The organism is Nakamurella sp. GG22 (assembly GCF_052976845.2).
The window spans coordinates 57,260-105,111 of the sequence record NZ_JBRIIO020000023.1; the positions used below are offsets into that span (position 1 = coordinate 57,260).

Sequence of the window (47,852 nt, forward strand, 5' to 3'; positions counted from 1 at the left end):
CTCGGACACCCACCCCGCGCCCGAACACTCCTCACCAGAGCAGCCCGCACCCGAGCAGTCGCGGGGCCAGCGCGCCGCCCGGGCGGCGCGGCCCGGCTGTCAGTGCGCGACGCCCACCTTGAGCGCCACGATCACCAGGCCCATGAAGACGTTCAACAGCATGGTCCTGGTCAGTGCCTGGCCGGTGAGATTCGAGTTCCGCACGGCCGCGAAACCCCACACCTGCATCTCGACGATCGCCACGATCAGTGCCGCCCAGGCACCGTCGTTGACCGAGACGTTCGGCAGCGCACCGCAGATCAACGCGGCAGCGGCCGGCGGAATCGACGCAAAGGCGACCGGCCATTCCTTCCGCATGCCGGACGCGATGGCGCCGTAGTGCCAGCCGCCGTGCACCCCGGCCACCGTGGCCGCGTACACGTGCGCGCTCCAGAACACCAACCCGCTGACCACCAGCAGGACCGACAACACAGCGGGTGTTCGGAGGTCTCCGGAACTGACCACCACCGACGCCGCGAGCACGGACCCGTACACGGCGGACGTGTAGTTGCCCTGGCGTCGCAGCGCCGCCGCTCCCATTTTCGCCGCCGGTGACGGTCCGGCCGCCGGAACGGCTTCGCCCTGCTGGCCTTCGGGCGCCTGTTCTGTGTCGCTCATGGGTGCATCGTGCCCGTTCGACCCTCTGCGAAGAAGAGCGGACCTGCCGATTGTGCGGCGGCTACGGTGACCGGGTGAGAAAAGCACCCGACGGGAAGGAGCCGCGGGCTCCTGCGGTCGCCATCTGGGCCTTCACCGGTGCCTTCGCCGGACTGGCCGCCGGGGTGGTGCTGAGCAACCTGGTCCTGCTGGTGCTGATCGGCGGGCTGCTCGGGCTGGCGTTCGGCATGTACACCACCCGGCCGAAGCACACCCCGTCGGACGACTGACCTCTCGCGGTCCTGCGCGGCGGCGCAATCGTTGTTCCGGCGTGGCTGCGCGAGTGGCGCTCTGCGATCGGGGATCCGCCCGGTATCCTGAGCGGTGACATGCACGCCCCCGCTGTGAAATGGCACTGCGACAGTGACGCTGTGACATCGACACTGGGGCGTCCGGTGCAGGGTGGTACCCGAGTCCGGCCCTCGTGACCGCAACACCGCGGTCCCGTCATGCCCTCAGAGGAGCACCATTGTCCGCATCAACGCTGTCCGAATCGACATCGTCCGCCACCGAGCTGACCGTCGACCGTTCCGGCGACCTCGACTACAAGGTCGCGGACCTGGGACTGGCCGAGTTCGGCCGCAAGGAGATCACCCTCGCCGAGCACGAGATGCCCGGCCTGATGGCGCTGCGCCGTGAGTACTCCGAGGTGCGGCCGCTGGCCGGCGCCCGGATCTCCGGCTCGCTGCACATGACCGTGCAGACCGCCGTCCTCATCGAGACCCTCGTCGACCTCGGCGCCGACGTCCGCTGGTGCTCGTGCAACATCTTCTCCACCCAGGACCACGCCGCCGCCGCCGTCGCGGTCGGCCGCTACGGAACCGTCGAGGAGCCCAAGGGCGTGCCGGTCTTCGCCTGGAAGGGCGAGACCCTGCCCGAGTACTGGTGGTGCACCGATCAGATGCTGCGCTGGCCTGCCAAAGAAGACGGCACAGCGCAGGGTCCAAATATGCTTTTGGACGACGGCGGCGACGCGACGCTGCTGATCCACAAGGGCGTGCAGTACGAGAAGGCGGGCGTCGTGCCCCCCACTCAGGACGACGATTCCGAGGAGTACCAGGTCGTTCTCGATCTGCTCCGCCAGTCGCTGGCGAACGATGCGCAGTACTGGACCCGGACGTCACCGGCGATCCGCGGCGTCACCGAGGAGACCACCACCGGCGTGAACCGGCTGTACCAGCTGGCCGCCGCCGGCGAGCTGCTGTTCCCGGCGATCAACGTCAACGACGCGGTGACCAAGAGCAAGTTCGACAACAAGTACGGCGTCCGGCACTCGCTGGTCGACGGCATCAACCGCGCGACCGACGTGCTGATCGGCGGCAAGGTCGCACTGGTCGCCGGTTACGGCGACGTAGGCAAGGGCTCCGCGGAGTCGCTGCGCGGCCAGGGTGCCCGGGTGATCATCGCCGAGGCCGATCCCATCTGCGCGCTGCAGGCCCTGATGGACGGGTACGAGGTGACGACAGTCGACAAGGCCATCGAGCGCGCCGACCTGATCATCACCACCACCGGCAACAAGGACATCATCGGCGTCGACCACATGCGCCGGATGAAGCACCAGGCGATCCTGGGCAACATCGGCCACTTCGACAACGAGATCGACATGGCCGGGCTGGCCAGGTCGGGCGCGTCGCGCATCGAGATCAAGCCGCAGGTCGACGAGTGGCGCTTCCAGGACGGCCACACCGTGATCGTGCTGTCCGAGGGCCGGTTGCTGAACCTCGGCAACGCCACCGGTCATCCGTCGTTCGTGATGAGTGCGTCGTTCTCCAACCAGGTCATCGCCCAGATCGAGCTGTTCACCAAGCCCGATGAGTGGGACAAGGAGGTCTACCGGCTTCCGAAGCACCTGGACGAGAAGGTGGCCCGGATTCACGTCGAGGCGCTCGGCGGCGAGCTGACCAAGCTCACCAAGGACCAGGCGGAGTACATCGGCGTCGACGTCGAGGGCCCGTACAAGCCGGATCACTACCGGTACTGAGATTCCGTACCGATGACGGCGACACCCGGACTTCTGACCGAGATCGACGAGCAGGAAAGGGATCTGCAGTTCGACCGATTCGGTCCGGCCGACGCCTGGCAGCTGGGCTGCCGGGCTCGGGAACTGGCCGAGGCCGATGACCTGCCGGTGGTGATCTCGATCGAACTCGGTGCGCAGGTGGTGTTCTGCGCCGCCCTGCCGGGATCGAACGCGAACAACAACGAGTGGATCCGGCGAAAGCTGGCCGTCGTCCGGCTGTTCGACCGCTCGTCCTACGGGGTAGGGGAGCAGTTCCGGGTGTGGGGCCAGGTGTTCGCGAGTGACGCGGGGTACGACCCGCGTCAGTTCGCGGCCTCCGGCGGTGCGTTCCCGCTCCGGGTGCGCGGGTCGCTGGTCGGCGGCATCGGGGTCAGCGGGCTTCCGGAGGACGAGGACCACGCGCTGGCCGTGCGGGCCGTCCGGTCGGTGCTGTCCGGCAGCTGAGCATTCAGCGGGCGGTGCGGAACTGCGTGCCTCCTTCGAAGTTGATCATGGCGAAACTCGCACGACACGCCGAGCAACACGCCCGGTGGGTGCGAGTTTTGCCATGATCAACACGGGACTAGCGGGACTAGCGGGACTAGCGGAATGCGGGCGCGGTTCCTACCGCGCGTCGAGCAGATCGATCACGAAGATCAGCGTCTGACCGCTCAGCCGGTGGCCGCCGCCGGCGGGGCCGTAGGCCAGCTCCGGCGGGATCGTCAGCTGGCGGCGGCCGCCGACCTTCATCCCCGGGATCCCGTCCTGCCAGCCCTTGATCAGGCCGCGCAGCGGGAACTCGATGGATTCGCCCCGGCTCCACGAGGAGTCGAACTCCTCGCCGGAGGAGAACTCCACACCGAGGTAGTGCACGCGGACGGTGCCGCCCGGCTTGGCCTCCGCGCCCTCGCCGACGGTGATGTCCTTGATCTCCAGGGTCGCCGGCGGCTCGCCGTTCGGGAAGTCGATGACGGGCTTGCTCGAGTTGGCAGATGTCATGGGGACATCCAACACGAGCAGATCCCGCCACCCGGAGTTGGCCCGTTCCGGCGTCAGCGAACCCCGCTCATCAGCTTCCGGATCGGCGGCGTGGCCACCACCAGCAGTACCCCGGTCACGATCGCGACCGCACCCAGGATGCCGAAGTAGGCGACCTGGTTCTCGTCCGAGTAGTACTCGGCCAGCACGCCCGCCATCGCCGTGCCGAGCGCGATCGACAGGAACAGCAGGGCAACCATCTGCGTCCGGAACACCTCCGGGGCGAGCTTGGTGGCCAGCGACAGGCTGACCGGCGAGATCAGCAGCTCCGCCACCGTGAACACGAACAGCACACCGATCAGGCCCCAGAGCGGCGCACTGTTCGGCACGGTGCTGGCCATCGGGATGAACAGCAGGAACGCGATGCCCATGACGATCACACCGGCCGCGAACTTGATCGGCGTCGGCGGCTGCCGGTTCCCGAGCTTCGTCCAGATCTCGGCGAACACCAACGACAGGATCATCACGAACACCGGGTTGATCGACTGCACCCAGCTCACCGGCATCTCCCAGCCGAAGATCTCCCGGTTGAGTTGCTTGTCCGAGTACTCCGTCACCACGGTGAACTGCTGTTGGTACAGCGACCAGAACACGGCGCTGACGATGAACATCGGGATGAAGGAGTAGACCCGTCGGCGCTCGATCGGGGTGATCTTCTTGCTGGACAGGATCACCGCGAAGTAGATGATCGCGCACAACACCGTCACCGCCACGACGATCGTGGCGAGCCGGTCCGCGGTGAGGACACCGGTCAACGCCAGCACGGCGATCAGCACGATCAACGCAACCGCCGCGCCGATCACGAGCGACCGCCGGTTGGCCGGCAGCGGGTTCGGGATGTCGTTGGAACTCGGCGGCAGGTTCTTGCGGCCGACGGAGTAGATGACAAGGCCGACTGCCATGCCGACGGCCGCCAGCCCGAACCCCCAGTGGAAGCCCTTGTTGGTCTGCAGCAGGCCGGTCAGCAGCGGGCCGAGGAACGCGCCCAGGTTGATGCCGAAGTAGTAGATGGAGAAGCCGGCGTCCCGGCGCGGATCCTGCGGTGTGTAAAGATTGCCCACCAGCGAGGTCGCGTTCGCCTTGACCCCGCCGCTGCCGAAGGCGATCAGCACCAGCCCGACGCCCACCCCGAGCAGACCCGGGAGCAGGGACAGCGCGATGTGCCCACACATCACCAGCACGGCGGCGATGAACAGCGTTCGCTCGGCCCCGAGGATCCGGTCCGCGAGCCAGGCGCCGAGGATGGTCGACAGGTAGACCAGGCCGCCGTAGGCACCGACGATGCTGGTCGCCGCCACCCGGTCCAGCCCCAGACCGCCATCGGCCACCGAGTAGTACAGGTAGATCAGCAGGATCCCCTGCATGCCGTAGAAGGAGAATCGCTCCCACATCTCGACGGAGAACAGCGTGGCGAGCTGTCGCGGCTGTCCGAGGAAGGTCTTCTCGGACCCCGGCTTGCGGGTCGTTGTCACGGGTCAAAGCGTGCCACCGGGATGGACGCCGTGACTAGTGACAGTCCGTACCGATGTGATGACTCTTGTGTGACGCGCCGTAGGGTGCTCGGTCGTGGGCCGGTTGATCGTTCTCGAGGGGCTTGACGGTTCGGGCAAGCGGACATTAACCACCCGGTTGGCCGGGCAGTGGCGGTCGGCCGGACTGACCGTCGCCACCATGGCCTTTCCCCGGTACGGCGAGGACGTCCACGCCGACCTGGTCCGGGATGCGCTGTACGGCAGGCTGGGAGATCTGTCGGATTCGGTCCACGGGCCGGCGCTGCTGTTCGCCCTCGACCGCCGGGCGGCCGCACCGGAAATCAGGCGGCTGCTCGGCGAGCACGACATCGTCCTGCTGGACAGATACGTCGCCTCGAACGCGGCCTACGGATCGGCCCGGCTCGGCGGTCCGGAGGTGGAGACCGGCTTCGCCCAGTGGGTCCGAGAGCTCGAGGTCGGGCGTTTCGGGGTGCCTGTGCCGGACCGGCAGGTCCTGCTCGCGACGCCCCTCGACGTGGCGGCGGAGCGTGCCAGGGGACGTGCATCGTCGGACATCGAGCGGGCACTGGACCGGTTCGAGGCCGACGCCGGATTGCAGCGGCGGACCGGCGAGATGTACCGGCAGTTGGCGGCGCAGGGTTACCTGTCGCCGTGGACCGTGCTGACGCCCGCCGCCGACGGCTCCGTCACGCTGCCGACGGATCTGGCGGACTGACCCGGGACCGGTCGGCGGATGCCGCGGCCCGCAGGGCGTCATCCAGGTGTTCGGTGCGGACCCGGACGTCGATGTACAGCAGGGCGATCACGGCGCCGGTCCAGGCGCCGGCGAGTCCGCCGACGAGAACCGAAACCCCCTGCGTCACCAGCAGTGTCGTCACCGACCCGGTCCCGCCGACCACCGCGCCGGCGAACGAGGAGACGATCGCCGCAGCCACCGAGCCGGCGATCAGCGTCACCGCGACGGTACCCAGGATGCGGCCACGATGACCGCGGGTCAGCGCGGCACTGCGGCGGAGCGACTCGCCGACCGATCCCCGTTCCATCACCGCGACGGGTCCGGCGAACGCCAGGATCAGGTAGGCCAGCACACCGGGCACCACCAGGACCAACAGACCGCCGGCCACCAGCACCCCCACGACCAGCGCGGTGGTGAGCAGCACCGGCCAGCGCCCGGCGAGACGTTCCGCGACGGCGCCGCGGCCGTCCCTGCCCATGGCATGCGCGCCCGCGAACGCGGCGGCGAGTCCGGCGACGATCGGTCCGCCGGTGGTGGACACCAGCAGGCCGAGCAGGGTGGCGATGACGATGCCGGACGGGATCGTGGTGCTGCCGCCGCGCAACAGGTCGTCGACCCACGCCGCGTCGGCGAAGGTCTGCAGTGATCCGGTCGCCGCCAGGGCACCCAGCGTCACGATCGCCGAGACGGCCGACACCGCGATGGCGGCCCCGGCCAGCGGTGCCAGCGAGCGGCGGACGACGCCCCACCCGAGGCCCAGGATCTCGCCGACGGTCATCGGACGGAGCGGGATCGGGCCTGGTTGACGGTAGGGATCAGGCGGGCCGTACCGGCCCTGGTCGGGATATCGCGACATGCTCACCCGATCATGGTCCCACGGTGCGGCGCCGCCACCGGATGTAGTCCGCGGGGCTTCCCCAGCGCGCTGAGCAGTCCCCCGCGTGTGCGGGGTGTCACCATGGACGGCATGAGAGCACGCGTGTTGGTTGTCGATGACGACCCCGCCCTGGCAGAGATGCTGACCATCGTGCTGCGCGGGGAGGGTTTCGATACGGCGGTGGTTCGCGACGGTTCGCGCGCGCTCGACGTCTTCCGCGAGGTGCATCCCGACCTGGTGCTGCTGGACCTGATGCTGCCGGGAGTGTCCGGGCTGGATGTCTGCAAGGAGATCCGGGCCGAGTCCGGCATCCCGATCATCATGCTGACCGCGAAGACCGACACGGTCGACGTCGTCCTCGGCCTCGAATCCGGTGCCGACGACTACGTGATGAAACCGTTCAAGCCGAAGGAACTGACCGCCCGCATCCGGGCCCGGCTGCGGCGCGCCGACGTCGGGGCGGCCGAGCGCCTTCGGGTCGCCGACGTCGAGGTCGACGTCCCCGGCCACCAGGTCTCCCGCGACGGCGAGCCGATCTCGCTCACTCCGCTCGAGTTCGACCTGCTGGTCGCGCTGGCCCGCAAGCCCCGCCAGGTCTTCACCAGGGAGGTGCTGCTGGAGCAGGTCTGGGGGTACCGGCACGCCGCCGACACCCGGCTGGTGAACGTGCACGTCCAGCGGCTGCGCAGCAAGATCGAGAAGGATCCCGAGCATCCCGAGGTGGTCGTCACGGTCCGCGGCGTCGGGTATCGGGCCGGCACCACGTGAGCACGGCGCCGGCGCCAGGTGCAGCCGGCGCGAACAATGGATCGCCCGGCCAGGACCCAGCTGATCCTGCAGGCGGCGCGCCGCCCCAGGACGGCGCAGCGCGGCCGCCCCGACTGCGCCGGCTGCTCGCCGGAGCGCGCAGCAAGGTCGCGTTCTGGAGCCGTTCGCTGCTGGTCAGGGTCGTCGTCCTGACGTTGACCCTGTCAACGGTGGTGATGTTCTTTCTCGGCCTGATCCTGCAGCAGCAGATCACCACCGGACTGCTGCGGTCCAAGATCGACGCGGCGACGGCCGAGATCGACAGCGCCCGGCAGACGGTGCAGGCCAGCCTGTCGGGGGCCGACTCCGACCCCAGTTCGCTGCGTGAGCAGCTCCGGATCGCCCTCGGCGAGATCGGCCGGGCGGACGGGTCGTCCGACGCGCAGGGCTCGACAGCGGGCGTCTTCGAACCGGTCATCGTGCCCAGCCGGATCGGCACCGAGACCGACATCGCCATCCAGCAGCCGATCGCCGACGTGCCGGCCGAACTCCGCGCCCGCGTCGCGCAGGGTCAGATCGCGTACCAGTACACGACCATCATCCGCAACGGTCAGGCCATCCCCGCGCTGGTGGTCGGCAGCCCGGCACCCACCACCACCGACTCGTTCGAGGTCTACCTGATCTTCCCGCTGGCCGGCGAACTCGGCACCGTGCAGGTCGTGCAGCGCACGCTGCTGCTCGGCGGTGTCGCGCTGGCCATCGCGCTGACGCTGATCTCGGTGCTGGTCGCCGCGCAGGTCGTGCGACCGGTGCGCCGGGCGGCGTCCAGTGCCCGAAAACTGGCGGCCGGCGAGCTCGCCGAACGGATGCCGGTGACCGGCGCGATCGAGATGATCACCCTGGCGAATTCGTTCAACGGCATGGCCGAGGCCATCCGGGTGCAGATCCGCCAACTCGAGGAGTTCGGAAAGCTGCAACGTCGCTTCACCTCTGATGTCTCGCACGAGTTGCGCACCCCGCTGACCACGGTCCGGATGGCGGCCGACGTGCTGCACGAGAGCCGGGACGACTTCCCACCGCACCTCAAGCGGTCCACCGAACTGCTGGTCGACGAGCTCGACCGGTTCGAGTCGCTGCTGGCCGACCTGCTCGAGATCAGCCGGTACGACGCCGGTATGGCCGAACTCAATGCGGAGCCGATCGACATCCGGTCCAGCATCAACGCCAGCATCGCGGCGGCCATGCCGCTGGCCGAGCAGGTGGGTGTGGCAATCGTGACGAAGGAGCCCGACGAGCCCGTGGTCGCCGAGATCGACACCAGGAGGGTGGACCGCATCCTGCGGAACCTGATCTACAACGCCATCGACCACGCCGACGGCCGGCCGGTGGAACTGGAACTGGCCGCCGACGATGACGTCCTCGCGGTGACCGTCACCGACCACGGTGTCGGGCTGCGCCCGGGCGAGGCCGGCCTCGTCTTCAACCGTTTCTGGCGCGCCGACCCGTCCCGGCAACGGCAGACCGGCGGAACCGGTTTGGGCCTGGCGATCTCGCTCGAGGACGCGCGCCTGCACGGAGGCTGGCTGCAGGCGTCGGGCGCGCCCGGCGAAGGTGCCCGGTTCCGGTTGACGCTGCCGCGCCGGCACGGTGGTCTGATCACCCAGTCCCCGCTGCCGTTGCGGCTCGGCGTCGACGCGCCGGCGCTGCCCGGGACGGTCGTCGGCCCGGTGACGGGGGATGCACTGCGCGACGGAGTCCGGATGATGGTGGAGGACGGCACGCTGAAGCCCGCCCCGAGCGACGACGACCTGCACCCCGCATCGGTCCCGTCGGCCGGGGCGAGCGCGACGCTGTCCTCGACGGACCGGCCCGGCACGGTCGTCGACGATCCGCAGAGCACCGGTGCGCGGCCGAGCACCGTCGGAGGGACGTCGTGACAAGGCATCGCAGGCTCGCTGCGGCACTGGCGACCCTGCTGTCGGCCGTGCTGTTCGGCCTCACAGCGGGGTGTTCGGGGGTGCCGGGGTCGAGCGCCGCGGTCGACGTCACACAGATCGCCGAGCAGGTCGACGCGGTCGCTCCGCTGGCGCCGACGGCCGGCCAGCAGCCGGACCAGATCGTCCGCGGCTTCATCTCGGCCAGCGCCCGCCCCGAGCTGGACGCGGCCTCTGGGTCCAGCTTCGCCGCGGCCAGGCAGTACCTGACCCCGGACGCGCAGGAGTCGTGGCAGCCCGGCGAGATACCCGTGGTGGTGCTGGGTGATGGATACCGGACGACCGTCAACCGGGCGGCCCCGGGCGTGGTCACGGTCAGCGGGCAGACCCCGGGCAGCCTGGATCTCGACCGGGCCTTCCGGCCCGCCGCCACGGGCGAATACTCCCGCGCGCTGACCCTGGTGCAGGTGGACGGCGAGTGGCGGATCAGCGATCCACCGCCCGAACTGCTGCTCACCACCAGCGAGTTCCCCACCGCGTTCCGGCAGCGCACGCTCTACTTCCTGGACTCCTCCGGCACGGTCGTCGTCCCGGACGTCCGGCACGTGGTGATCGGGCAGACGCCGGCGAACCGGGCCAACCGGCTGATCGCGATGCTCATCGACGGGCCGAGCAGCAAGCTCGAGGGCGCGGTGGAGTCGGAGTTCACCGCCCGGTCGGCACTGCGCTCGAACCCGTCGGTGGACGCCGAAGGGGTGCTGCAGGTCGACCTGACCGGCGTCGACGTCTCCACGCCCGAGGCCAGGCGGGCGCTCGCCGCCCAGCTGGTCTGGACCCTGTCACCAACGTCCCCGCGGATCGCCATCACCGTCGACGGGGAGCCGCTCGATCCCGCGCAGCAGGTGTACACGATCACCACCGTCACCTCGTTCGATCCCGACCGCCTGGCCGGAACCGGTCAGGTCGCCTCCGATCCGCTGTTCGTGACCCCCGACGGCGCGATCGTCGGGCTGCTCGACGGGACGCCCGCCCCAGGGCCGCTGGGCACCTCGGACGTGCCGGCTGTCACGGCCGCGCAGTCCGCTGCCAACGGCGCGATCGCAGCCGTCACGGTCGACCCCGCGGGCGGACAGGACCTGCTGATGGCCCGGCCGCAGGAGGACGACAGGGCAGATCCGGTCCTGAAGGCGAAGACGCTGACCATGCCGAGCTTCACCAGGGCCGGCGACGAGGCGTGGGTCGTGCAGAACGGCGCCACCAAACCGGAGGTCTACCGGGTGGCGTCCAGCGCGAATCCGAGCCGCGAACGGGTCAACTCCACCGAGCTCGGCGGCAAGGGTGCGGTCACCGCGCTCGTGCTGTCACCCGACGGTGTCCGGGTTGCGGTGGTGGCGGGGGAGAAGCTGTACGTCGGTGTGCTGACGCCGCCGACGGACGCGCAGGACACCCCGCCGAACGCGGCCGGGGCCGCCCCGACGACCGACACCGCGGCGGATCCCGCCGTCGGGCGCACGCCACTGGAGATCACCAAATTGACCCCGCTCCGACCGGACCTGATCCACGTCGGACCGGTCGCCTTCGCGAACTCCCGCGAACTGGTGGTGGCCGCCTCCACCACGCAAGGCAGTTACCGGAGCCTCTGGGATGTCTCGATCGACGGCTTCGAGGCGCGGGAGCTCACCGATCGGGGGATCTTCGGCGACATCGACGGACTCGCCGTGGCCGCCGGTGAGCCGATGTTGATCGCGTTCAGCGGCCGGATCTGGCAATTGGAGGGTTCGCAGGTCGACGGCCAGTGGCAGTCGCCCCTGGAGAACGAGCCGTTCCTCAACGGCTCGGCCCCGTTCTATCCCGGCTGATGCCTGCCAGCTCACGGGTGGCCGGGTGACCGGTCGCGACCCCGGCTGTTCCGATTCCGCACGAGGAAGGCACCATCCACCGATGATCTCCGTGGAGCTCGCGAGCGCGCTGAAGGCGGCCGGTCTGGTCTGGCATCCCGCGACGGGCGACCGTTTCACGCTGCTCACCGGCGCGTTCGACGGTGAGGTCTTCACCCTCAGCGACATGGTCGTGGAGGCCCACGAGTCACGAACCGGGACGGTCCTCGGGTTCAACGGCACCACCGAATGGGCGCTGGACGCCACGGAGGCGAGTGACGCGCTGTGGCTCCCGCGGGAGGACCAGCTCAGGGGTCTGCTGGCGGCGAGCTTCCGCTCCCTCGAGCGGGTGGACGAGGGGTACCGGGTGACGACGGTGTTGCCCGGCCACCCGGCCGACGAACCGGGCGCGTACTGGGGGACCGACCCGTCCGAGGCCTATGCACGGGCGCTGCTGGCGCTGATCCGGCGGGCCACCAGCTGACGGCAGCTGTGCACACGGCCCGGCGCCGTCCACATTCCGGCCGGGCCGGTTGACCGGGTCGTCGGGCGTTCGCACCGTGGCAGGGTGACGATCGACGGTCGGCCGCGCGGCGCCTCCGCGACGCTCCGGACGATCCGGCTGGGTGGCGCGGCGGCGATGGATCTGGTGCTGCCCCGCCCGTGCCCCGGGTGCGGCGGCCCGGGCCCCTGGTGCGACGGCTGCGCGGCCTCGCTGCGGGGCCGCCGCGCTGCACGCTGTTCTGAGCATCTCCCTGCCTTCTTCGCGTGCCGCCCGCGTGGGCCGATGTGACCGCACGGTGCTGGTCCGCCCATCGCCGGCAGGGCTGCCTGCGCGAGCTACCGGCCCTGCTCGGACACGCCCTGGGCGAAGGGCTCCTGCGGCTGAACCGGCTGGCCGTGCTGCCGCCGGAGATCTGGCTGGTGCCCGCGCCGAGCAAGCAGTCCGCCGCCCGCCGCCGGGGCGGTGACCCGGTTCGTGCGATGGCCCGGTCCGCGGCACGGCTGCTGGCCGGTGAGGGAATGGCCACCGGGGTGGCGCCGTGCCTGGTGACAGCCCGCTCCGCGGGCGACTCGGTCGGTCTGGACGCTGCCGCGCGGGCGGCGAACCTGGCCGGGCGGGTGATCTGGCTGCCCGCCGGGGCGCCACCTGCCGGGGCCGGCACTGTCATCGTCGATGACGTCCTGACCACCGGCGCCACCACATCGGCCGCGTGCAGGAGGCTGCGCGCCGCCGGTATCCGGGTCGATGCGGTGCTGGTTCTCGCGTCGGTTCCCGGGTGGATCGGCACCCGGTGACACCGGTGTCCGGAACGGGCCGGAAGCGCCCGTCGCCGGTCGGCTGTCGCGACACCGTCACACCTCCACCCGGCGGCGCTCGCGCAGCGCCTTCGGGAACAGGGCGCGCTGGGTGAGCCAGCCGCCGGCCGCGAGCGCGACCCACAGCAGGGTGCTGGTGATCTGCTCCGCTCCCGCCGCCGGGTCGCGGAGAAAGCCGAGCGTGCCGGGCCAGATCAGGCCGAAGGAGCCGAGGATCAGGCCCGCGCCGCCGATCGCGGTCGTCCACAACAGCACCCTGCTGCGGTAACGATCGGCGAGGAACCCGAACGCCACCGCGACGGCGATGACGAGGACGACCGTCACGGCGATGTTGCCCTGACCCGGTGTCAGGACCGCGGCCAGTCGCGCACCGATCAGCGATCCGGTGATGACCCCGACGAAGAACGCCGCGACCTTGAACACCAGCGTCACCAGCACCCAGGAGATGACCGCGCCGGCGGCCGCGATGATCAATGCGGTGCCCTCCGTCGCCCCGAAGATGTCGGCCAGCACCCAGCCGAGACCGAAGCCGGACGCCAGGATCGCGACGTGCAGCGATCCGACGCCGAAGAAGCACAGGACGATGCCCACCAGAACGATTGCCCAGCCCGACATGAGCCGCCCCCCACCGTTTCCGACTGCTGTGACAGAATGTCAGCGACAGATTACTGCACGTAGTGTTGCGACGGTTCGACGAGACGCACAGGGGCGTGCCGGCGGCGAGTCGGCACCCTGCGACTCCGATTGGCCATCGGCCGGCGGTGAGGGTGGCGATGGGGTGGGGGTCCGCCTTGCGCCGTTTTCGTCGGCAGGTAGGTTCGAAGCATCCCCGGGTAGCCCCGGACGCGTACCGGCTGGTCGGGAGAGCACCATTCGGGCGCGCGCCTGCAGGGGACCCGTCCCCTGCGAGACAGGAGGACTTGTGGACATCGTCGTCAAGGGCCGCAATGTGGAGGTTCCGGAGCACTTTCGTGTGCACGTCGCGGAGAAACTGACCCGCAGCGAACGCTATGACCCGAAGATCATCCGGGTGGACGTCGAACTCTCCCACGAGACCAACCGCCGCCAGTCGAAAACCTGCCAGCGCGTTCAGATCACCCTGGCCAGCCGTGGCCCGGCGATTCGCGCCGAGGCGAGCGCCGAGAGTTTCTATGCCGCACTGGATGCCGCTGTCACCAAACTCGAGGCCAGGCTCCGGCGGTCCGCCGATCGCCGCCACGACAGGCAGCACGGGCGGACGCCCATCGCCGCCGTCGCCACCACTCCCGACGAGATCCTCGCCGACGCAGTGCCGTCGGTCGCCAAGGCCACGACCAGTACCGCGGTGCTGGACGAGGACATCGACGACGCCTGGCTGGCATCGTCCGCGGATGCGGCCGGCGGGAACGGCTCCGCGGCGACCGTTGCCGACAGCGACGCCGACGACGACCTCGAGGACCGCTGGGCGGCCAGTGACGACGGGCCCGGCCGGGTCGTCCGCATCAAGGATCACCCGGCCGATCCGATCACGGTGGACCAGGCACTGTTCCAGATGGAGCTCGTTGGTCACGACTTCTATCTGTTCAACGACGTGGACACCCAGTTGCCGTCCGTCGTGTACCGGCGCAAGGGCTTCGACTACGGGCTGCTCCGGTTGACCTGATGCCGGTTGCTTGACCCCCGCGTCACCCGCGGTGCGCCTACCATGGTCACCGCTGGGCCCAATTCCGAGCCCGGTCGACTGTGTCGCAGCGGATGGCACAGGGGATGCCGATCGGCTGATGCCATTGCGGTGTCCTGCTGTCGTCCCAGACGCACTCGCCGCGACCAGCGGCGGGGCACGATTCAACCGAGGGTGAAACACGTGGTTCTTGGCAGACTGCTTCGCGTCGGCGAGGCGAAGACACTCAAACGGCTGCGCACGATCGCCAACCACATCAACGACGTCGAGAGCGACTACGTCGGGATGTCGGACGACGAACTGCGCGGTCAGACGGTGGCGTTCAAGGAACGCATTGCCAAGGGCGAGTCGACCGACGACATCCTGGTGGAGGCCTTCGCCGTCGTCCGCGAGGCCGCCAAACGCACCCTGGGACAGCGACACTTCGACGTCCAGCTAATGGGCGGCGCCGCCCTGCACCTCGGTGACATCGCCGAGATGAAGACCGGCGAGGGCAAGACACTGGTCTCCACCCTGCCCGCCTACCTCAACGCCCTCGAGGGCAGGGGTGTGCACGTCGTCACGGTCAACGACTACCTGGCCCAGCGGGACAGCGAGTGGATGGGCCGGGTGCACCGGTTCCTCGGCCTCGATGTCGACGTCATCCTGGCGCAGCAGACGCCCGAGGTGCGGCGGGCGGCCTACGGCGCGGACATCACCTACGGGACCAACAACGAGTTCGGGTTCGACTACCTGCGCGACAACATGGCGTGGTCGAAGAACGACCTGGTCCAGCGCGGCCACTTCTTCGCCATCGTCGACGAGGTCGACTCGATCCTGATCGACGAAGCGCGGACGCCGTTGATCATCTCCGGCCCGGCCGACCAGTCGTCGAAGTGGTACTCGGAGTTCGCCAGGCTCGTCCCGCGGCTGCACCGGGGCGGCGAGGGAGGGCTCGGTGGGGACTACGAGGTCGACGAGTCCAAGCGGACGGTGGGCGTCAGCGAGGAGGGCGTCGCCAAGGTCGAACAGGCACTCGGCATCGAGAACCTCTACGAGTCGGTCAACACGCCGCTGGTCGGGTTCCTCAACAACGCGCTCAAGGCCAAGGAACTCTACAAGAAGGACCGCGACTACATCGTCGTCTCCGGCGAGGTGCTGATCGTCGACGAGTTCACCGGCCGGGTACTGCACGGCCGGCGCTACAACGAGGGCATGCACCAGGCGATCGAGGCCAAAGAGGGCGTCGAGATCAAGGCCGAGAACCAGACCCTGGCGACGATTACCCTGCAGAACTACTTCCGGCTCTACGAGAAGCTCGCCGGGATGACAGGCACCGCCCAGACCGAGGCCGCCGAGCTGCACCAGACCTACAAGCTCGGCGTGGTGCCGATCCCGTCGAACAGGCCGATCCAGCGGCTGGACGAAGCGGACCTGATCTACAAGACCGAGGACGCCAAGTTCGACGCGGTCGTCGGCGACCTGGCCGAACGGCACGAGAAGGGCCAGCCGGTGCTGGTCGGCACCGCGTCGGTCGAGAAGTCCGAGTTGCTCTCGAAGCTGCTGCTGCGGGCCGGCGTCCCGCACGAGGTGCTGAACGCGAAGAACCACGCCCGGGAAGCGGCGATCATCGCGCAGGCGGGCCGGGCCGGTGCCGTCACCGTCGCGACCAACATGGCCGGCCGCGGCACCGACATCATCCTGGGCGGCAACGTCGACTTCAGTGCCGACCTCGACCTCCGGGCGAAGGGCCTGAGCCCGACCGAGACGCCCGAGGAGTACGAGGAGGCCTGGGCCGAGGCGGTCGAGGAGGCCAAGCGGCGTAGCGAGGCGGAGGCCGAGAAGGTCCGTGCTGCAGGCGGTTTGTACGTTCTCGGGACCGAGCGTCATGAGTCCCGGCGGATCGACAACCAGTTGCGCGGCCGGTCCGGCCGGCAGGGCGATCCGGGTGAGTCCCGCTTCTACCTCTCCCTCGGGGATGACCTGATGCGCCGGGTGGGCGGTGGCACCGTCGAGATGCTGATGACCCGTCTGAAGATGCCGGACGACGTGCCGATCGAGCACAGCTTCGTGTCTAAGGCGATCAAGAGCGCGCAGACCCAGGTCGAGCAGCAGAACTTCGAGATCCGCAAGAACGTGTTGAAGTACGACGAGGTGATGAACAAGCAGCGCACCGTCATCTACGAGGAGCGCCGCCGGGTCCTGGACGGTGAGGACCTGCACCTGCAGGTGCAGAACATGATCACCGATGTGATCACCGCGTACGTCGACGGTGCGACCGCCCAGGGTTATGCCGAGGACTGGGACACCGACACATTGTGGACGGCGCTGAAGACGCTGTACCCGATCTCGGTCACCCCGGAGTCCATCGCGGCCGAGCACGGCGACCTGACCAGGTCATCGTTGAAGGAAGCCGTGCTGAAGGACGCCCGCAAGGCGTGGAAGGCGAGGGAGGAGGCGCTCACCCCGCCGATCACCCGTGAGCTGGAGCGGCGCGTCGTGCTCTCGGTCCTGGACCGCAAATGGCGCGAGCACCTGTACGAGATGGACTACCTCAAGGAGGGCATCGGGCTCCGCGCGATGGCGCAGCGCGACCCGCTGGTCGAGTACCAGCGGGAGGGCTTCGACATGTTCGCGGCGATGCTCGACTCGCTCAAGGAGGAGTCGGTCGGTTTCCTCTACAACCTGCAGGTCCAGGTCGTGCCAGCGGGCGAGCAGGCTCAGCCCGCCGTGGCAGCCGATGGTGCCCCGGTGGTCACCGCGGCGTCCGCGGCGGCCACCGCCATCGCCGGCGGCGGGTCCAACGGCGCCGCCGCGGCTGCCGCACAGGCCCCGGCCGCTCCGGCGCCGGTCCGGCGCAGGGTCCGGCCGGTGGAGGCGCTGCCCACCGAGCAGAAGGCAGCCACGGTCGGCGTGACGGCGGGCGGCCCCGCGGCGCTGCGCGGCAAGGGCCTCGGTGGCCCGACGACGACGGCGCCCCTGACCTACAGCGGCCCGCAGGAGAACGGCGGCACCGAGACCCGGCGCGCCGGCGGCGGTCCGGTGAAGCAGGGCACGGCGACGGCGACGGGATCGAAGGAGCCGGGCCGCAATGCCCCGTGTCCCTGCGGGTCCGGGAAGAAGTACAAGCTCTGTCACGGGCGGCCGGGCGCACTCTGATCCGCTGGGTGCACTTCTCGGTGCGTGCGTGAACAGGCCGGTGGCGGGGCACAGCACCGGTGATGGAGGTGGTGACATGACCGATCCGCGCCGCAATGATGCAGGCCGCTATCCGGGCAGCAGTTATCCAGGCAGCAGTGATCCACGACGCGAAGGCGACCGGTTGCCGCGTGCTGACGCGGCCCAGGGCATCGACCACTGGGCCGAGCACGGCGTCGACGAGATGGCCGCTCGCGACGCGGCGGAGCGGGCCGAGCTCGGTGAGCCCGACCTGCGCCGTCCTGAATCCTGAGGCGGTCCGCCGTCCTGAAGAGTCAGCCGGTCGTTGCCAGCTGCGCCGGTTCCAGCGCACGCAACGCCGGGAGCAGGTCGGCGGCCGCGTCGAAGAACTTCCGCTGCTGGTCCCCGCCGATCTGGACGAGCGCCAGGTCGGTGTAGCCCGCCTCGAAGAACTTCCGCGCCGCGTCGACGACGGCCTGCAGGTCGTCGCCGCAGGGGATCTGCTCGGCGATGTCCTCGGGCGTGACGAAGCTGGACGCGGAGTCGAAGGCGGCGGTGCCCGGTAGTTCGGCGTTCACCTTCCAGCCGCCGGCACTCCACCGGAAGAGTTCGTGCGCGCGCTGGATCGCGGCCTTCTTGTCGGAGTCCCAGGAGATCGGCAGTTGCCCGACCTTGCGGGAGCGGCCGGCCGCCGGCTGCGCGTCCCCGTTCGACCTGCCCTGCCCCTTCGACTGAGCCCTGGCGCCGTCCCACCACTGGGCGAGCTGCGGCTCCGGGTCGATGCCCACCATCACCTGGGCCAGCGGTGCGAACAGCTCGCACGACTGGCGGCCGGACACCGCGAGGCCGATCGGCACCCGCTGCTCCGGCAGGTCCCAGATCTTCGCCGAGTCGACCTGGTAGTACCGGCCGTCGTAGTTGACGTAGCCCCCGTCGAACAGGGCGTTGATGATTTCGACCGCCTCCACCAGGCGGGCCTGCCGGGTGTTCGCCGCCGGCCACCCGCCGCCGATGATGTGCTCGTTGAGCGCCTCGCCCGCGCCCAGCCCGAGGGTGAACCGGTTCTCGGAGATCAACTGCAGGGTCGCCGCCTGCTGGGCGACGACGGCCGGGTGATAGCGGAACGTCGGTGCGGTCACGTACGTCATCAGCCCGATCGACGACGTCGCGTTGGCGACGGCGCCGAGGGTCACCCACGCGTTCGGTGCGTGTCCCATCTCGTCCAGCCACGGGAAGTAGTGGTCGCTGGAGACCGCGAAATCGAAGCCGGCGCGTTCGGCTTCGACGGCGTGCTGGATCAGCTCGCGGGGCCCGGCCTGTTCTGTCATCAGGGTGTATCCGATGGATGCCATGAAACCATCGTGACACGACGTCAATGCCGTGTGCCACAAAGGTTTTCGTAACCGATGCAGTGCACCGGCGGCGTTTCGGCGGCTGCCCACCGGGGAACAGCCAGCTGTTTGCTCGGCGGTTCGGTTCGCACCTTTTGTCTCAGGGGATCACGATGGTGCTCTTTCCCATGACAGTGGTGCCCAGCCGTGAGAGGGGTGCCCAGCCGTGAGAGGTGGCCATGGCACTGCCGGACGGATCTCGTGGCAACGTCGTCGAGTTGCGGGTGCACGGCGTCTCCGGCACGCCCCCCGAGGAGTTGCTCGACCGTCAACTGGTGCGCCAGGTGGCGGGCGACAAGACCGCCGGCTTCTACCGGCCGAGGCTGCGGGAGGAGTGGCGGGACCGGCCGACCAACGACCCCGGTTCGGACTCCGAGCCGTACGACGTCAGCGATGACACCCTGCCCCCGCCGCTGTTGGAGGGGTACTCCTGGGGCGGCCTGACCTCCGGGTCGCCGTCCCGGGCGCTGTGGCTGATCCTGCTGCCGTTCACCCTGATCAACGTCGCGCCGCGGATGCGGCCGATCCCGGGAAGCGGGCCGGACGACTACCGGCGGTCGGCGTGGACGGTGTGGTTCCTGTGCCGGCTGATGGCCGTCGGCCTGACGGTGACGATCACGCTGGGCGCCGTCGGCGTCGGCCTGGACATCCTGGCGTGGCAGTGCGGGGGCGGTTGCGCTGAATTGCCGTGGCCACTGTCGGCGATGTTCGTCGACAGCTCGCCCGGGTGGCGCGTGCTGTGGGGAACCGTTCTGCCGCTGTCGGTGCTGTCGGTGCTGGCGGTGCTCAGCTGGCGGAAGTCGGTGCAGTACGACCTGATCCGGCCCATCGGGATGGCAGCCCCCGTCGAGGACAGCGCCGAGATCGGCGTGCCGGCCGAACCGCGCCTGGCCGACCCCGAGTTCTGGTACGGCCGATATCCGGTGAGCAGGCTGCGCCATCTGCACCTACAGGCCGGTGTCGGCACGGTCGGAACCGCTCTCGTCGTCTCCGCGTCGAACTCGCCGCTGCGGCCGGTGGGATTGGTGCTCGCGGGTCTGATCGGCCTGGGCATCGTCGCCGGGTTGGCCTGGCCGGGACTGTTGCGGCGGGCGGAGGTCCCCGGCGACGATGCCGACAGCCGGCCGACCAGGATGGCGCGGTACCGCAACACCGGCTGGATCCTGCTGATCTGGCTGCCGGTCGCGGGCATCCTGCTGGTCGGTCTGCTGCTGCCCCATGACCTGGGCGGCGAGATGCCCGGGTACGACGCAGCCATCACCGCCTGGTTCACCGGCGAGACGCTGCTCGCGATCCTGGTGTTCCTGCTGGTCGCTGCTATGGCCCTGCGGGAGCGGCCACGCACGCCGCGAAGGGCGATGGGCGGAATGGGAACCGCCGTCATGACGGTGCTCGCGCTGTACCTGGGTGCGGTGTTGACCTCGGGTTTCGTCATCCTGTCGGCTGCGTGGATCACCTCGTCGACGCCGTGGATCGGTATTGGCGACGTGGAGGCGTTGCTGCTGCCGGACAGCGCGATCAAGGTGCCGGACTCGCTGTCCTCCGCCGGGCTCAGCGCATTCCTGGTGGCCGTCATCGTGCTGGCCACGCTGCTGGTGGTCGGTGTGCACGCCGCCTGGATGTGGGTCCGCGGCGGGGCGGCCGCGGATCGCACCGCTGCCGCCCGCGCGGCGGTCGAGGCCAAAGTGCTGTACCCGCAACGCTTCGCCCGGCATAAGGCGGGAACGATCGCGCGCCGGCGGACGATGATCTCCCGGGCGATCTGGATGGCCCGGCGGGTCGACTACCTGTCGGCGCTGCTGGCGGCCCTGGTGCTCTCGATCGGTGCGCTGGTCGGCGTACTGACCTTGCTCTACGGCTTCGGGGTCGGCGTGACCGGTGAGGCCATCGTGTCCGGCACGAACCTGCGGCTGCCGTGGTTCCTCGGTATGGCGACGATCAACGCGATCGCCATCGGCGTCTGGCTGATCGGCGTCCTGGCGGTCGGCACGGTTTTGATCGGGGCCGCGGCATTCCGGGTCCCGAAGACCCGCAAGGCGGTCGGGATCCTCTGGGACATCGGCTCTTTCTGGCCCCGTGACGTCCACCCGCTGGCCCCGCCGTGTTATGCCGAACGCGCGGTCCCGGAGCTGGCGATGCGGCTGGCCGCGCACGCGGCGATGGTGTCGGGCACCGAGATGATCCCGGCGCTCAGGGGTGACGGCGGTGACGGCCCGGCGGAACCACCGGCCGGCCTGGTGGTGCTGGCTGGGCACAGTCAGGGCACGGTGATCTCGATGGCTGCGCTGCTGGGTCCCGGTCGCGGCGCGGCCCGGCACACCGCGCTGTTGACGTTCGGGACCGTGTTGCGCCGGCTCTACGCCCGGTTCTTCCCGCTGTACTTCTCGGCGGGCGCCTTCGCATCGCTCTCGCGCCGGCTCGGCGAACCGCCTGACGCGGCCACGAGTCCGTGGGACAGCGAACACCCGGGGGTGGTCGCCGCCCAGGTCCGGTGGCGAAACCTGTGGCGGCGGACGGACTATCTCGGCGGGAAGGTTGGCAACCCGCTCTCTCCGGCGACGGAGCCCGCCGGTTCGGCCGGGCCGGACAGGGCCCGCGGAGTGGCGCAGCTCGACGTGGAGATGGTGGATCCGCAGTTCCTGCCAGGCAGGGGCGACAGCACCATGCCGACCGCGGGCCGGCATTCGAACTTCACCCGGGATCCGGATTTCCAGGCCGTGCTGATGCGCCTGATCCAGATCTCCTTCGATGCGCTGGGGCCAGCCACGATTGACCCGGCGGTGCCCGACCCGGTCCGCCCGGCAGGCCCCGTCCGCGACGACCTGATGAATCCCACCGAAACGATGGTGTGACCGACGACCTCGATCGGCAACCTCGATCGGCACAGTGCGTCACCCGAGTTCCAGGGCCGTGATGCGCCATCGCCCGTCCACCCCTTCGATCCGGAAGGCCATGGCCCGCACCCGATCCGCCCGCCGGAAGGCGGCGCTGACCTCGGCGACCCCGTCGGCCGGTTCGCACACCCGCACGTTCAGCAGGTGCGGTAACGCCAGTGCACCGGCGGACGGACGCTGGGCGAGCCCGGCGTAGACATCGGGAGCGCAGTGCACCCGCAGTTGTGCGATCGGACGCCGACCGGACAGCACCTCGATCAACGCCCGGGCGAAGACCGGGCCCGTCCTTGCCGCCGGCGGCAGCGAACCGGTGCCGGTGCGCTGGACACCGACGTCGGACTCCGATGACCACGGCGGTACACCGACCGCCGCGATCGAGTTCGCCCGGCCGGTTGCCCGCGTTGTGCCGGCGGTGGCTGTCCGCTCCGGCAGCACCCGACCACCCAGGGCGGTGGGCACCGCGTGGAACGGCACGCCAACGGTCAACCGGGCCGCCGACCCCGGGCCGCCGACCGACATCGACCCGTCACCGCGCGCTTCTGCGGGCAGTTGCCGCGCGTCGAGTTCGTCGTCGAACGGCGGCTCGCATGGGGGGACAGGTGTCAGGTACGGCAATCGACTCGACAGGGGCGTCCCGGTGTCGGGTGGTGCAGCGACGGCGGCGGTCATGTCAGCCCGTTCTGGAAGTCGGCGGCAGTAGCAACTGCCCTGGTCGGATGAGGTCCGGATCGGCGCCGATGGTGTCGGAGTTGGCGACATACCAGGCACGCCAGGCGGTGTCGGTCTCCACGTCGGTCGCGTTCGCCGGGAGAAAGCGGTGGGCGATCGACCACAGGCTGTCCCCGGCGCGAACGGTCACCGGCGCCATCCGGGTGGGAGCGGCGGTGGGGCTGATGGCTGGGCCGGCCCGCGTGATCGGTGCCGGTGCGTGTGCCGGTGCGGGTGCAGGGGCAGGCGTGACCTCGGGCGCCGGTGCTTCGGCCGGGGACGATGCAGCGGCCGGCGACGGCGTAGCGGCCGGCGACGGTGTTGCGCCCGAGGGCGGTGTTGCGCCCGAGGGCGGTGTTGCGCCCGAGGGCGGTGTTGCGGCCGGGGCGGGGGCGCGCGCAGCAGGGGTAGGCGCGCCGGTCGCTGCCGACGTGACTTCGGCCGCCCCGGTGTCCGGCCAGTCGATGCTCATCGAGGTGATCACGCGGTCCGAGCCCGCCCCGCCCGAAGCGCCGCCGCCGTCGACCGGTGTCAGACCGGCGGCGCACGCCCCGGTCCCGGAGAGCAACGTCAGCCCGACCGCAGCCGCGACGACCCTCGCTGCGGTCCAGGGCGCGAGTCGTCGCAGCAACGCGCGGCCGCCGCGCCCGGCCCTACCAGGCAGTCGGCCAAGCAGAGCCGTTGCAACGATCGACAGCTGCCAGCCCAGCAGCGCCCACACCGTCACGCCAGCCGCGGACAGCAGTGCCTGCTCGATCGCCGAGCCGGTGATGGCCGATGTCGAGCCGGTCAGCGCGAAAGGGCCGGGGAGCAGCAGGGTGAGCCCGCCGAGTCCTGCGAGGCCGGCCGCGACGGCAGCGACAGCGGTGCGCCGCTCAGCAGTGGCGCCCGCTGCGGCGGAAGCCGGCGCTGCCCACGAGTACCTTCGTTTGATGTCATTTGACATTGTTTGAGTGAAGATGACCCCAGCAGTTTCTGTCAAGTACGGTGAAGCGGACCTGAACAACACGCCGCACGACACGCCCGGAACGGAGTGAGCCGATGCGGTGGGAGCGTTTGTTCGCCGATCTGGAGGCGCTCTTCACCGAGATGGCGGACGCGGAGGCGGCCGCGGAACATGCCGACCGGGAACGCGTCGCTATCGGCGCCATCCGCTCGCTGCAACGCCTGGGGGGCTCCGTCGGCGCCGTTGTTCGCCTGCACCTGGCCGGTGGAGCGTTGATCGACGGAACGCTGCGCACGGTGGGTGCCGACTGGCTGCTGATCGAGGAGGGCATGGGCCGCGACTGCCTGGTCGCGTGGGATGCGGTTGTCGCGGTCGGCGGGCTGACGACGGCGACCGCCGCGCCCGCCACCGGTCTCGACCGGCGACTGGACCTCCGGCGGGCCCTGCGCGGCTTGGCTCGCGACCGGGCGCCGGTGGCCATCGCGCTGAGCGGTTGGGCGGGCGGCGTCGTCGACTCGATGGCGCCGTCCACGACGGGCTCGGCCGAGGTCGTCGGCACCATCGACCGCGTCGGGGCCGACTTCCTCGAGGTGGCCGTCCATGCCGCGTGGGAGCCGAGAAGGTCGGGGGCGGTACGGGCGGTCGTGCTCGTCCCGCTCCGTGCGGTGATGCTGGTCCGCGCCGTTCCGTTGGGCTGACGGCGTGCGGGACCAACCGCAAAATTTGACCGGATAAGTATCCGATGTCGGAGCCCAGCTGCCCGATGCGTGCCCGAATGTCCTTGGGGTTGCCGGGTTTTCGTCGCGGCCTGACGATGACTCCGCGCGTTCGGGCGGCGTTGCCCGGGCAGAAACTGGGAGGTCGGATGAACCGTTCTCGAAGGTCGTCGTGGCGGGTGGCGGGTGGCGTCTCGTTCGGTGTCATCGCGATCGCGGCGTCATCGGCGATGGTGCTGTCGATGGCACCGGTCGTCACGCCTGTCGACAACACCGGCGATGACGCGGCCGGGGCCAGCCAACAGGCGGCTTCCGGCGGCTGGAAACACCGGGCCCGCAACGTGATCTTCATCCAGGGTGACGGCATGGGGATCGCTCACCGGGAACTGATCCGGCTGGCCACCAAGGGCCAGGACGGTGAGCTGGCGATGAACCGGATGGACTACGCGGGCTTCGTGCACACCGACTCTGCCGATCCCGAGGAGGCCGTCACCGATTCCGCTGCGGCCGCCACCGCGTATGCGAGCGGAGTTCGGAGTTACAACGGCGCCATCGGCGTGGACGTCGACGGCAACAGCGTGCCGACGCTGCTCGAGCAGGCCCGGGCGGCCGGCAAGGCGACCGGTCTGGTGACGACCTCGCAGGTGACCGACGCCTCGCCGGCGGCGTTCGCCTCACATGTGCTGGATCGCGGGGAGCAGAGCGAGATCGCCCGGCAGATCATCGAGGAGACGAAGGTCGACCTCGTGCTCGGCGGCGGTGAGGACTGGTGGTACCCGGCCGGGAACGCCGGTGCCTGGCCGGACAATCCGCCGAAGGATCCGACCGAGCAGAGCAAGGGCACCGAGGGCAATCTCGTTCAGCGGGCCAGGCAACTGGGCTACCGGTACGTCCGGAACGCCACACAACTGAGCACGGTGCGCAGGACGCCGGTCCTGGGCCTGTTCGCCAACGAGGAGATGTTCGAACACCACAACGAGGGGGAGGGCGACCTCTACGAACCGACCGTCCCGCTCAAGACCATGTCCCGGAAGGCTCTCGACCTGCTGTCCCGTGATCGCGACGGCTTCTTCCTCTTCATCGAGGAGGAGGGCATCGACGAGATGGCCCATCACAGCAACACCAAGCTGACCGTCAAGTCCGGCCAGGCTCTCGACCAAACGGTTGCGCTGGCACTGCGTTTCGCGTCCCGGACCCCGGGAACGCTGGTGCTGGTGGTGGGTGACCACGAGACCGGCGGGCTGGCCATCGAGAATGTCGATCCCGAGGACGAGAACGGCCAGGGCGAGCAGTCCGAGGACCAGATCGCCATAGCCAACTCCGATCTGATGATGAGCGTCGACTGGACGACCGGCGGACACACCGGTGCGGCGACGCCGATCACCGCGCAGGGTCCGGGCGCCGAGCGGCTGGGCAAGGTGCTGAAGAACACGGACGTGCACGACGCCGTCCTGCGAGCGATGGGGCTGCCGCGGCGATAGGCGGTCGTCAACTCGAGAAGTCAACGGGCGGCGGGACCGGACAACGGACCCGCCGCCCGTTGTGCTGCACCGGGCTGATTATGAGGTGACGTCACTCGGCAACGATGACGGCAACTCCGACAGGTTCGACGCCGTCCGCCGGTACGCCTGCTCGATGTACTCCTCGAGCTTCGAGCGCTCCACCCGCCACTGGTTGCGACCGCCGATCTGGATGCCCTGTAATTCGCCGCTGCGCACCAGCGCGTAGGTCTGCGACGCGGAGATGTTCAGGATCTCTGCGACGTCGGCGAGGGTGAGGAAGCGTTCCGCCGTCATCGACCGTTCCTTCCTTCGGTACTGATCCGGGTGGTACTGATCCGGGTGGTGCTGATTTCGGCGGTGTCGATCGGGGCGGTATTGATTGCAGCAGTATTCGTACGCATCATCTTCACCCTCCTGACGTCAGCGCATTCGATCAGCTTTGAGCGCGCTTGATCTTTGCTGATGTAGTTTGCCATGAGACGGCTCGTCCGGTGTAGCCGGTAGAGCGTGTTGTGCACAGATTCCGGCGCACCAGCGCCTTCCCCATCGAGAGGGTTGGAGCGCATGGGTATTCCGGTGGCGCCGACGCCGCGACGACTGTCCCGGCCGAAGTGGCTCAATGTGCGTGTGGTCGGTGGAATCCTGCTCGTGATCGCTGCGGTCGTCGTCGGAGCGAGGGTGGTCGGGGCGAGCTCGCAGACTGCCCCGGTGTGGACGGCGGGACGCGACCTGGCCGTGGGAACGGTGCTGGGACCCGACGATCTGACCGCGGCCGATGTGAACCTGGGCACGAACACCGACCTCTACCTGACCACGGACTCGGCGTCGCTGATCGGTCGGACGGTCATCACCCCGCTGTCGGCCGGCGAGCTGCTCGCCGCCTCGGCGGTGGAGGAATCCGCCGCCGGGCGGGTGGTCGCCATCGGCGTCGAACCGGACAACATGCCGCCGGGCGTCGACCACGGGTCCACGGTCGACCTGTACCTGACCACCGGCGGCGGCGCCGGCGCGGAATCGACGGCCACCACCGAACTGATCGGGCGCGACCTCACCGTGCAGTCGTTGCTGGCACCGGCGTCCGGTGGACTCTCCGGTGCCACGTCCAATCGCTACCAGCTGTCGGTGTTGCTCGCCGCCGACAGCGCGGACCGGTTGGTCAGGATTCTGCCGACGGGAAACCCGATCGTCGTCCTGGTCAGCGGCTGATGGTGACCGGTCTGCTGACCGCGGGAAGCGGTCAGAACTGGGAGAACGACCTGGTGGCGGCGCTCGACCGGCCCGGCTCGTCGATGACCGTGCTCCGCCGCTGCGTCGACATCGGTGACGTGCTGGCCTTGGCCACCACCGGGCAGGCCGCGGTGGCGATCGTGTCCGCCGACCTCCGGCGGCTCGACTCCGAGGCGGTCACCCGCCTGCGCACGTCGGGGGTGGCGGTCGTCGGCGTCTGCTCCGCGGTGGACCAGCGATCCCGCGAACGGCTGGACCGGATCGGGATCAGCTCGATCGTCGCCGACGATGCCGGCACCGACGCCGTGCTGTCGGCGGCGCGGTCGGCCGTCACCGAGCTGGCCTCGAGAAGGCAAGCGGCGCCGGGGATCTCGGACCCGCGGCGGGCGCTGCCGCCCGTCGGTGCGGTGAACGGCACGGATCTTCCCGATCCGCCGAGTCGGGTGGTGGGCCGCGTGGTGGCGGTCTGGGGCCCGACCGGGGCACCCGGCAGGACAACCGTCGCGGGCGCGCTGGCCGTCGAGGCCGCCAGGTCCGGAACGTCGACGTTGCTGGTGGATGCCGATGTGTACGGCGGTGTCATCGCATCGGCTTTCGGGCTGCTGGACGAATCACCCGGGTTGGCCGGCGCCTGCCGGCTGGCCGCCAACGGGCGGCTCGACCTGGCGTCGATGACGGCGTTGTGCTGGTCGCTGGAGGACGACCTCCGGTTGCTGACCGGGATATCCCGGGCCGACAGGTGGCCGGAGGTGCGTCCGTCGGCCATCCCGGGTGTACTCGAGGTCGCCCGTTCGATGGCCCCGCTGACCGTCGTCGACTGCGCGTTCGCGCTCGAGGCCGACGAGGAGATCAGTTACGACACCATGGCCCCGCGGCGCAACGGCGCGACGCTCGCGGTGCTGGCCGCGGCCGATGTCGTGCTCGCGGTCGGGTCGTGCGATCCGGCCGGCCTCGAGCGGTTGATCCGCGGGCTGGCCGAGCTGGCCGAGACGCTGCCCGGAACAAACCCGCGGGTGGTGCTGAACCGGTGCCGGCCCTCGGTCGGCTCCATCGACCAGGCCGCAGCCGCGGTCGACAGATTCGCCGGGGCGACCGTTGCCGGACGGCTGCCCGAGGACCGCGCAGGAACCGACAGTGCTTGGCGCGCAGGGGTTTCGCTCGCAGAGGCAGCACCACGGTCGCCGCTGCGGGCAGCCGTCAGGGAGCTGCTGGGCGCGGTACTGCCCGCGACGTGATCCCGGACCGGGCAACCGCCTGACCCTGGGAGATGATGACGGCGTGGGGCATCCGCCAGAAATGACCGATCCGTCACCGGCCACAGTCAGCTTCCGGTCGCCGGACGGCACCGCGGCCCGGCCCACCGGCGGCGGATGGACGCTGATCAGCCGGGTGCAGTGGGAACAACCGGACGGCGCAACCGGTACCTGGGAATCACGCCAGGCCCGTAAACGTGGCTTCATCGAGATCGTCCGTGACGGCGTCGCCGAGCGGATCAGGGTTCGGCCCGCGCACGCCGTGCGGCTCGCCCGGTGCAATGCGGTGTCCGGGGTGTCCTTCTTTCTCGGCGGAGCGCTGTTCACCCTCGGTGCAGTGCTCAGTCAGCTGTCGTCCGCGAGCATGACCACCATCGACTGGACCTTCCTGATCGGCGGCTTCTTCTTCTCGACCGGCGCCTATGCCGGCTTGGTCCAGGCCATCAACTCGCCCCGCAGCGTCGGCGCGGACGGCGCGCTGCAGGAGAGCCGGTGGCGATGGTGGGCGTACGAGCCGAGCCGCGCGGGCTGGCTGACCGCGTTCGTGCTGTTCGCCGGGACGCTGGCCTTCGCCGTCAGCCTGATCGATGCGTTCCTGACCGACCTCGCGCAACAGCAGATCGACAGGTTGATCTGGGCGCCCGAGATGGTCGGCTGCGTGCTGTTCCTGATCAGCGGGCACATCGCGATCATCGAGGTCTGCCACGGCCGCTTCCGTCTCCTGCCACGCTCGCTCTCCTGGTGGCTCGTCACGGTCAACCAGCTGGGTTCGTGGCTGTTCCTGCTCTCCGGACTCGCCGCGTTCGTCCGGCCGGCCACCGGCACCGTGATCAACGTGGCCGTCATCAACTGGGGAACCGCGCTCGGCGCAGCATGTTTCAGTGCCGCGGGCGTCGCGCAGCTGTTCGAGCGACCTGAGCCTGCGCCAACGGCGACCAAGCGGTAGCGCCGGGACGCTCCCACGACGGGCGTTGTGCAAGACGGCTGTGGCAAACGGGCGCTGTGGCAAAACGGGCGCTGTGTCACGATGGCCCCATGACCGACCGGCTGTCTGCGACGGATGCGTCGTTCCTGTACGCCGAGGACGCCGGGATCCCGATGCACGTCGGCGGTGTCGTCATTCTCGAACCACACCGGGACGGCCCGGAGATCGCGTACGCGGAGATCATGAACCTGATCGAGTCGCGTCTCGCGCTGGTGCCGCGGTACCGGCAGAAGGTGCGGTTCGTTCCCGGTCGGCTCGCCAGGCCGGTCTGGGTGGACGACGAGGATTTCGACCTGACCTACCACGTCCGGCGCTCCGCGCTACCGCGGCCCGGGACCGATGCGGAGCTGAACGAGCTGGTCGGCCGGCTCATCTCCCGCCCGCTGGACCGCAGCCGCCCGCTGTGGGAGGTGTACGTCATCGAGGGGCTGACCGGTGGCCGGGTCGCGCTGGTCAACAAGACCCATCATGCGATGGTCGACCGGATCGGTGCCGTCGATGTCGCCGCCGCGATCCTGGACACCAACCGGCGGCCGCGCGATCTGCCGGACCAGCCGTGGATCCCCAACCCGTCACCCAGCGACATCGACCTGGTCGTCGACGCCATCGCCGATCTGACCTCCCGCCCGACCGAGGCCTGGGACATCGCCAGGCTCGCCGCACAGGACGTCGGCTCGATGATGACCAGGGTGGTGGGCGCGGCGGGCAGCGCGTTCGAGGTGGTCCGCCGGGCGGTGATCCCGGCCCCGCGCTCGCTGCTGAACGACGCCCGTAGCGTGCAGCGCCGGTTCGCGACCGTGCAGGCAGACCTGCAGGACTTCAAGAAGGTGCGCAAGGCGCACGGCGGTTCGGTGAACGATGTGATCCTCACGGTGATCACCGGCGCCCTGCGCTCGTGGCTGTTGTCCCGCGGGGAGGCCGTCACGGCCCACACCGTCGTGCGGGCGATGGTCCCGGTGTCGGTGGCGCCCGTGCCGGGGGAGGACAGCGGCTCGGTCGCGTCCTATCTCATCGACCTGCCGGTGGCGGAACCGAACCCCGCCATGCGGTTGCACCAGGTGTCGTTCGCGATGGGCGGTTATCTGGATTCCGGGAACCCGGTCGGCGCCGACCGGCTCATCGGGCTCGGGCGTTTCGCCCCGCCGACGCTGCACGCGCTGGGTGCCAGGGTGGCGGGCCAGATCTCGAAGCGTATGTACAACGTGTTGATCACCAACGTGCCCGGCCCCCAGGTGCCGCTGTTCGCGGCCGGCTTCGAGGTGGACGCGATGTATCCAGTCGCCCCGCTCGGCCTCGGCCAGGCGCTCGCCGTGTCCTGCACCTCGTACAACGGCAAGGTGTTCTTCGGGGTGACGGCCGATCGGGACGCCATCCCGGACGTCGAGGAATTCGCCGATCAGATCACGGAGGCCATCGACGAGGTGATGTCGACGGTCCCGCGGAAGGCCGGTGCGCCCGCATCCGGTCCCCGGCCGCGGGGTCGCTCGCGGACGTCGTCATGAGGGTTTATCTGCCGGGCACCGTGTCCCGGGTTCGCCAGGCACTGGAGGCGGGTTCGGTCCGGGTTCTCTCCGGCGTCGGGTTCGCGGTGACCGAACCGCTCCGGCTGGAGTACCCGGACTGGTCCGAGGAGGACCTCGAGTACCTCGCCATGCAGGACGCGTCGCGCGCGTCACTGCGCCTGCTGGCGGCGGCCGACGCGGACGAGCCGGCGCTGCGGGTGGTGATCGCCGCTGACGTGGACGACGCCGATGTGACCCCCCGGCCGGAGGCGGACCGGGCGGTCGTCGCTGTCCGGGGCCAGGTCGAGTGGTCGCGGGTCGCTGCGGTGCACGTCGACGGGGCGGACGCGATGGACGCCGTTGCGGAGGCGGCGGAACTCATCGATGCGGCCGACCTGGGCGACCACGACGCCGAGTTCGCGCTCGGCTCCGCGGAGGATTTCGACCTGGCCTGGTACGCGCCCGGCGAGATCCGCTACCTGGTCGAGGAACTGTCCGACGGTCGCTGAGCCGCCGCGTGCCCGGCGCCCTGAAGGGGAACAGCAGAACCCATGACGCTGCGTTTCGTGCAATGGACCATCGACGTCCAGGACGTCGGGAAGATGGCTGCATTCTGGTCGGGCGCGCTCGGCTACCGGGCTGAACAGGGCGGCGACGGCAGCGCGAAGCTGTATCCGCCCGCTGATGCCCCACCGGATGTACCGACGGTCTGGCTACAGGGCTCGGGCACCGAAAAGATCGTGAAGAACCGAAACCACCCCGACCTCCGGCCCGCCGACGGTGACGTGGAGGCCGAGGTCGACCGGTTGATCGCGCTGGGTGCGCGCCGGGTCGACATCGGGCAGCGGGACAGCGACCCGTTCGTGGTGCTGGCCGACCCGGAGGGCAACGAATTCTGTGTCCTGCGCCGGGAGCCGCGCCGCGCCGGATGAGCGCATTAGGTCAGCGCCGCCGGATCAGCGCCGCCGGATGAGCGCCGCCGGATGAGCGCCGCCGGATGAGCGCCGTCGAATGAGTGCCCCCCCAATAACCGCGACGTCATGAGCTGAACGCACGAAAAAGCCCGGCCGACATGGTGTCGGCCGGGCTTCTCAAGAGTTCGGGTGCAGTTGTGCAGACCCATTGTTCAAGCCGGGGTCAGTCGGCGTTCCGGACGAACTCCAGCTCGAGGTCGATCTCGACCTTGTCCGAGACGACGGCATTGCCGGCGCCGAAGGCGGCATCAAAGCTGACGCCGTAGCTCTTGCGGCTGATCGAGGTCTTCGCGGAGAACCCTGCGCGGGTCCCGCCGTAGGCGTCGACGGTCTCGCCCAGGAACTCGACGTCCAGGTCGACCGGCTGGGTGGTGCCGCGGATGGTCAGGTTGCCGGCCAGCACGAACTCTTCGCCGTCGACGCTCTTCACACCGGTGGAGACAAAGGTCAGCGAGGGGTGGTTCTCGACGTCGAGGAAATCGGCCGAGCGGACGTGGGCGTCACGCTGCTCCTGCTTGGTGTCGACGCTCGCGGCGTCGATCTCAGCGGTGACAGCGGCATCGGCCACGCCGTTCTCGCCCACCACGAGGGTGGCGCTCTTGACCGCGAAGGTGCCCTTGGCCTTGCCGACGGCCATGTGGCGGACCTTGAACGAGACGTCCGAGTGAACGGCGTCGACGGTCCAGGTGCCGGCGGTCAGGGTGGGAGTGGTGACTGCGGTGCTCATGGTGGTTCCTTCCGAAGCGGTGGAGTCGCGGTTACATGAACCTTCAACAAAGCTTCCGGCAGTCTATTCCCCGGTAGTGGACTCGTCATCTACTTCGGCGACCACACAGGGTGTGACGATGGTCACAGTGCGGAGCCGGTACTGCCTTCTGTGGGCTCCCCGCCGACGTCGGCCGCCGCGTCGCCGGCTGTGTTGTCTGAAAGGTCGTCGCTGCCGGCCAATGAGGCCAGCAGGCGACGGAACGAGGCCAGCCGGCCGGGGCTCGAGTTGCCCGCGGCGACGAAGGCATCCAGCGCGCAGCCGACCCCGGTGGTGTCGGTGCCGCCCCCGGCGCCGGTGTGGTCACAGTTCGGCGGGCAGTTCACCGTCGCCGGAAGCAGATCGTCGAACGTCTCCAGCACGTCGTCCGGCGTGACGTGGGCCAGTCCGAAGGACCGCACCCCGGGGGTGTCGATGACCCAGCCGCCGGCCCGCAGCGGCAGCGCGATGGCCGATGTCGACGTGTGCCGGCCCTTGCCCACACCGGTGACCGAGCCCGTCGCCCGCTGGGCATCCGGGACCAGGGCATTGACCAGGGTCGACTTACCGACGCCGGAGTGGCCGATCATCACCGAGATCGACCGGTCCAGCCGCTCGCGTACCTCGTCGATGCCCGCCACCGCCCGCTGTCCGTCGTCGGACGCGGTGCGCCTGGTCACCAGGATCGGCAGGTCGAGGTCGGCGTAGATGCGCTCCAGCGGCTCCGGATCGGCGAGGTCTGCCTTCGTCAGCACCAAGACGGCCTCGAGGTTGCCGGTATAGGCCGCGACCAGGCAACGGTCGATGAAGCCGGTCCGCGGCACCGGGTCGGCCAGCGCGCAGACGATCACCAGCTGGTCGGCGTTCGCCACCAGAACCCGTTCGGCCGTGTCGGTGTCGTCCGCGGAGCGGCGCAGCACACTGCGCCGCGGCGCGATCCGGACGATCCGTGCCAGGGTGTCCGGCGCGCCGTCGGTGTCGCCCACCAGGTCCACCATGTCGCCGACGGCCACGGCGCGGCGGCCGAGTTCGCGGGCCCGCATCGCATGCACCACGTGCGCCCGGCGGGTGCCCTCCTCGACCAGGCAGGTGTACCGCCCGCGGTCCACCGTCGTGACGAAGCCGCTCACCGCATCGGTATGCGTGGGTCGGGTCTTGGTCCGCGGCCGTGAGCCGCGGGTGGGACGCACCCGGACGTCGTCGTTGTCCCAGTTCTCGCCGAGTTTGCTCAGGTCGCCACCCCCGGTGACGGCGCGGCGGCGGCCGTCAGCATGCGGAGCCACATGTCCTCGAATCCGGGCAGCGTCTTGGCGGTCGTGGCGATGTCGTCCACCACGACGCCGGGCACCCGCAGGCCGACGATCGCGCCGGCCGTCGCCATCCGATGGTCGGCATGGGAGCGCCAGATGCCGCCGTGCAGCGTCCGCGGCCGGATCGTCAGCGAGTCGGCCTCCTCCCGGACGTCGCCGCCGAGCGCCGTGATGTTGCCCGCGATGGCCGCCAGCCGGTCGGTCTCGTGCCCCCGCAGATGTCCGATGCCACGCAGGACGCTCGGTCCATCGGCGAACAGCGCGACGGCCGCGATCGTCGGCGTCAGCTCTCCGACGTCGTGCAGGTCGGCGTCCAGACCCTGCAGGGTCGTCGGGCCGCTGACCGTCACACCGTCGTCGGCCAGGGTGACCCCGGCACCCATCGCTGCCAGGATGCCGCGGATGGCGTCCCCGGCCTGGTCGGTGGCGGCCGGCCAGTGCGGCACCGTGACGGTGCCGGCGGTGATCGCCGCGGCGGCGAGAAACGGTGTGGCATTGGACAGGTCGGGTTCGATGACGGCGGTCCACGGGGCGACCGGTCCCGGCTTGACCGTCCACTCGTCCGGCGCCGAGTCGTCAACGGACACCCCGACGGACCGCAGGTTCGCGACCGTCATGGCGATGTGCGGGATCGACGGGAGCGGCCCGCCGCGGTGCACCACCCGGACGCCGTCGATGAACGACGCGCCGGACAGCAGCAGTCCGGAGACGAACTGGGAGGACGCGCTGGCGTCGATGTGCACGGTCCCGCCGGCGAGCGAGCCGGTGCCGCGGACGACGAACGGCAACCGGTCGCCGTCGATGTCGGCGCCCAGCGACCGGAGGGCGTCCAGCACCGTGGCCATCGGCCGGCGCCGGGCCGCGGGATCACCGTCGAAGGTGACGGACCCCTGTGCGACGGCGGCCAGCGCCGGCAGGAATCGCATCACGGTGCCGGCCAGCCCGCAGTCGACCGTTGCCGGCCCGGCCAGCCGCCGCGGCTGGACGCGCCAGTCGAGCTTTCCGTCACCGTCGTCGGTGATCAGGGTGCCCATCGCCCGCAGTCCGGCCGCCATCAGGTCGGTGTCCCGACTGCGCAGCGGCGCGATGACGGCAGAGTCCGAGGTGGCCTGGGCGGCCAGCACGAGGGCGCGGTTCGTCAACGACTTCGAACCCGGCACCGCCACCGTCGCGCGCACCGGCCGGTCGGCGAGCGGCGCCCGCCAACCGCCGTCGCCGGCAGCGCCGGACTCTCTCGCGCTCATACCCTGCACCCCGACATGATGGCGCATCGCGGCATCCCCCGGAGACGGCGTGCAGTGTCGTTGCGGCCACAGATGCCCGGCTGGTTGATCGGTGGCGCCGAGGGAACCGTTCATGCGTGACTGATCCGATCGATCCGACAGGCGTGCTCGGTGAGCTGGCGAAACTGGTGGCCGCCGACCGGGAGATGAACCTGATCCTCGACGACGTCGTGGAACTGGTGCGGCGCCGGATCGAGGGTGCCGATGAGGTGTCGGTGACCCTGGTCCGGGACGAGAAGGCATCGACGGTGGCCTGCACCGGTTCGCTCGCGATGGACCTCGACGAATTGCAGTACGAGGAGGGCTACGGCCCGTGCCTGGACGCGGGGCGGACGGACGAGGTGAAGCACATCGTCGATGCGGCCACCGAGACCCGGTGGCCCCGTTACCTCCCGCGCGCGCTGGAGAACGGGCTCGGCAGCTCGTTGTCGGTCCCGCTGCCGGTGGAGAACTACCTGGTCGGGGCGATCAACATCTACTCCCGCACCCCGAGGGCCTTCGACGAGGGCAGCGTGGCCCTTGCGGTGGCCCTGGCCACCCACGTCACCGCCGCGCTGAGCGTTGCCGAGACGGCGCAGGGCCACCGCGACCGGGCCCTGCACCTGCGCCGGGCACTGGAGTCGCATGCCGTCATCGACCAGGCGAAGGGGATGATCATGGTGCAGCAGAAGTGTCCCGCCGACGTCGCGTTCGAGATGCTGCGCAAACTGTCGATGGACCAGAACATCAAGCTCTACGAGCTGGCGGCCGCGCTGGTGGCGAGCGGTTCGAACCACCCGGTTCAGCGGTCCTTCTGAGCCGGCAGGCTTTCCATTCCCGGTCGGATCATCCCGTTCGGGGGTATCGCGACGGCACGGGCGCCGGAACGATCGGATCGGGTGGTCCATCGACCGCTTGGGACGATCCGAGAGGTTGCCATGCCATTGGCGCAGCACGAACCGCAGGAGAAGCGGCGGTGATCAGCCGGCTCCGATCCGCCGCGCGGAAGTACGCCGGGTGGCTCGAGCGCACGCCGATCGGGTCCTTGTGGTCCCGACTGCTCGAGATCGAGTTCGTCGACCGGTCGGTCGCGCTGGCGACGAAACTGTTCGTCTCGCTCTTCCCACTGCTGATCGTTGCGGCGTCGGTGGCCCCGGACGGTGTCCGCCGCCAGATGATGGAGGCCGTCGCGGTTCGGCTGGGAATCACCGGAGATGCGCTGACGCTCGTTCGAGGAGCCTTCTCGACACCCGATGCCATCAGGTCCGCCACCGGACTCGTCGGTGTGTTGATGGCCCTGGCCTACGGCGTCTTCTTCACCACCGCATTGCAGCGTGCCTATCTGCGTGCCTGGCGTCGACCGCCCGGCGGTGGCCTGGGCAACAAGCGACGCGGGATGATCTGGGTGGCGGGCGTGATTGCCCTGCTGTACCTGCTCGGGGCGGCTCGCACGATGATCGGGGGCCAGGCCGGCACAACGGTGGCCTGGGTACTGGGCATGGTTCTCGGAATCCTCATCTGGTGGTGGACGGCGTGGCTGATGCTGCGCGGCGAGGTTCGGTGGCGCCCGCTGCTGCCCACCGCCGTGATCACCGGCCTCAGTGGGGCGCTCTACGCGATGTGCTCCGACATCTGGATGCCCAAGACGGTCACCCAGAACTTCGTCCAGTTCGGTGCCTTCGGCATCGCCCTGTCGTTGGTCACCTTCTTCACCGGGATGGCGTTCATCATCGTCGTCGGTGCGGTCGTCGGGCCGGTGCTGGCCGAGCGTGACGATTCGGTCGGGCGCTGGCTGCGTAGTGGCTCGGGCGGCACCGGTTCGGGCAGCGCGCTGGTCCCAGGAGCGCCACCACCGCTGCCCGGTCCGAGCACGCCCGTTCGGCTCTCAGATGCGTTCGGGCTGGATCGGTCCGGGGATGACGGCGCTGCCGACCAGGGAGAGCCGGCCGGGAGTCGGTCCGGGGATGACCGCGCGCCCGACCGGGAAAAGCCGGCCGGGGTGCAGTAGCGGTCCGGTCAGGTCGGCAGTTCGGCGATCCGGCAGGGGATGTCGTTGTTCTCGCCGAGGTGGTAGCTCGCGCACACCCGGTGGTAGCCGTCGGCGATCTGCATCGGGAAGCCTCGTTCGAGCGCTCCCCTGACCAGCAGGACCGGGGAGAGTCGTTTGCCCGCAGTCACTTTGGCCAGGTCCGCGGCAACGTGCTGGTCGTCGGCGGGCAGCAGGGGTAGTTGCGAGGAACGCAACATGTCCTTCGCCTTGAAGTGGGTGATGGTCGCCGTCTGCAGTTCCTTCACCGTCTTGGCAACCGTGTCGGGGGTGGTCAGCAGGGTGAGATACGAAGCGGCCGCGGGATAGTCGTGCTCGTCGGGTTCGTCTTTCCAGACAATGCTGGGCACGGGGAACTCCTCGTCGTCGGGCGCTCGTGGTGGTGACTTGGTGGTGACTATGAGTCAAGACACAGTGAACTCAAGGTAATCGAGCGCGGGTGACAAGCGCCACCGGAACGGACACATCACGCTGGCCGAGCGGTTGGTCAGGCTGACGGCATGTCCAGATCGAGCTGCTGCTGCACCGGTTCCGCAGAGTTGGCAGCCGGTTCGATCAACTCCGGCCCGTCGTTGCGAACACTGTTCACCGCCGTCGACACCCGCCGCGGTTGCAGGACGGGCTCGGGCAGCCCGTCCAGCAACCGGCGGGCGACCGCGGCATCACCGCTCGAGCAGTCCAGCCACTGGTCACGCAGGTCGGCGGGAACGAGGACGGGGCAGCGGTCGTGGATCTCGCCGAGCGTGTCGGTTGCCTGCCGGGTGATGACAGTGCATGTCCACAGCCATTTCTCGGGATGGTCGTCCGGTAGCGACGGGTCCGGCCACAGTTCGTAGAGGCCGGCGAACGCCAGCAGATCATGGTCGGCGTCGTGCAGGAAGTACGGGATCTTGCCGTCAGCGGTCTTCTGCCACTCGTAATAACCGTTCGCCGGCACCAGGCATCGGCGACGGGCGGCCGCCGTCTTGAAAGCCGGCTTCACGGTGACGGTCTCCTGCCGGGCGTTGATCAACCGGGCGGCGCCTTTGCGGTCCTTCGACCAGCTGGGCACCAGACCCCAGCGCACCGTGCGAAGCTGCCGGACCGGTGGTGCTTCCTCCTCACCGCCCTGCTCGCCACGCGGTCGACGTTCGAGCACCACCCGAACCGGGTCCGTCGGCGCGATGTTCCACGACGGCGCGAGGTCGTCCTCGGTGATCGCGTCGGGGTCGATCCCGAATTCGCCGTAGAGCCCGGCGGTGGTCGAAGAGTTCGCGTAGCGGCCGCACATGGGTCGATTGTGCCGCTCGACATGACGGGTGTGCTCCCGCGTATCAGGCTTGTATCAGCGCGAAGAGTTCTCACTCCTACGGATGGCCGTGGGAGTGATGCTGCCACGAGGTGTGACACTCCCGTTCGGCCGACGTTATGGTTGATTCTCTGGAACATTTCGGACGGGGGTACGGCAGGTGGTCCTCGCCGCTGGCGACGAATTCGCCGGTTACACCATCGAATCCGTGCTGGGCACCGGAGGCATGGGCGCCGTCTACCTGGCCAAGCACCCCCGACTGCCGCGCCGCGACGCGCTCAAGTTGCTCAATCCCGCCTTCTCCGGCGACCCCAACTTCCGCGCCCGCTTCGAGCGTGAGGCGGATCTGGCGTCGGGTCTGATCCACCGCAACATCGTCGCGGTCTACGACCGGGGTGCGGTCGACGGGCAGCTGTGGATCTCGATGCAGTACGTGGCCGGGGTGGATGCCTCGGTCGCCGCCCGGGCCGGCGACGGGTCGATGACGCCGCACCGGGTGGTGCACATCATCAGCGAGGTCGGCGCCGGACTGGATTTCGCGCACCGCTCCGGCCTGCTGCACCGCGACGTCAAACCGGCCAACATCCTGCTGGCCGCCTCCGACGACCCTTCGGAGCCGGAACACGTCCTGCTGACCGACTTCGGCATCGCGAAATCGACGGACGAGGTGCAGCACCTGACCGGGACCGGCAATCTGCTGGCGACCCTCGCCTACGCCTCGCCGGAGCAGATCGAGGCCAAGCATCTCGACCACCGGGTGGATATCTACGCGTTGGGTTGCGTGCTCTACGAGCTGCTGACCGGCAGCGTGCCCTTCCCGGAGAGCTCACCGTTCGCCACCATGACGGCGCATCTGAAGAACCCGCCGCCGCGCCCGTCGGAGAAGGTCCCGTGGCTGCCGCCGGGCTTCGACGAGGTGGTCGCCAAGGCGATGGCGAAGGACCCGGACGAGCGGTACAACAGCTGCCGGGAACTGAGCCTTGCCGCTCGCGCCGCGCTGGTGTCGGCGGATCCAGCCGCTTCCACCCCCACCCGCGCGGAGGTCGGCGCGCTGGCGACCGCGCCACCGGTGGGGGAGAGCGACCGCACCTCGGTGGAGCGGGCGAAGGCCGACGATCCCGTCGAGGCGATCTCGTTGACCACCCCCCGGCCGCCGTACACGGTGTCCGTCCGGCGGACGGCCCCCGCACAGGGCACGGTGTCCGAACTCGGTCCGGTCAGCACCAACTACCTGTCGACGAACAGCCGCATCGAGCTGGAGGAGCTGTTGCACCGGGCGAGGTTCTTCGCCCTGCCGCCCCGCCTCCCGCTGGTCGAGGTGGTGCCCGGTGACGTGCTGCAGGAGATCACCGTCGGCAACAACGAGGTCACCCGCACCGTGGTCTACGAGCGGGAGGGGGCGAAGCGTCCCAAGGAGCTCGACGACATCGTCAGCATGCTGGAGCGGCTCGCCGGCTGGCAGACGATCCGGCAGTCCCAGTCGCTCCCGCGCGCCGGTGCACCGGGTGGATGGACACCCACCGGCACGGTGGCGCCGCTGGGTGCCGTCGCCTACCGCTCGACCGAAGCCTTTCCGCCGCCGACCCAGGTCGGCACCGGCCCGGGTGCCTACTACGGCACCGGTCCGGTCCGGACCGGGGTGACGGGCCAGGGCGGTCCACCGCCGGGCGGTGTGCACCACTCCGGACCGCACCCGGCCGGGTACCCGCCGCAGTTCACCGGCCCGCAGACCACCGGTTCCACCCCGATCGCCGGCCGGTCCGGCGGGCTGCGCAAGTGGATCCTGATCGGTATTGCCGCTGTCCTGGTGATCGCCGGCGGAACGACCGCCGCCGTGCTGCTGACCAGGCAGGACACCACCGTCTCGGCACCGGCCACGCCCACCGGCCTGACCGCGACCGCGGAGGGCCGGGACGTCACGGTGACCTGGAACAGCAGCACCGGTGCGACCGGGTACACCCTCAGCCGCGGCGGCAAGGTCGTCTACACCGGCGTCGCGCCGCGGTACTCGGACCCCAAACTCGTGCCAGGTTCGTACAACTACACGGTGACGGCGTCGAACTCGGCGGGCAACACGTCGGCCGCGAGCGCTCCCGTGTCGGTGAACGTGACCGATCCGTGGGGAGCGGCGGCAATCGCCGTCGACGAGTTCCCCGACCTGCTGCCGGCCACCCCGACCGAGAAGGGCTACGGCGACGCCACCTGCTCGATCGCCAGCGACACCGAGGACAGCAAGGCCGACGCGATCATCTCCTGCACCGATCCGCAGGGCGTGTACTTCGAGGTGATGCACTTCCCGAGCGAGGCCGACAAGGACGCCTACATCGAACGGGACTGGGCCAACTCACCGACCATCGTCAACTGGAACATCGACGGCGAGGACAAGGGCATGATCTACCGCTCGGCGGATGACGAGGCCGAGCTGCCCTACATCATCACCACTTTCAGTGATCCGGAACGGGTGGACTACCTACTCTATGTCCACTGGAAGGACCACAAGATGAAGGAACTGCAGGACAGCTGGTGGACGCCGGCCACGTTCTGAGCCGGCAGTGTCCTGAGCCGGCAGAGTTCTGAGCCGGCAGTGTTCTGAGCCGGCAGTGTCCTGAGCCGGCCGGACGCGCGATCAACCCGCAGCGGTACGCAGTTCCGCGATCCGGTCGGCGACCTCCGCGGCCGTCGCCGGCCGATCGTCCGGCGGCGCCAGGCACGCGCGGACCAGGGCTGCCTCACCGGCGCTCAGCGACGGGTCGATCTGCGGCTCGGTGGTCTGCACCCGCCGGATCGCCAGCAGCGGCTGCCGTTCCGGGAGCTCGCCGTAGAGGCCCTTGCCGGTCAGTGCGCGGTGCAGGGTCGCGCCGAGCGCCCACACGTCCGTCGTCCGGGACGGCGGATCGCCGAGCAGCAACGACGGGTCGAGGAACTCGACGGACGTCTCCGGTGCCATCCCGGTGAGCGCGGCGCCCGCCGTCATCACCCGGGCCAGTCCCAGGTCCGACAGCTTCGCGCCGTCCTCGTGCAGCATCACGTTCCCGGGTTTGACGTCGCCGTGCGCCAGCCCCGCCTCGTGCAGGGCGTGCACGGCGCGCGCCGCGTGCTCGACCGCCCGCAGCACCTCCTGCCGGGCGAGTGGTCGCGCCGGGGCGGCCAGCGAACCCAACGGGAAGTACTCCATGGCGTAGAGGAAGTTGTCCTCCAGGACCGCGTCGTAGACCCGGGCGAGGTACGGCGAATCGACCGCCGCGAAGGCCCGGAGCTCGCGGGTGCCGCGGCGGAACGCGTCCTCGCTGCACTGGCCCGCGAAGACCTTGACCGCGACGTACTCGTCGTCGATGCCGAGCCGGGCAGGGGGGTGGGCGAGGTAGAAGCGGCCGTGATTGCCCTCGCCGATCAGCCTGACGACCCGGAAATCGGCCAGCACCGGCACTGCCTGTGCGGGCGTATCTTGCAGCACCACTCCGGACTCCTCGGTTCGCACTCCTCGCAGGGTGGGCGAGCAACGCAAATGGTATCCGCGGAGCCCTCGGGTCGCCCATCCGTTCTGCCTGATCCGGGGGGAGTCGTACCCGGTCGGCTGAACCGTCGTCCACGGCGTTTCCGCAGGACCGACCCTGCGTCACACTGACAGCATTCGGAGCACCCCTACCAACCGCAGGCGACGGCCGTTCCGACCGGCCGGGACAGGACTGCCGTATGCACATCGCCGGGCTGGTGTTCATCGACATCGCGATCATCATGATCGTTGCCAGGCTCTTCGGCCGGCTCGCCAGGGCGGTCGGCCAGCCGCCCGTCGTCGGCGAGATCATCGCCGGTATCGCGCTGGGCCCGAGCCTGCTCGGACTGCTGCCGGGCGACCTGGACGGCCGGCTCTTCCCGCCGGAGGTGCTGCCGTACCTGAACATCCTTGCCCAGCTCGGGCTGGTGCTGTTCATGTTCATCGTCGGCCTCGAACTGGACATGCTGCTGATCCGCGGCCGGGAGAAGCTGGCCGGGACGATCTCGGCCGCCTCGGTCGCACTGCCGTTCGCACTCGGTGCGGGTCTCGCGCTGCTGCTCTACCCGAGCCACGACCAGACCGCCCAGGGCCCGGTCGCCCCGCTCGCGCTCTCGCTGTTCCTCGGCGTCGCGATGTCGATCACCGCCTTCCCGGTGCTGGCCCGGATCCTCACCGACCGTGGGATGCACCGGACCTCCACGGGGGTGCTGGCGCTCGCCTGCGCCGCGGTGGACGACATCATCGCCTGGACATTGTTGGCGTTCGTGGTGGCCGTCGTGCAGGGCAACGGGCCACTGGACGTGCTGCGCATCGTCGCGCTGACGGCGGTGTTCGCCGGCGTGATGTTCGGGCTCGTCCGGCCGGCCCTGCGGCGGCTCAACGACTGGTACGTCCGGGTCGGCAGGCTAACCCCGGACATCCTGGCCGTCGTGCTGATCGGGGTGCTGGTCTCGGCCTACATCACCGAGATCATCGGCATTCACGCCATTTTCGGCGCGTTCGTGTTCGGCGCGGTGATGCCGCGGCAGGGCGCCGCCGACATGACCAGGGAGATCCTGGAGCGCCTGGAGCAGGTGAGCGTGCTGTTGCTGCTGCCGTTGTTCTTCGTCGTCACCGGGCTCGGCACCAACATCGGCGGCATCACCGGGTCGGGGGTGTGGCAGCTCGCGCTCATCCTGCTGGTCGCGATCGGCGGGAAGTTCATCGGCGCGTACGCGGCGGCCAGGGTGATGAAGGTTCCGGCGCGGCAATCGTCAGCGATCGGCATCCTGATGAACACCAGAGGGCTGACCGAGCTCGTCATCCTCAACGTCGGACGGCAACTCGGGGTGCTCGACGACGAGCTGTTCACCATGTTGGTGCTGATGGCCCTGATCACCACGGCGATGACGGGACCGCTGCTCAAGCGGGTGTACTCCGACCGGGTGCTGCAGCGGGACATCGCGGCATCGGAACGTGCCGCCCTCGGCCTGACGGACTCGTACCGGGTGCTGGTGCTCGTCGACGACCAGGAGCGCGCTCCGTCGCTGGCCGCGGTGGGCGCCGCACTGCTGGGCACCGGCCGGCCCGCTGAGCTGGTGCTGAGCCGGCTGATCGTCCGCCCGAAGGCGCCGCTCGAGGTGGGCGCCGCTGTGCTGCCCGATCTCGCCAGGATGGCCGGTGCGGTCGACGAACTGAACGCGCTGGCCACCGAGCTGAAGGCCCGCGGGGTGGCCTGCTCGGTGCTCAGCCGGTTCTCGACCGACCCGTGGAGCGACGTCATCGCGCAGGCGGCGGCGGTGGAGGCCGACGTCGTGGTGGTCGACCGTGAATTCGCCGACCGTGAACCGGCCGACCGGGCGCCGGTGGACCCGGAGTTCACCCTGGCCGTCGTCGGGCTCGGCAGGGGCGGCGTGACGGCAGGTGATGCCGTCGGCGTCGTCGTCGACGGCGGTGTCGACGGGCAGACGGCGCTGGTCGTGGCCTCCGCCGCGGCCGCCGCACTGGGCAGCACGCTGGTGGTGGCCACCACGGACGGCGGGCGGGCGGCGCGCAAGGTCGGTGCCGCGCTGGCGCCCGTCCGCGCCTCCGGTGTGACCGTGCAGATGGTGGACGGCACCGTCGCGGCCGGGAACACCGGCCTGGTGGTGGTCAGCCGCGCGGTGGCCGCGGCGGGTTCGCTGTCGACCACCGCCACGGTCGTCAGCGTCCAAGCCGGCCTCGACGACCGGGAGGCCGAACTCACCGAGCAACTGGCCAAACTCGCCGCTTCCGAGTGACGCCCGCCGGCTGATTCCCTGGCGGGCCGTGCGGCCTTAAGGTTGGCGCGTGTCCGAAACCCCGGTGGACCCGCCGCTGCCCGAGCCGGATGCCAAGGACTGGACCTGGGTCATCGATTCACCCTGCCCGGAATGCGGTTTCGATCCCGCAGCCCTGCCGCGCGCGCGGATCGCCGCCGACGTGCTGGAAACCGCCGACCGCTGGCAGGAGGTTCTCGCCCGGCCGCGGGTCGACGCCCGGCCGGAGGCCGGTGTCTGGTCGCCGCTGGAATACGCGTGCCACTGCCGCGATGTGTACACGGTGTTCGGTGAGCGGGCGGCCCTGATGCTGGACCGGCTCGACCCGATGTTCGAGAACTGGGACCAGGACGCGACGGCGGTCGAGAAGCGGTACTGGGAGTCCGATCCGGCGCTCGTCTCGACGGAGCTGCAGGCAGCCGCGCGGTCTGCCGCGGCCGTTTTCGCGAGGGTCGGCAATCCCGACTGGGCGCGGCCGGGCCGGCGCAGCAACGGGTCGGTCTTCACCATCGAGTCGCTGGGCCGTTACTTCGTGCACGACCTCGTGCACCACCTGCATGACGTCGGCGGCCGCCCCCCGGCCTGACGCCCCCAGGATGGCCAAGTGTGCCTTCGCGGCCCGCCCGCGTTTGCATCAGGATGCATGCGCGGGGGAAAGTCTCGACCACCGATGCAGGAGGATCCATGGCCAAGATCTACGACGACGTCACGAAGCTGATCGGCAATACCCCGCTCGTGCGGCTGAACAAGCTGACCGAGGGGCTTGAGGCGACCGTCGTCGCGAAACTGGAGTTCTACAACCCGGCGAGCTCGGTGAAGGACCGCATCGGCGTGGCGATCGTCGATGCCGCCGAGCGGTCCGGCGAGTTGCCGCCCGGCGGGACGATCGTCGAAGCAACCAGCGGCAACACCGGGATCGCGCTCGCCTTCGTCGGCGCCGCCCGCGGCTACAACGTCGTGCTCACGATGCCGGAGACCATGTCCAGGGAGCGCCGGGCGCTGCTACGGGCCTACGGCGCCGAACTGATCCTCACCCCTGGTCCGCTGGGCATGAAGGGCGCTGTGGAGATGGCGCAGGACATCGCGAAGGAGCGGCCCGGCTCCATCCTTGCCCGGCAGTTCGCCAACTCCGCCAATCCCGAGATCCACCGGCGCACAACGGCCGTCGAGATCTGGGACGACACCGACGGCGCCGTCGACATCGTCGTTGCCGGAATCGGCACGGGCGGGACGATCACCGGCGTCGGTCAGGTCCTGAAGGAACGCAAGCCCGGCGTCCAGATCATCGGGGTCGAGCCGGCCGAATCCCCGATCCTCAACGGCGGCGCACCCGGACCGCACAAGATCCAGGGCATCGGCGCCAATTTCGTCCCCGACATCCTCGACCGGACGATCTACGACGAGATCGTCGACGTCGACGCTGAGACGTCCGTGGCGGTCGCCCGCGATGCCGCCAGGCGCGAGGGCCTGCTGGTCGGTATCTCCTCCGGCGCTGCGATCCACGCCGCGATCGGAGTCGCCGCGCGCCCGGCGAACTCCGGAAAGCTGATCGTGGTGATCATTCCGTCCTTCGGCGAGCGGTACCTGACCTCGGTCCTGTACTCGGACCTGATGGACTGATGGCGGGCTTCCGGTCCGCTCTCACCCTGCTCCGCGAGGATCTCCAGGCCGCCCGCGATCGCGACCCGGCAGCGAGATCACTGGTCGAGATCGCCCTCGGGTATTCGGGCGTGCACGCGGTCTGGGCTCATCGGCTCGCCCACCGGATGTGGCGAGAACCCCTGCTCCGGTTGCCCGCCCGCCTGCTCTCGCAGGCGGCGCGGGTTGTGACCGGCATCGAGATCCATCCCGGCGCCCAACTCGGCCGCCGGCTGTTCATCGACCACGGCATGGGTGTGGTGATCGGCGAGACCGCGGTGGTCGGGAATGAGGTGCTGCTCTTCCAGGGCGTCACCCTCGGCGGCCGGTCGATGCGGCACGGCAAACGTCACCCCACCCTCGGCGACAACGTCACCGTCGGCGCGGGCGCCAAGATCCTCGGAGCGGTGTCGATCGGCTCCGGGTCTCAGGTCGGCGCGAACGCTGTGGTCATCACCGATGTCCCGACGAACCATATCGCCGTCGGGATCCCGGCCAGGATCCGTCCGAATCCGGGGTCATCGGCCGATGTGGACGACCCGGCGATCTACATCTGAGACCCCGACCCGGCGTTTCGCAGAGCCACCGGGAGGTGACCCGGGGTGAGCGGAACCATCGCCGGGTTGACATGGGCCAAATGGGTGGGGATCGTCGGGGTGTGCGCACCTCGATGACGGCCCCCGGACCGGCCCGCGTGCTGGTCCGTCGCCGGCACGTCGACAACATGCGCACCAGCACGGCCCTGTGTCGCGGCAACAGCTGACCACTCGTTTTCGCTGTCCCGCCCACAACGCCAGTGCTTCCGGAAAGAGATGTCTGTGACCATCAGCGACGAACTCCGGTGCGCATCGTGTGCAGCCACCGATGGCCCGACGGTCAGTGGCAACGCCTCGGGAGAAGCCCGATGACCACCCCGATCAAGAAGCTGCTGACGTTCCCGAACCCGGTCAACGAGTACGCGGCACGCTCGGTCGCCGGCATGGTGGTCCTGCTGTGCGTCGCGACCCTGGTGTTCCGCACGCCCTGGCTGCTCTGGCCGCTGGCGTCGGGCTTCGTGGCGAGAGTGGCGTCAGGCCCGCGGTTCTCGCTCTTCGGGCAACTGGCCACCAAGGTCATCGCCCCCCGCCTGGGCCCGCCCCGGCTCGTCCCGGGCCCGCCGAAACGGTTCGCCCAGACCATCGGGGCGACCCTGTCGGTCGGTGCACTGCTGGCGTACTACCTGTGGTCGCCCACCGTGTCGTGGGTGCTGGTCGCACTCATCACCGTCGCCGCGACGCTCGAATCGGTGCTCGGGTTCTGTCTCGGATGCGCCATCTTCGCCCGGCTGCAGGCGATCGGGATGATCCCGATGTCGGTCTGCGAGGCCTGCAACGACATCGGGCTCCGGCGGCAGAGTGCGAGCGCGACCGGCTGAACCGACTCGCGCGCCGGCACGGGATCCCGTCAGATCCGGGCGTGCGCCGATTCGAAGGTGAACATCCGGCGCCCGACCCGGACGTGCATCCCGGGGGCGAGTACGACCGGCTGCTGCGGCGCGAGCCGGGTCCACCCGGACTGGCCCGCGCCGGCGATGTGCGTGCCGTTGGCGGAGCCCCTGTCCAGCAGCAGCACGTCCCAGCCCTCGAGCCGGATCTCGGCGTGCACCCGGGACAGGGTGCCGCTGTCGTCGTCGAGCCGGATCGGCCGGAGCCTGCTGCGGATGACCGCCTCGTCCACCTCGGGGTTGCGGCCGATGAGGTAGTTGTCGTCCAACACGAACGTCGCACCGATGTCCAGCACCAGCAGGCCGAGGGGGGGTCGGCGGCCGTCGACCAGGATGCCGGTGCGCTGGTCCATCCGGATGCCACACACCGAGCAGAAGGACACCCGCGGGTCGTTGTGGTGGTTCCGCGAGCATCGGAAACCCTTGACCAGCACGTGTGACGGCTGGGCGGGTGAACCCGGGCGGGGCGCCACCGGTTTCGCGCCGGCCACCGGCAGTGGCGGCCGGCGGGCCTCGTGCACGTTCGAGCCGTGGATCCGGTCGGACACCCGGGGCGGGCGCAGCACCGGAGCCGGCGCGTCCGGCGGCGGCGGGGGTTGGGGTGCCGGCTGCACGGCTGGCGCGGGGGGTGGTGCCACCGGTGGCATCGATTCGTGCTTGTCCGTGGTACTCGGCAACCGTGGGCTGAGTCGGA

46 protein-coding genes are annotated in these 47,852 nt (G+C 69.8%); 29 read left to right on the forward strand and 17 right to left on the reverse strand.

Annotated elements, in window-relative coordinates:
• Positions 1–99 precede the first annotated feature (99 nt).
• On the reverse strand, positions 100–657 hold the full coding sequence (locus tag ACVBEQ_RS20665) for a hypothetical protein (RefSeq protein ID WP_447155195.1): 558 nt from the start codon (positions 655–657) through the stop codon (positions 100–102).
• A gap of 74 nt (positions 658–731) precedes the next feature.
• Here ACVBEQ_RS20665 and ACVBEQ_RS20670 point away from each other — a divergent pair, with 74 nt between their 5' ends.
• From ACVBEQ_RS20670 to ACVBEQ_RS20680, 3 genes are all read left to right on the forward strand, one after another.
• Entirely contained in the window at positions 732–926 is a 195-nt protein-coding gene (locus ACVBEQ_RS20670; protein WP_447155196.1) for a hypothetical protein, read from the forward strand.
• Between the two features lie 284 nt (positions 927–1,210).
• A complete protein-coding gene (gene ahcY / locus ACVBEQ_RS20675) occupies positions 1,211–2,677 on the forward strand; it encodes an adenosylhomocysteinase (protein ID WP_447155242.1) in 1,467 nt (488 codons plus the stop codon).
• A 12-nt stretch (positions 2,678–2,689) separates the two neighbouring features.
• On the forward strand, positions 2,690–3,160 hold the full coding sequence (locus ACVBEQ_RS20680) for a heme-degrading domain-containing protein (protein ID WP_447155197.1): 471 nt from the start codon (positions 2,690–2,692) through the stop codon (positions 3,158–3,160).
• Between the two features lie 159 nt (positions 3,161–3,319).
• On the opposite strand, the gene ACVBEQ_RS20685 is transcribed toward ACVBEQ_RS20680, so the two are convergent.
• Positions 3,320–3,694 carry an FKBP-type peptidyl-prolyl cis-trans isomerase gene (locus tag ACVBEQ_RS20685; RefSeq protein WP_447155198.1) on the reverse strand — a complete coding sequence of 125 codons (375 nt, stop codon included), beginning with the start codon at positions 3,692–3,694 and terminating at the stop codon, positions 3,320–3,322.
• A gap of 53 nt (positions 3,695–3,747) precedes the next feature.
• The gene (locus ACVBEQ_RS20690; RefSeq protein ID WP_447155199.1) at positions 3,748–5,205 is read right to left on the reverse strand and encodes a peptide MFS transporter; all 1,458 of its coding nucleotides are present in this window, start codon (positions 5,203–5,205) and stop codon (positions 3,748–3,750) included.
• A gap of 94 nt (positions 5,206–5,299) precedes the next feature.
• Here ACVBEQ_RS20690 and ACVBEQ_RS20695 point away from each other — a divergent pair, with 94 nt between their 5' ends.
• On the forward strand, positions 5,300–5,941 hold the full coding sequence (locus ACVBEQ_RS20695) for a dTMP kinase (RefSeq protein ID WP_447155200.1): 642 nt from the start codon (positions 5,300–5,302) through the stop codon (positions 5,939–5,941).
• On the opposite strand, the gene ACVBEQ_RS20700 is transcribed toward ACVBEQ_RS20695, so the two are convergent.
• Complete coding sequence (locus ACVBEQ_RS20700; protein ID WP_447155201.1) at positions 5,913–6,824, reverse strand: hypothetical protein; 912 nt, start codon at positions 6,822–6,824, stop codon at positions 5,913–5,915. The genes ACVBEQ_RS20695 and ACVBEQ_RS20700 overlap by 29 nt on opposite strands.
• Positions 6,825–6,920: 96 nt before the next feature.
• Here ACVBEQ_RS20700 and mtrA point away from each other — a divergent pair, with 96 nt between their 5' ends.
• The 5 genes from mtrA (at position 6,921) to ACVBEQ_RS20725 (ending at position 12,696) form a co-directional block, all read left to right on the forward strand.
• Entirely contained in the window at positions 6,921–7,607 is a 687-nt protein-coding gene (gene mtrA / locus ACVBEQ_RS20705) for an MtrAB system response regulator MtrA (protein WP_447155202.1), read from the forward strand.
• The gene (gene mtrB, locus ACVBEQ_RS20710) at positions 7,604–9,523 is read left to right on the forward strand and encodes an MtrAB system histidine kinase MtrB (RefSeq protein ID WP_447155203.1); all 1,920 of its coding nucleotides are present in this window, start codon (positions 7,604–7,606) and stop codon (positions 9,521–9,523) included. The genes mtrA and mtrB overlap by 4 nt, the downstream gene beginning before the upstream one ends.
• Entirely contained in the window at positions 9,520–11,379 is a 1,860-nt protein-coding gene (locus ACVBEQ_RS20715; RefSeq protein WP_447155204.1) for an LpqB family beta-propeller domain-containing protein, read from the forward strand. The genes mtrB and ACVBEQ_RS20715 overlap by 4 nt, the downstream gene beginning before the upstream one ends.
• Before the next feature lie 82 nt (positions 11,380–11,461).
• Positions 11,462–11,881, forward strand: coding sequence for a pilus assembly protein CpaE (locus ACVBEQ_RS20720; protein ID WP_447155205.1), 420 nt, complete (start codon positions 11,462–11,464; stop codon positions 11,879–11,881).
• Between the two features lie 284 nt (positions 11,882–12,165).
• Positions 12,166–12,696 carry a ComF family protein gene (locus ACVBEQ_RS20725; protein WP_447155206.1) on the forward strand — a complete coding sequence of 177 codons (531 nt, stop codon included), beginning with the start codon at positions 12,166–12,168 and terminating at the stop codon, positions 12,694–12,696.
• 57 nt (positions 12,697–12,753) lie between these two features.
• Here the strand turns inward: ACVBEQ_RS20725 and ACVBEQ_RS20730 are convergent, their stop codons facing one another.
• Entirely contained in the window at positions 12,754–13,332 is a 579-nt protein-coding gene (locus ACVBEQ_RS20730) for a DUF4203 domain-containing protein (protein ID WP_447155207.1), read from the reverse strand.
• Positions 13,333–13,639: 307 nt separating this feature from the next.
• Here ACVBEQ_RS20730 and hpf point away from each other — a divergent pair, with 307 nt between their 5' ends.
• From hpf to ACVBEQ_RS20745, 3 genes are all read left to right on the forward strand, one after another.
• Positions 13,640–14,359 (forward strand): ribosome hibernation-promoting factor, HPF/YfiA family, encoded by a 720-nt coding sequence (hpf, locus tag ACVBEQ_RS20735; RefSeq protein WP_447155208.1) that lies wholly within the window; start codon positions 13,640–13,642, stop codon positions 14,357–14,359.
• Positions 14,360–14,560: 201 nt separating this feature from the next.
• The gene (secA, locus tag ACVBEQ_RS20740) at positions 14,561–17,515 is read left to right on the forward strand and encodes a preprotein translocase subunit SecA (RefSeq protein ID WP_447155209.1); all 2,955 of its coding nucleotides are present in this window, start codon (positions 14,561–14,563) and stop codon (positions 17,513–17,515) included.
• Between the two features lie 76 nt (positions 17,516–17,591).
• A complete protein-coding gene (locus ACVBEQ_RS20745) occupies positions 17,592–17,807 on the forward strand; it encodes a hypothetical protein (RefSeq protein ID WP_447155210.1) in 216 nt (71 codons plus the stop codon).
• A gap of 22 nt (positions 17,808–17,829) precedes the next feature.
• Here the strand turns inward: ACVBEQ_RS20745 and ACVBEQ_RS20750 are convergent, their stop codons facing one another.
• Positions 17,830–18,867, reverse strand: a complete 1,038-nt coding sequence (locus ACVBEQ_RS20750; protein ID WP_447155211.1) for a TIGR03557 family F420-dependent LLM class oxidoreductase — start codon at positions 18,865–18,867, stop codon at positions 17,830–17,832.
• Between the two features lie 218 nt (positions 18,868–19,085).
• Between ACVBEQ_RS20750 and ACVBEQ_RS20755 the strand changes: the two genes are divergently transcribed.
• Positions 19,086–21,758 carry a hypothetical protein gene (locus ACVBEQ_RS20755; RefSeq protein WP_447155212.1) on the forward strand — a complete coding sequence of 891 codons (2,673 nt, stop codon included), beginning with the start codon at positions 19,086–19,088 and terminating at the stop codon, positions 21,756–21,758.
• 39 nt (positions 21,759–21,797) lie between these two features.
• On the opposite strand, the gene ACVBEQ_RS20760 is transcribed toward ACVBEQ_RS20755, so the two are convergent.
• Both ACVBEQ_RS20760 and ACVBEQ_RS20765 read right to left on the reverse strand, forming a co-directional pair.
• Positions 21,798–22,469, reverse strand: a complete 672-nt coding sequence (locus tag ACVBEQ_RS20760) for an Rv3235 family protein (protein ID WP_447155213.1) — start codon at positions 22,467–22,469, stop codon at positions 21,798–21,800.
• Between the two features lies 1 nt (position 22,470).
• The gene (locus ACVBEQ_RS20765; RefSeq protein ID WP_447155214.1) at positions 22,471–23,454 is read right to left on the reverse strand and encodes a LysM peptidoglycan-binding domain-containing protein; all 984 of its coding nucleotides are present in this window, start codon (positions 23,452–23,454) and stop codon (positions 22,471–22,473) included.
• Between the two features lie 95 nt (positions 23,455–23,549).
• Between ACVBEQ_RS20765 and ACVBEQ_RS20770 the strand changes: the two genes are divergently transcribed.
• Positions 23,550–24,152: a hypothetical protein gene (locus ACVBEQ_RS20770; RefSeq protein ID WP_447155215.1), complete on the forward strand. Its 603-nt coding sequence runs from the start codon at positions 23,550–23,552 to the stop codon at positions 24,150–24,152.
• A 167-nt stretch (positions 24,153–24,319) separates the two neighbouring features.
• Positions 24,320–25,651, forward strand: coding sequence for an alkaline phosphatase (locus tag ACVBEQ_RS20775; RefSeq protein ID WP_447155216.1), 1,332 nt, complete (start codon positions 24,320–24,322; stop codon positions 25,649–25,651).
• A gap of 78 nt (positions 25,652–25,729) precedes the next feature.
• On the opposite strand, the gene ACVBEQ_RS20780 is transcribed toward ACVBEQ_RS20775, so the two are convergent.
• Both ACVBEQ_RS20780 and ACVBEQ_RS20785 read right to left on the reverse strand, forming a co-directional pair.
• Positions 25,730–25,966 (reverse strand): helix-turn-helix domain-containing protein, encoded by a 237-nt coding sequence (locus tag ACVBEQ_RS20780; RefSeq protein ID WP_447155217.1) that lies wholly within the window; start codon positions 25,964–25,966, stop codon positions 25,730–25,732.
• Positions 25,963–26,148 carry a hypothetical protein gene (locus tag ACVBEQ_RS20785; RefSeq protein WP_447155218.1) on the reverse strand — a complete coding sequence of 62 codons (186 nt, stop codon included), beginning with the start codon at positions 26,146–26,148 and terminating at the stop codon, positions 25,963–25,965. The genes ACVBEQ_RS20780 and ACVBEQ_RS20785 overlap by 4 nt, the downstream gene beginning before the upstream one ends.
• A gap of 88 nt (positions 26,149–26,236) precedes the next feature.
• Here ACVBEQ_RS20785 and ACVBEQ_RS20790 point away from each other — a divergent pair, with 88 nt between their 5' ends.
• The 6 genes from ACVBEQ_RS20790 to ACVBEQ_RS20815 all read left to right on the forward strand — a co-directional run bounded on the left by ACVBEQ_RS20790 (position 26,237) and on the right by ACVBEQ_RS20815 (position 31,571).
• Positions 26,237–26,878, forward strand: coding sequence for an SAF domain-containing protein (locus ACVBEQ_RS20790; protein WP_447155219.1), 642 nt, complete (start codon positions 26,237–26,239; stop codon positions 26,876–26,878).
• Positions 26,878–28,134, forward strand: coding sequence for a CpaE/TadZ family protein (locus ACVBEQ_RS20795; RefSeq protein ID WP_447155220.1), 1,257 nt, complete (start codon positions 26,878–26,880; stop codon positions 28,132–28,134). Before ACVBEQ_RS20790 ends, ACVBEQ_RS20795 begins: the two co-directional genes overlap by 1 nt.
• Before the next feature lie 61 nt (positions 28,135–28,195).
• Positions 28,196–29,098, forward strand: a complete 903-nt coding sequence (locus tag ACVBEQ_RS20800) for a hypothetical protein (RefSeq protein ID WP_447155221.1) — start codon at positions 28,196–28,198, stop codon at positions 29,096–29,098.
• 89 nt (positions 29,099–29,187) lie between these two features.
• Complete coding sequence (locus tag ACVBEQ_RS20805) at positions 29,188–30,639, forward strand: WS/DGAT/MGAT family O-acyltransferase (RefSeq protein ID WP_447155222.1); 1,452 nt, start codon at positions 29,188–29,190, stop codon at positions 30,637–30,639.
• A complete protein-coding gene (locus ACVBEQ_RS20810; protein ID WP_447155223.1) occupies positions 30,636–31,148 on the forward strand; it encodes a DUF6912 family protein in 513 nt (170 codons plus the stop codon). The genes ACVBEQ_RS20805 and ACVBEQ_RS20810 overlap by 4 nt, the downstream gene beginning before the upstream one ends.
• A gap of 42 nt (positions 31,149–31,190) precedes the next feature.
• The gene (locus ACVBEQ_RS20815; protein WP_447155224.1) at positions 31,191–31,571 is read left to right on the forward strand and encodes a VOC family protein; all 381 of its coding nucleotides are present in this window, start codon (positions 31,191–31,193) and stop codon (positions 31,569–31,571) included.
• A 205-nt stretch (positions 31,572–31,776) separates the two neighbouring features.
• On the opposite strand, the gene ACVBEQ_RS20820 is transcribed toward ACVBEQ_RS20815, so the two are convergent.
• From ACVBEQ_RS20820 to aroA, 3 genes are all read right to left on the reverse strand, one after another.
• Positions 31,777–32,340: a YceI family protein gene (locus ACVBEQ_RS20820; RefSeq protein ID WP_447155225.1), complete on the reverse strand. Its 564-nt coding sequence runs from the start codon at positions 32,338–32,340 to the stop codon at positions 31,777–31,779.
• 122 nt (positions 32,341–32,462) lie between these two features.
• Positions 32,463–33,590 carry a ribosome small subunit-dependent GTPase A gene (rsgA, locus tag ACVBEQ_RS20825; RefSeq protein WP_447155243.1) on the reverse strand — a complete coding sequence of 376 codons (1,128 nt, stop codon included), beginning with the start codon at positions 33,588–33,590 and terminating at the stop codon, positions 32,463–32,465.
• The gene (gene aroA, locus ACVBEQ_RS20830) at positions 33,587–34,912 is read right to left on the reverse strand and encodes a 3-phosphoshikimate 1-carboxyvinyltransferase (RefSeq protein ID WP_447155226.1); all 1,326 of its coding nucleotides are present in this window, start codon (positions 34,910–34,912) and stop codon (positions 33,587–33,589) included. The genes rsgA and aroA overlap by 4 nt, the downstream gene beginning before the upstream one ends.
• Positions 34,913–35,028: 116 nt before the next feature.
• Here aroA and ACVBEQ_RS20835 point away from each other — a divergent pair, with 116 nt between their 5' ends.
• Both ACVBEQ_RS20835 and ACVBEQ_RS20840 read left to right on the forward strand, forming a co-directional pair.
• Entirely contained in the window at positions 35,029–35,748 is a 720-nt protein-coding gene (locus ACVBEQ_RS20835) for an ANTAR domain-containing protein (protein WP_447155227.1), read from the forward strand.
• A gap of 158 nt (positions 35,749–35,906) precedes the next feature.
• Positions 35,907–36,938: a hypothetical protein gene (locus tag ACVBEQ_RS20840; RefSeq protein ID WP_447155228.1), complete on the forward strand. Its 1,032-nt coding sequence runs from the start codon at positions 35,907–35,909 to the stop codon at positions 36,936–36,938.
• 8 nt (positions 36,939–36,946) lie between these two features.
• Here ACVBEQ_RS20840 and ACVBEQ_RS20845 read toward each other — a convergent pair whose 3' ends face one another.
• Complete coding sequence (locus ACVBEQ_RS20845) at positions 36,947–37,327, reverse strand: hypothetical protein (protein WP_447155229.1); 381 nt, start codon at positions 37,325–37,327, stop codon at positions 36,947–36,949.
• A 137-nt stretch (positions 37,328–37,464) separates the two neighbouring features.
• Positions 37,465–38,247 carry an SOS response-associated peptidase gene (locus ACVBEQ_RS20850; RefSeq protein WP_447155230.1) on the reverse strand — a complete coding sequence of 261 codons (783 nt, stop codon included), beginning with the start codon at positions 38,245–38,247 and terminating at the stop codon, positions 37,465–37,467.
• A gap of 178 nt (positions 38,248–38,425) precedes the next feature.
• Between ACVBEQ_RS20850 and ACVBEQ_RS20855 the strand changes: the two genes are divergently transcribed.
• Positions 38,426–40,810 carry a serine/threonine-protein kinase gene (locus ACVBEQ_RS20855; protein WP_447155231.1) on the forward strand — a complete coding sequence of 795 codons (2,385 nt, stop codon included), beginning with the start codon at positions 38,426–38,428 and terminating at the stop codon, positions 40,808–40,810.
• A gap of 81 nt (positions 40,811–40,891) precedes the next feature.
• On the opposite strand, the gene ACVBEQ_RS20860 is transcribed toward ACVBEQ_RS20855, so the two are convergent.
• The gene (locus ACVBEQ_RS20860; RefSeq protein ID WP_447155232.1) at positions 40,892–41,743 is read right to left on the reverse strand and encodes a serine/threonine-protein kinase; all 852 of its coding nucleotides are present in this window, start codon (positions 41,741–41,743) and stop codon (positions 40,892–40,894) included.
• Between the two features lie 215 nt (positions 41,744–41,958).
• Between ACVBEQ_RS20860 and ACVBEQ_RS20865 the strand changes: the two genes are divergently transcribed.
• The 5 genes from ACVBEQ_RS20865 (at position 41,959) to ACVBEQ_RS20885 (ending at position 47,089) form a co-directional block, all read left to right on the forward strand.
• Positions 41,959–44,019, forward strand: a complete 2,061-nt coding sequence (locus ACVBEQ_RS20865; protein ID WP_447155233.1) for a cation:proton antiporter domain-containing protein — start codon at positions 41,959–41,961, stop codon at positions 44,017–44,019.
• Positions 44,020–44,068: 49 nt separating this feature from the next.
• Positions 44,069–44,623, forward strand: a complete 555-nt coding sequence (locus ACVBEQ_RS20870) for a DinB family protein (protein ID WP_447155234.1) — start codon at positions 44,069–44,071, stop codon at positions 44,621–44,623.
• A 98-nt stretch (positions 44,624–44,721) separates the two neighbouring features.
• The gene (cysK, locus tag ACVBEQ_RS20875; protein ID WP_447155235.1) at positions 44,722–45,657 is read left to right on the forward strand and encodes a cysteine synthase A; all 936 of its coding nucleotides are present in this window, start codon (positions 44,722–44,724) and stop codon (positions 45,655–45,657) included.
• Positions 45,657–46,232, forward strand: a complete 576-nt coding sequence (epsC, locus tag ACVBEQ_RS20880; protein WP_447155236.1) for a serine O-acetyltransferase EpsC — start codon at positions 45,657–45,659, stop codon at positions 46,230–46,232. The genes cysK and epsC overlap by 1 nt, the downstream gene beginning before the upstream one ends.
• A 347-nt stretch (positions 46,233–46,579) precedes the next feature.
• Positions 46,580–47,089 (forward strand): DUF4395 domain-containing protein, encoded by a 510-nt coding sequence (locus ACVBEQ_RS20885; RefSeq protein WP_447155237.1) that lies wholly within the window; start codon positions 46,580–46,582, stop codon positions 47,087–47,089.
• 29 nt (positions 47,090–47,118) lie between these two features.
• On the opposite strand, the gene ACVBEQ_RS20890 is transcribed toward ACVBEQ_RS20885, so the two are convergent.
• On the reverse strand, positions 47,119–47,852 hold a 734-nt coding region (locus ACVBEQ_RS20890; protein ID WP_447155238.1), incomplete at its 5' end, for an FHA domain-containing protein.

What these genes read in the sequence shown, in the direction of transcription:
- ACVBEQ_RS20885 (WP_447155237.1), top strand. Translation starts at nt 46,580, where the DNA reads ATGACCACCCCGATCAAGAAGCTGCTGACGTTCCCGAACCCGGTCAAC.
- ACVBEQ_RS20785 (WP_447155218.1), bottom strand. Translation starts at nt 26,148, where the DNA reads ATGGCAAACTACATCAGCAAAGATCAAGCGCGCTCAAAGCTGATCGAA.
- ACVBEQ_RS20755 (WP_447155212.1), top strand. Translation starts at nt 19,086, where the DNA reads ATGGCACTGCCGGACGGATCTCGTGGCAACGTCGTCGAGTTGCGGGTG.
- ACVBEQ_RS20745 (WP_447155210.1), top strand. Translation starts at nt 17,592, where the DNA reads ATGACCGATCCGCGCCGCAATGATGCAGGCCGCTATCCGGGCAGCAGT.
- ACVBEQ_RS20800 (WP_447155221.1), top strand. Translation starts at nt 28,196, where the DNA reads ATGACCGATCCGTCACCGGCCACAGTCAGCTTCCGGTCGCCGGACGGC.
- ACVBEQ_RS20770 (WP_447155215.1), top strand. Translation starts at nt 23,550, where the DNA reads ATGCGGTGGGAGCGTTTGTTCGCCGATCTGGAGGCGCTCTTCACCGAG.
- ACVBEQ_RS20815 (WP_447155224.1), top strand. Translation starts at nt 31,191, where the DNA reads ATGACGCTGCGTTTCGTGCAATGGACCATCGACGTCCAGGACGTCGGG.
- cysK (WP_447155235.1), top strand. Translation starts at nt 44,722, where the DNA reads ATGGCCAAGATCTACGACGACGTCACGAAGCTGATCGGCAATACCCCG.
- ACVBEQ_RS20850 (WP_447155230.1), bottom strand. Translation starts at nt 38,247, where the DNA reads ATGTGCGGCCGCTACGCGAACTCTTCGACCACCGCCGGGCTCTACGGC.
- mtrA (WP_447155202.1), top strand. Translation starts at nt 6,921, where the DNA reads ATGGACGGCATGAGAGCACGCGTGTTGGTTGTCGATGACGACCCCGCC.
- ACVBEQ_RS20765 (WP_447155214.1), bottom strand. Translation starts at nt 23,454, where the DNA reads ATGTCAAATGACATCAAACGAAGGTACTCGTGGGCAGCGCCGGCTTCC.
- ACVBEQ_RS20680 (WP_447155197.1), top strand. Translation starts at nt 2,690, where the DNA reads ATGACGGCGACACCCGGACTTCTGACCGAGATCGACGAGCAGGAAAGG.
- ACVBEQ_RS20760 (WP_447155213.1), bottom strand. Translation starts at nt 22,469, where the DNA reads ATGACCGCCGCCGTCGCTGCACCACCCGACACCGGGACGCCCCTGTCG.
- aroA (WP_447155226.1), bottom strand. Translation starts at nt 34,912, where the DNA reads ATGAGCGCGAGAGAGTCCGGCGCTGCCGGCGACGGCGGTTGGCGGGCG.
- ACVBEQ_RS20720 (WP_447155205.1), top strand. Translation starts at nt 11,462, where the DNA reads ATGATCTCCGTGGAGCTCGCGAGCGCGCTGAAGGCGGCCGGTCTGGTC.
- ACVBEQ_RS20775 (WP_447155216.1), top strand. Translation starts at nt 24,320, where the DNA reads ATGAACCGTTCTCGAAGGTCGTCGTGGCGGGTGGCGGGTGGCGTCTCG.
- ACVBEQ_RS20795 (WP_447155220.1), top strand. Translation starts at nt 26,878, where the DNA reads ATGGTGACCGGTCTGCTGACCGCGGGAAGCGGTCAGAACTGGGAGAAC.
- ACVBEQ_RS20865 (WP_447155233.1), top strand. Translation starts at nt 41,959, where the DNA reads ATGCACATCGCCGGGCTGGTGTTCATCGACATCGCGATCATCATGATC.
- epsC (WP_447155236.1), top strand. Translation starts at nt 45,657, where the DNA reads ATGGCGGGCTTCCGGTCCGCTCTCACCCTGCTCCGCGAGGATCTCCAG.
- ACVBEQ_RS20780 (WP_447155217.1), bottom strand. Translation starts at nt 25,966, where the DNA reads ATGACGGCGGAACGCTTCCTCACCCTCGCCGACGTCGCAGAGATCCTG.
- ACVBEQ_RS20685 (WP_447155198.1), bottom strand. Translation starts at nt 3,694, where the DNA reads ATGACATCTGCCAACTCGAGCAAGCCCGTCATCGACTTCCCGAACGGC.
- ACVBEQ_RS20820 (WP_447155225.1), bottom strand. Translation starts at nt 32,340, where the DNA reads ATGAGCACCGCAGTCACCACTCCCACCCTGACCGCCGGCACCTGGACC.
- ACVBEQ_RS20805 (WP_447155222.1), top strand. Translation starts at nt 29,188, where the DNA reads ATGACCGACCGGCTGTCTGCGACGGATGCGTCGTTCCTGTACGCCGAG.
- ACVBEQ_RS20790 (WP_447155219.1), top strand. Translation starts at nt 26,237, where the DNA reads ATGGGTATTCCGGTGGCGCCGACGCCGCGACGACTGTCCCGGCCGAAG.
- ACVBEQ_RS20665 (WP_447155195.1), bottom strand. Translation starts at nt 657, where the DNA reads ATGAGCGACACAGAACAGGCGCCCGAAGGCCAGCAGGGCGAAGCCGTT.
- ACVBEQ_RS20730 (WP_447155207.1), bottom strand. Translation starts at nt 13,332, where the DNA reads ATGTCGGGCTGGGCAATCGTTCTGGTGGGCATCGTCCTGTGCTTCTTC.
- ACVBEQ_RS20810 (WP_447155223.1), top strand. Translation starts at nt 30,636, where the DNA reads ATGAGGGTTTATCTGCCGGGCACCGTGTCCCGGGTTCGCCAGGCACTG.
- ACVBEQ_RS20750 (WP_447155211.1), bottom strand. Translation starts at nt 18,867, where the DNA reads ATGGCATCCATCGGATACACCCTGATGACAGAACAGGCCGGGCCCCGC.